Raw genomic sequence first — 57,671 nt, forward strand, 5'->3', positions numbered from 1 at the left:
TTGAGATGATCTGCGAGAATAAGTTTAGATTTACCATGGGAGGTGTAGTCTTTTGTTGTGCAACTCAAAGCTAACTTTGAGATACTTAATTCACACCTCCCTACTCTATTCGTTTAGGACGCTATTGGTTTTTGACTAATAACGCTTGCATTTTCCTTGTAAGCTTACCGTGTAAAAATGATGAGGGTTTTTGTAATATTTTTTGGTCTCTTGGGCTACTATGCTGATGCTCAGGATTCATGGGCATTTGAACCACACATCGAGTTCGAAACATATTCAGTTTCGGAGGGGATGATAGATGGAAAATACGCCATCAAAATGTACCTGGAAGAGTCATACCAGTCGTGTAAAGCGAATGAGTCGAGCAGGTGGACACCGCACATGGTTTATGGTTGGTACATGTACCAGAAAGTTGGGAAGAAGATACCCTTAATAGGGCATTCTTGTTATGCAGATGCCTGTGAAACAAGATTAAAGCTGTTTGTGCCTGAGGATTTCACCAACTACGCCCTTGACGAAAATTGCGATTTGCCCAATGCAAAAGAGGTATTTACGATTCAGCCAGGACAAAGCCAAATGTTTTGGCAGATGGGTAAGGGCGAACCATTGCCCGTCCAATTAGAAGATGTTCACCCTTTTAGCTTTACTTCCAAAGCTCGGATTTTGCTTTTAATGCAGGGAATAGAAATGGCGAGTTTCAACCTGAACGAACTGAGCCAAAAAGAATTGATTGAGGGCGTTAAAATTTTAGCTCAAAAAAGTATCAACGGAAGTTTTCATTTGATCATTGATTATTCGCATCAATCAAATCCGGGTTCGGGAGGTCACGGGTCGTGTGGTGCCGGAGTGGAGGTGTACGCAGCCTATATTAAAATAGCTCAGGACTTAACAGTTGAGACGTTTGACCAAATTCAGGTTGAGAGTTGCCTGAGCAATGAAAACAATGTAGATGTGGAGTACGATGTGAATCATCCTGAACTTGGAATCCGCAAAAAATAGGCTAATTTCCTTCGCCTTCTGGCCTGATTTTCGTATTATAAGAAACGAGGCCATCATCTCTTCCTTTCCCAGGCCATTCTGGTGCAGCGCAAGATGTTTCCTTTCGATGCCCATCAAACTACTCCTTCGATGCTCATCAAAACCATTCGATGCGCATCAAATAACAATTAGTACAGCAATCGCCACACAACTCTTGCCGTAGACCCTCACACATCTTGCGCTAGATCCGGAAACTTCTTGCTGTACCGATGGCTCCGTGTTGCTGGATCGGTCAGTGCTTCTTAGGCAACAGGTGATAACTTCTTGGGCAGGAGGTGGCTGCAACTTGCGGTAGCGATGGCTGCGTGTTGCGGTAGTGGTGGGTGTTTCTTGCACTGCAGGTAACAACTTTCAGCGCAGGAGGAAGCTCCTTCTTGCTGCAATGATGACTCCATGTTGCGACGCAGCACACTTCCTTTTCTGCAAGGCCAGCTATCCATCCGAGGCAGGTGTGCCTCTTGAAAAGGGCAGTGAGTAGGGTTGGGGATGGAGTGAACGCCCGGAGGCAGACTGGGGTTTGTTCAAGTGTTGTGGGTAAGATTCAGCATCTGATATCATCGGTAGTAAATTGTATATTTGAGTGCAATGAAAAAACTATATGTCATAGCAGGTTGTAACGGAGCGGGGAAGACCACCGCTTCATATACTATTTTACCAGAGATTCTTGACTGTAGGGAATTCGTAAATGCGGATGAAATTGCCAAAGGAATCTCTCCTTTTCAGCCGGAGAAAGCGGGAATTGTAGCAGGCAGATTGATGTTGGAAAGGATTAAAAAACTGTTAGGGTCAGGAGAAAGTTTTGCTTTTGAAACGACGCTTTCGACCAGAAGCTATGTTCAGTTTATTGATAGGGCAAAGCAATTGGACTACCAGGTGAGTTGCTTGTTTTTCTGGCTCAATTCGGAAGAATTGGCCATTTCAAGAGTGGAGACAAGAGTAAAAGAAGGTGGTCACCATATTCCGGAAGACGTCATCAGGAGGAGGTATAAAAGTGGTCTGAAAAATTTTTTCAACCTGTTTCTTCCCAAAGTTGACAACTGGCTATTTGTAAACAACTCTGGAGATAATTACGAGATTATAGCAGAAGGGGCTTTAAATGAAGAAACTATTAATAATGTTGAACAGTGGGGAGAATTGAAAAGGAAATACTATGGGAACTAAAGAACAGTTGAAAGAAGAACGGGACAGGATAGTCAAAGGACTTGAAGAGACTTACAGAAGGCTTGTCGAATACAAAAAGCAAAAGAAAAGCCTCATGATTGTGGTTAGGAACGGCAAAATTGAAGCGGTTGACCCGAATGAAATACCACCCACAACATTGTATAAGCGTAGTGCAGGCTGAAACTAAAATCAACAATTTTTGCTCTTGGCAAGGTTTGTACCTGGCGAGCAGTAAAGTGCTCCGAATCCACAGAAGGCGATGTACGGGTAGTCTTACGGCGCAGCGCACTGCTTTTTCTGCCAGGCCAGCTTCCTTCAAAAGGGAGTGAAAGCCTGGCGGCTATCAGACGGTTTTCTGCAGGCCTGGCCATCTCCCTGAAAATATCTCCGAAACTGCTGGTAAATTACACGGTGTTTGACTAGTATTATTTCCGTAATTTTTATCCTCCGGCTGCATAATGGTTTTTTTGCCGGATTTTTCAACAGCCAGCGGTTTTATTGTAGCCGACTTTCTATTTACCTGTGAGCCCTGTGTAGTGAGAGTAAGGAAGACGGCCCTGGGTAGTTGGTGCTGAAAACGCAGGGTGATCAACCGGCAAATATCCATCCATTTTGGCCATGCCCCACCTGTGAGTATATGGAATATAAACGCTCGTGCGGCGGGTGACTGGGGTTTATACAATCGTTACCGGTCATTCTAAAAGACGACACAACCATAAACAAGGACAGAGAAAATGAACAGACAAGCCAACGCTTCAGCAAAATCAAAAGAGGTGCAACGCTAGCCACAAGCCGACACGCAGTTGCACCACATTTGCTTTTGCCTAACGCACAAGCCAATTGAACAACTATGAAACTTGTAACGAGAAATCATTTAGAAGATTGGGCTGATAGAGTTGACTCTAAGGGAGATTTACCATATCTCATTTCAAGATTAGTGAGGGCAACTGCTCCTACAAGCACTCAAGCGGACTTCCCATCAGGAAGTGCCGCCTATGTTGGAGGATGGGACGGTGTGGTAACTTGTGAAGAAGAAACCGCTTATGTTCCAAAAGGAATTTCTTTATGGGAGTTTGGAACCGAGGCCGACAACAAAGGAAAAGCTGACGAAGATTATGATAAAAGAAAAGTTGACCCGTTAGGTTATACTCAAAAGGATTGTGTTTACATTTTTGTCACCCTGCGATTTTGGAAACAGAAAGACAAGTGGATAAAAGCAAAAAAGGCAGAAGGTATCTGGAAAGATGTAAGGGTTTATGATTCTTCAAACTTGGAGCAATGGCTTGACATTGCTCTATCAGTTTCAAGGTGGCTTTCAAGTCGTGTAGGAAGTTATCCCTTTGATGGTATAATGACTGCTGATGAATTTTGGGAGGAATGGTCAATGGGCCCAAACGGTTTGGTTTTACAACCAGAAGTTGTTACGGCAGGGAGAGAGATTGAGCAAAAACAATTATTAAAAATCTTACAAGAACAAGCAAGTATAAAAGCAATAAAGGCATCAACAAAAAATGAAGCGATTGCTTTTATAATTGCTGCTGCTAAACAATTTCCTAAAAGTGAATCGGAAAGATTTTTTTCAAAGTCATTAATAATTGACACCGAAGGTAATTTTCGTGGTATAAGAATAAACACAATAACACCACTAAATCTAATTCCAAGATTCGATGATGCACAACCACTTTATTCTGCTGTTGGAAAAGGACATCATGTTTTAGTTCCATTAGGTGCTGACGACACATTCAATCAAGAAACAATTATTCTTCCAACGATTGACCGAGATGGACAGGTGAACTCTTTAATCAAGAGTGGAATTTCAGAAGACGATGCCAAAAAGTTTTCTAGAGAATCAGGAAGAAATATTACAATCCTAAAGAAACTAATTGGTTTTCCTCATACCAAAACAAAATGGATAGATACCGAGAATATCCGAGAAATTATTCCAGCACTTTTATTAGGAAGGTGGAATGAAAATTTTGTGGGAGACATTGAACTCATTGAGAAATTATCAGGAGTTATGTATTCAGACTATTTGGTTACGCTTACAAAGTGGAGAAACCTTGAAGAATCGCCAATCATGCAAATTGGCGAAACGTGGCGATTGACTTCACCATTAGATTTATGGACAAATCTTTCACCACATCTTACTCAAAAAGATTTTCAAAATATTCAAGAATGTTTCTCTTTCGCTTTTAAAAATGGTAATCCTATAATAGAACCCAAAGACAAAGATGACTTTGCGGCATTCTATAATAAGCAACGGAAATTTTCTAACTGGTCAAGAGAAGGAATAGCTCAATCCCTAATTTTAATTGGACGATTTGGTGAAGGATTAAATATTCCCAACCTAACCAATCCACAACTTTGGGTTGACAGTTTAGTTCATGACTTACTTATTAATGCAAGCGGTGAAATATGGATTTCAGTAGACCATGAATTACCCCTCATTTCAGAAGCATCTCCATTAAGTTTTCTTAAAGCAGTGAGCAATTCACTTTTAAAGGAACAACCTGAAATAATGGATATGTTCAAAGAGGTAGAAGGTTTTTTACATTCTACAAGTAGCCATACAGGATTATTGTGGGCTCTTGAAGGGTTAGCGTGGTTGCCTGAATATTTGAGAGAAGTCGGTTTGATTCTACTCAAACTTTCACGACTTGACCCAGGTGGAAATTTAGCAAACAGACCAATCAACAGCATATCTGAAATTTTCAAATCATGGCACTATCAAACTCTTTCACCTTTCAAAGAGAGGATGGAAATATTGAAATACATTACAGAAAAGGAAAAGGAAACAGGTTGGACTTTGCTAATCAGAATGCTTCCAGACCATCACGGAGTTGCACACCCAACGCATAAAATGCGTTGGAGGATTTTTGATAAGAACCTTAATTTGCGTTATACATACGAAGAAATTTATGACACTCATTCCTATGTTGTTTCACTGCTGCTTGACCAATTTGATAATAGCGAAAAAAAGTTTTCTCAACTCATTGAAGAAAGTGTAAATCTGTTTCCATATGACAGAAAAAAGGTTTTGGATTGGGCTGATAATATTTACCCAAAGGTTGAACAAACAGAATTCACCACTTGGGAAACAATCAGAAAAATCCTAAATCATCATAGGTCTCACCCCGATGCTGATTGGACTTTGCCTGAAAGCGAATTGAAAAGGTTTGAAGAACTTTACGAAAAGTTAAAACCACTTGATGTAATAAGCCAGCACATTTGGCTTTTCAACGAACATTGGCCTGCTTTTCCTGAAGGTGCTAAGTATGAGAAAAGTGAATTTGAAAAAAGACACGACCAACAGCAGAAGAAAATTGATGATGCAAGAAATAATGCTGCAAAAATCTTACTTAAAGAATTAGGTCTAAAAAAAACTTTAGACCTTAGAAAGTTCGTAAAAGAATCATGGACTTTAGGTGATGCTTTAGCAAAGGTAATTACCAATCAAGAGGAAATAATTTCTGTTTGCGAATGCCTTAATGATGAAGGAGAAAATCTAAGATTCATTCGCAGCTTCATTTTTCGTAAATCAATCATTGAAGGCTTTGAATGGATTACCACTTTATTTCAGAGTTTGCAGAAAAAGGGATTTAATAACAAGTCACTTGTAAACAGTCTATTACCGATAGATCAATCCAAGCAACTTTGGGATTTTGTTTCAACCTTAGATAAGGAAATACAGAATGAGTATTGGAAAGATATGTATCCGACATTTTACAACATTCCTGTTGAAGAAAAAATTATTGGTGTTCAAATGCTTATGGAACACAAGAGGTTTTTTTCTGCTATTGATATAAGTTCACATTTTGCAGAGGAATTACCAACTCAAATTCTTGCAGAACTTCTTAAAGAATCTGCAACGGAAGAAGCAAGTGAACAAGCCCGTTTTAAGGGATACGAGATTGAAAGAATATTTGAAACACTTGACAAGCGTTCCGATTTAGACCATTCAGCACTTATTAATTTGGAGTGGTTATACATACCACTATTGGATTCTTATGGGACAAGAAGAAATCCAAAAGTTTTGCAAGATGAGCTTTCAAAGAATCCGAAATTTTTCGTTGATATGCTTAAATGGTTATACATACCTAAGGACAAAACTAAAATGGAGGAAGAGAGAAAGGGAATTTCTGCCGAAGTGGTTCAGAACCGAGCAAAGCAGGTTTATCATTTGTTTCACTCATGGAAAAAAATTCCAGGGCTGAAACCGGACAACTCAATTGATGAAGAAGAGTTAACTAAATGGGTAACTGAAACAAGAAAGATAGCAGAGGCAGAAGAAAGATTAGATGTTGCTGACATGCACATAGGACAAGTATTAGCACAATATCCAGAGAATATTCCCGAGTGGCCACAGGAAATTATTTTTAAACTCATTGAAGAAATAAACTCTGATAGCTTAAACAGAAGTTATTCCTCTGCTATGTTCAATAAGCGAGGTTCATCAACAAGAGGGCCATTTGACGGTGGAAATATTGAGAGAGACAAAGCGGCTTACTTTGGCAAATTAGCAAATGACTTTAAAAATAAATATCCAAATGTTGCCGAGATATTTAAGCGTCTGGAACAAGGATATTTGGCAGATGCAAAGCGAATGGATGAAAGTGCAGAACGAGACAGGTTGGAGTACTGAACGCCATCGCAATTTGGTGGCACATTTGCAAAACCGCACTAGTCCAAGCCAAAACCAAGTTTTGCAAAAGAGCCACCAAACCAACGCACATAGACACTGCAACATGGCCAGACAACAAATCGACAGAAAAGAAGCACGAACCTTCCCTAAAAATTTCTTCGTAAAGTGTGCGGTGCTCAAACAACTCGTAGTCGTAATGAAAAGGGAGGTGGGAAGCGGTTAGTTGTAAGGTTAACGCCGTGGTCGCTTGCATATTGCGCCACTGAAAATTTAGCCGAAAATGGTGTTTTGGAAGAGCTGAGATGAATATTTTTGAATGTTCACAGTATCAAGTGTTGCCAATAAGCAAAGCAGCACGCTCATCAAAAACACATCAGCAATGAAAACGGAAAGCATTGAAAACGAGACAGCGAAGCCGATATACTATCATGGAACGAAGGCAAATTTGAAACCGGGAGACCTGATAGCACCAGGGTTTAAGTCCAACTATGGAACGGGGAAAAAGGCAACTTATGTCTACTTCAGCGCCACGCTGGATGCCGCCATTTGGGGGGCGGAGCTTGCAGTTGGTGACAAGCCAGGCAGAATTTACATAGTGGAACCAACAGGCCCTTTTGAAGATGACCCCAACCTTACAAACAAACGGTTTCCGGGCAATCCAACGAAATCTTACCGAACAGCGCACCCCATTAAGGTATCCGGTGAAGTCACCGAATGGCAGGGGCACTCGCCGGAGCAGCTCAAAGCGATGAGGGATCATCTTGAAAAACTGAAGGAGCAGGGGGTTGAAGCGATTGAGGATTGAGTATGGTACAGAACCTTTCACGAAAAATGGAAAAAGTGTTGAGGTAACGAGGGCCTCAGCTGCCCTTGTTGTATCTCGACTTATAGTCGTTGGGAGAAACACCAGTGATTCTGGAAAATACAGTACGAAAAGCTTTGGTGTCGCTGTAACCTACGTCGTACATGATTTCACCGACTGTTTTTCTCGTGTTTTCCAGAAATTTCTTGGCTGCTTCTACTTTTACCCTTTGCAAATATTCCAGTGGTGTGAGCCCGGTGGCGCTGATAAATCGGCGATCGAAATTTCTACGGCCCACATGGAGTTTGTCTGATAAGTCTCCGATCGATATTTTGTCCTGATAGTTCAACTCAAGGTAAACCTGCGCTTCATATACCTCCTTGTCGTTATGCTTCTTGTGCCCGTTAAAAATGCTGAATGCCGACTGGAAGCTTCTGTCCATGTCGATTTGAAAGACCTTAGCACAATATATGGCAAGCTGCCTGTCGTAATATTTCTCAATAAGGTAGATGATCAGGTTGAGGAATGAAAAAGCGCCTCCGTTGGTGTAGATGCCATCTTCGTCGGTGATCAGTTTGTCAGTTTTTAAATTTATTTCCGGGAATCGTTGTCTGAATTCAGCGTCAGCAGACCAGTGGGTAGAGCAAGTTTTGCCATCAAGCAAGCCAGTGGCCGCCAGCAGAAAGGCACCAGTGCAAATACTGGCAATGGAAGCTCCCTCTTTGTAGTGTTTCACCAGCCAGTTCAGTAGCTGCTTGTTTTCGCTCAGGGCCTGTTTGTAGTTGTGGTTGAGCGAAGGAATGATGATGAGGTCAGTCTTTTGCACCCTGGATATGGTGGTGTGGGTGTTGACGGAGAACAACCCACCATGAAAATCAACCTGCCCGGCGACGCCAACCAGCTCAATTTTAAAAAGATCACCGTTGCCTTTTTCCTTCCAAAGGGCATTGGCCCGGGAAAAAATCTTGTATGAACCCACAATACTGCTAAGGTTATTTTCTCCATTGGGAACAATAATCGACAGGTGCTTCACTGGATTCGTTTTGAGCAAATGTAGATCGAACATATGTCTAAATCAACCCTTCATATTGTCTGATTGGGCTACCTTTTTGGGAGTTTTTGGACTGTACTTTTGTGTAAGCGATTTAAAAACAAACCGAAAAATGGAAATGAAGGAGTCGAGCCAGGTGAAGGATAGTAGCAAAGTGAGAAGCTTTAGCCGCAGTTTTACAACAGCGATGCCGCCCGGGGAAGTATTTGAATTGTTGCTTGATGTGAAGAAGTGGTGGTCGGGCTTTTATGAAGAAACTATTGCCGGAAGGAGCAGTAAAAAGGGCGATGAGTTTTCATTCAAGGCAGGGGGAGGAGCTCATTATTCAAAGCAAAAACTCATTGAACTGGTTCCGCAAAAGAAGATTGCGTGGTTGGTTACCGAGAGTAACCTGACCTTTTTGGATAGGTCAGATGAATGGGTTGATACGAAAATTTGCTTTGCCATAAGTCAGCAGGCTGGAAACACCGTGGTGACATTTACACATGAAGGCTTAACCCCGGGACTCGAATGTTACAATGAATGCTCACTAGCCTGGGGAAGCTATATGGGACAGATGGAGCAGATGCTGAATAAGGATGTGTAAAAAATGAAGGAAACAGTAATTCTCTCTCTGGCAGCATGGCTGATGTTGTGCGCCTGTAATCGAGGTGAACAAGCACCCAAAAACGAAATAATAGAAAGTACTTTACAACAAACTGATATGAACAATCAAGATTTTACTGCAACTATTCTTGTGGATGCGACACCTGAAGATGCATTCAATGCTATTAAGAACTTTCGGGCCTGGTGGTCGGAGGAGATTGAGGGCCCTACCGATCAGCCTGGTGAGACATTTTTCTATCATTATAAAGACATCCACTTGTGCAAAATGAAACTGGAGGTGATGGAGAAGAACAAAAAGCTGGAGTATTTGGTGTTGGAAAATGAATTCAACTTCATTGAAGACAAAACAGAATGGGTGAACACCCGGCTGATTTTCGAAATCACTGGGCAGGGTAGCAAAACGAAAGTGGTATTCACACATCAGGGGTTAGTGCCCGAATATGAGTGCTACAATGTTTGCAACGATGCGTGGACCGGTTACATCACCAACAGCCTCTATAAATTGATTACGGAGGGCAAACGTGAACCTAATCCCATCGACAAGGACGGTTTTAATGCAGAGCTGGCCAAAAAGTGGCAGTTGAACTAACTAATAGCCGATGCCGGGGTGACAAGAACAGGCGAATCTGTTCAGTTTACTTTGCTCTTGTCTACCCTCGTTGGTGTGTCTTCGCCTGAGATCATGCCAGTAGCAGCGGCAGCAATGGCCTTGATGGTATTAGTCATATGTGCCAAGTCTAACGTGCTCACTTCATCTGATGCTTTGTGGTAGTCTTTGTCGACATCGATGGGTGTGGTGCTGATGGAGTGAGCAGGCACGCCTAGTCTGGCCAGTGTGGCATTATCGGACCGGTAGAACAGGTTTTGGTCGGGGTAAGGGTCGGCGTAGAACTCATATTCGGTGCCTTTCACAGCCTTTTGCAAAAGCTCGCCAAAGCTGGATTTGTCAAAGCCGGTTACCCAGGCGGTGTTTGGCCCGCTCACGGCAGGCTTGCCAATCATTTCGATATTGAACATTGCCACAATCTCGTCGGGGTTCAATTGTCGGGAGAAGTACTTCGAACCGTAGCCTCCACCTTCCTCGGCCGTAAAGGCAGCAAACAGAATGGTGCGCTCAGGCTGTATGCCCATGTCTTTGAAATATTTGGCCAAAGTGATGACGGCTGTGGTGCCCGAAGCGTCGTCGTTGGCGCCGTTGAAGATGGTGTCTCCTTTCGTGCCTCTGATGCCCAGGTGATCGTAGTGGGCGCTGAAAAGAACAATTTCATTGGCACGGTTGCCACTTATTTTGCCTACTACGTTCGACAAACTTTCTGTTTTGACGTCGTTTTCAACGCTTACGTTTAGCGAGCTTATCTCGGTAATACTCGTCAGGATCAGCACAAAAGCCTTTTTATCCAATGCCATCACATGGTTACCTCCCGATAATGAGCCACGATACCTTTCGAAAATGACCTGATGAGAAGGATCAGCTAATATCAGCGCTTTCCCTTTCATGCCTCTGGCCTGAGAAATGGCACCCCGCAGGTTGCCGTCGGCGGTTACCACGATCACTTCTACCTCGTCAATGCTTGTGATTTCCAGTTTTTCGTTGTCCACCGAAACAGCAGCGTACTCTTCAGCCACAGGTTGCCCGTTGAGCGTCACCGCCACACTTTTGGGAGTGATGGTGTACATGTCGAACTTTTGCTCATAGCTGGTCAATCCATCCACATACTCCAATCCTGCTGCCTTAAATTCTCCCTGAATGAATTTCGAAGCCTTTTCAATACCCGGGCTGAACATCCTTCGGCCTTCCATATCGTCAGCGGCCAGGGTAGTGATGATACGGGTCACGTCGGCTTCCTTTATTTCGGCAGCAGGCTGGCAGCTGATGACCAGTGAGGTGAACAATAACAACAAAGAGGGGAGGATTGCGGTGTTTTTCATATCAGGCTAAGTCAAAGATTTTAATGGAGTCAGAAAGTTACAATTTATTTTCTCAGTTGATCAAATGCCGTTGGGGTGAATACCGGCAGCCTAACGTCTTTCTTCCTGAAGGGCTTGCTATTCTTTTGTTCGGCTCACATTTTATTTCCACGATGTCGATAAGTTGATGTCGCAGTGTATTTTTGCCAATGTGCACTTTGGCAACGCTGTGCCCATCTGCTGCCTAACCCGTAATTGTCCCGTTTTATGCGCCAATCTTTTGTAAGGGAGCTTGTCCTGATGTCACTGCTCCTTTTTGCTGCGAATGTATACGCTAAGCAGTCCGGTACCAGCGAGCTTGAGAAGCTGTTTGCTGAAGCAAGTACTGTCTTGTGCCAAGATGTAGAAAAGGCCGACTCACTGGCTGCCCGATTGCTCGACCTGGCTGAACAAGCGAAAGAGATCAGCTATCAAGCCAGGGCCTATAAGCTGATGGGAGACAATGCTTCCTGTCAGCAGCAGTTCCAGAAGGCCATTGAGAGGCACGTGAGAGCGGTAGCTTTGTTTGAGCAGGCGGGCGAAGACGAATTCACCATTCGCAGCCTGGTCAACCTGGCCAACAGCTATATTAAACTTAGCAAGACCGATTCGGTAGAACTCTCTCTGAATAGAGCTGAGGTTATCAATGATCGGCTGAAGTCTGATTTTATGGCGGCGCAGATTTACCTTGTAAAATCCAGCTATTACAGCGACTTCTCTAAAAATGATTCTGTAGTGTTTTATTCACTGAAAGCTTTGTCATTAGGTGAAAAAATCGCCGACGAGTCGGTTGTTAACCGGGCTGTTATTACCCTCGGCGCTGCCTATTTTCAGAATGAGGACTTTCGGTTGGCCATCAGGTACTTTCGAAAGTCACGTGAGCAGTTGCTTAGTCAAACCAACCAGGCCAACCTGTCGATAGTGAACTACAACATGGCCAATAGCTACACTGCCCTCAACATGTATGACTCTGCCACCTACTTTTATCAGGAGGCCCTCGAAAGCCCCGGGGTAGAGGGCAATAAGTTTTTGCAGGGGTACTTTTATGAAGGGCTGGCTGAAATGCAGGGCAGCATGGGGCTGTACAACGAGTCGATTGCCAACCACTTGAAGGCGATTGAGTTGTGCAAAGAGGTGGGGGAGAAACGAAATCTGTCGGCGGCCTATGTGAACCTGTCGGAAATATTTCTCAAGACAGGGAAGACGGCGGAAGCGATCAGGTATGCCGAGCTTGGAGCCGGGCTTTCTCATGACATTGAATTCATTGAAAAGGAATCGGACGCTTATTGGATGCTGAGTAATGCTTACCGGGCGTCGGGCCGTTACAAGGAAGGCCTCGAGGCGCTGCACAAGTTTTATAAGCTCGACAGCACCATGCTGAACCAAACCAAGGCGTTGCAGATATCGGACCTGAACATCAAATACGAAACGGAGAAAAAGGAGAATGAGATCGACCGCCTTGCACAAATGGCAGAGATACAGGCGCTGCAGCTCAGCCAGCAGCGATACCTGATCATTGGCGGAGCGATTGTGCTGCTGCTGGTGATCGCTATTTTGGTGCTTTACTACAGGCAAAGGGCCGACAGGCAAACCCAGGCGTTGACCCAGCTGGAGCAGAAAGCCCTGCGAAGCCAGCTCAATCCTCACTTTATTTTCAATGCGCTCGGTGCCATTCAAAACTATATGTTGCAAAACAAACCGCAGGATGCTGCTTCCTTTATGAGTCGCTTTGCCCGGCTCATGCGCCAGATTTTGGAAAACTCCAGGGAGGACTTCATTACATTGGATGAAGAAGTGGCCACGCTGGAAAACTACCTGGAGCTACAGCTGCTGCGGTTCAACAACTCCTTTGAGTATGAGCTAACAGTGGACGAGGCCATCGACCCGGAGGAGGTATCGATTCCGCCGATGTTTGCCCAGCCCTTGATTGAAAACGCACTGGAGCACGGGCTGAAAGGAAAAATAGACGGAGCCAAAGTGAAAATAACCTTCCGGCAGGAGGGTGAGTATGTGCTGCTGACGGTGGAAGACAACGGTAAAGGGATTGCCAGTGAGGTGAAGGCGAAGGAGGGCCACAAGTCACTTGCTGGCGTGATCACTAATGAGCGCATTGAGTTGTTCAACGCAGGTCTTAAAAGCAAAATCAGGCTGATTGTAGAAGACTTGACGGGCGTAGGCAGCTCGGGCACCAGGGTGCAGCTGATGTTGCCTTACAGGGAGGGGTGAAGGGTGTTTCTCAGAGTCCCTTGCAGGAGACTCTGAGTGAAAATCGGGCTTTGTTAAACGATTTGAAGTTTGAATTTCTGTAGTAACTCTTCCTGTATGAGGCTTTTTAACGACGTATCCGCCAGGGGGATTTCTGCCCATAACACTCCGTCTCCCATGTTCTCAAAATTACTCAATTGTTTGGGGCTCGCTGTAGCCAATCCTCTAAACTGGCTAATCTGACGCTGTAGTACAGTGCCATTGTTGAGGATAAAAAGAATTGAGTTATTTTCCTTCTGTATGATCACATTGCTGATTTTTAAGCCATTAAAGACGATGGCTGTTTCTATTGGTGACATTTCAGACGAATAGATATCCACTTGATCATTGTCCTTAAAGCTTGCGAGTATCTCTTCGATAGACTTTATATCAGTTTTGTCAGTTATTACAGTAGGCATCCCAGTATTCCGTTAGTTGTGCTATATTCTCTTCTGCTAATTTAAGCAATTGCCGCTTCTCTTTTTGCTTGAATCCTTTTAGATAAAAAACTGCTATATCTGGTTTGATCCATAGTTTTCCACTAGCATCTCCTTTTTTGACGTGCATATGCGCACGTTCGGCGCAGTCTGCTGCAAAAAAATAAAAGATATAGCCCTGGATTGTTAAGACTCTTGGCATGGCTCAAAAATAATCTAAAAGGTTAGATTCTTCTCAAGCCCTTTGCAGCGGACTCTGCGTGAACAGCAGGCTTTGCTGTACAAGATTTTGATGCAAAAATGCTAGAACTCATCTGCACAAGCTCTTGGGGCAATCTGGTCACTAAATTTGTTGATAGCGTGATCTGAATCCATAGATGTAAAGAAGGTGCTTATGTCTGTTGCAAAAAAGAAAGCTTTTCCATCTGAAAGCTCTAGCTTAAATACAAATGGCGATAGCGACGTTTTTTTGACAGCAATAAAGTTTTCTCGTTTAAAACTATCGCTAGATAGTAGGTTTCTGAAATTAATGCTCTGTCCAACCACCTCAATTTCCCGAAGGTTGAGATAAAGAGCATTGAACCCTGTAACAATCCCAATTCCAACTACAAGACCAAAAAGACCTGACATGGTCGGCTTGATGAAAAGGATTATTGCAAATATCAGCAGCCATAATCCACTAAAAAACATCACCACTCCTTGCACAAATATGACAGCTATACTTCCGATTTTCATAGTCTTTGTATGTCCTCAGTCTCAGAGTCCCTTGCAGGAGGCTCTGATAGAATGCGATCATCTAAACCCCTCAGAGTCCCTTGCAGGAGACTCTGAGGGGAAAGCTCGAATGCTTTTCTCAATCCAAATGCTCATTCACCACATCCAGCAAGTACTCCTTCGGGTCGCTGGCGTATTGCCAGAACATGATGCCGGCCAGGCCATTGTCGTTAACATATTCGCACTTAAGCTTCACAGAGCTTTCGTCGTCGTATACTACCAACTGGTTGTTCTCGGCATTGAACAAGTAAGGTGACTTAGCCGCATCATCCCAGTAGCGTACGAACCCAGCCTTGGCCATCAGGCTGTCTTTGATGAACGTAAAGCCGCCACCTCTCATTACCTCGTCCCTCGGGCGAAGGATGCCCAGATTATCGCTGCTTTTCATCGTCCAGCTACGGCCGTAGAAGGGAACTCCCAGCACCAGCTTCTCAGCCGGCACGCCCTGCTCGATATAGGTTTTCACGGCTTTGTCGGCAGAATTTTCTTTTTCATAGTTTTCGGAAGGATAGAGGTTGCTATGGTGCCCCACGGTATCCCCGGCCACATAGAAATCGTAAGCCATGATGTTCACGAAGTCGATATGTTTGGCTACGTCGCCCATATTGGTGACTTCAAAAAGCCTCGGGAAGCAGGGGAGTGCGGTGGATACAATGTATTTCTTGCCAGTGGTAGCTGCCAAAGCATCCAGCTCTTTCCTGATGGCTTCAAACATCAGGGTGAAGTTCTCTTTGTCCTCATCCCGGAACACATTGTCCTCACCTTTCAGGCCAGGGTATTCCCAGTCGATATCGATACCGTCGAGGTTGTAGTCGGCTACGATTTTGGCACCGCTCTTAGCAAACTTTTCCCGGGAGCTGGGTGTGAGCACAGCATCCGAAAAGTTCTCGCTCCACGACCAGCCACCTATCGAGATCACGATTTTCAGGTCAGGATTGTCTTTTTTCAGGTAGTTGAGCTTTCGAAAGTTGACGCTGTCAGTTTCGAGGTTGGTTAACCACGCCAGGCTGTCTTTTACGTCTACAAAGGCGTAGTTGATAATGGTCAGCTTGTTGGCGTCAATATCTTTTTCATCGAGCAAACCACGGAAGCCTGGTACGTAGCCGATGATTTCTTTTTTTGAAACGGAGGCTTCGATTGTTTCTTTTGATGTTTCCTGTTGGCAAAAGGAAAGGGCCAGGCACGATGTTGCAAGGACTATGGAATTGATCTTATTCATGAACGAGGGATTTTGACAAACACATAGAGCAGACTGTTTTGGTTAGGGTTAAATAAACGAATGTCCTCAGTCTAAAATGAGAATTTCTTTCACTACCAATGTTTTGCCGAGTATGTCAATGATATCGAATGGTTTGAAGATTTGTTTTTCATCATAGGCTTTGCTACCCGGCCGCTTGAAAACTTCAATGGCATTAGCGTCAATGTCTACTATCCAATACTCGGGAATGCCAAACGAAGCGTAAAAAGGCATTTTTACGTTTTTATCATACTTGACAGATGAGTCAGCTACCTCAATGACAAGAAGTATATCAGAAACATTGGGGTGCGAGCCGCTATAATCGTCAGATCTAAACTTAAGAATAGATATATCGGGCTCAGGCTCATTTTTATTGTCTAGCCTAACAGGAGATTGTACGCCGATTGTTGCCTCTTTTTCAAACAACATATTTAACTGTCTCGCCAAACGGTTGACGATCGCCGCATGTTTACTACCTATAGGACTCATCTCGTATATTTCACCATTGATAAGCTCAACTCTGTCATCCGTTTTCAGAATACCCACTTCTGCCATTTTGTAGTATTCTTCAACGTTGATGAGTCTTTTTTCTACTTCTACTGGCATACAGCGTTTCTTTGTTAATTAAAGATAGAAAATATTTACATGGTTGAAAACACACCAAAATGGCAGATAATTCTATAGTGATTAAAAATCTGTATCAGCCTTCTTCAAATCAAGTTCTTCAATCCAGATATTGCGATAAAACACATCGTGGCCTTCTGCTTGTAGCTTAAGTCCGCCAGGCACGTCGGTGATGCCCTTGCCACCATCATTGCCGCCGTCGATACCTGAGTTAGGCCCGCCCCACACCTGGCTGATGACCTGATTGGTATGGGCTTTTTTGCCGTTGAAGTAAAGCGTCACCATAGGCTGTTCGGTCAGCTTGCCGTCTTTGAACCGGGCAGCACGGAAGACAATGTCGTACGAATTCCATTTCCCCAAACCATTGTAGGCGAAGTAAGGCGATTCTGATTCGTTGATGACTGCGCCCAGGCCATGACTGGTGGAGTCACCGTCCAGCACCTGGATTTCGTACCTGTTTTGCAGGTACACCCCGCTATTACCGCCGGGATTAACAATCAGGAATTCCACATGTGCCCGGAAGTCACGGAATCTTTTGTTGGTTACTATATCAGCGGCGCCGTATTTTCCGCCCGCACCAGCTGGGTCGTTGCTGCTCATGACAGTTCCGCCGTCGACCGGGTCTTTCACAATCTGCCATTTAATCGGCAGCTGAGCTGCCAGCCTGGGGCCATCCCAGTAGGTCCAGTTTTTATCCAGCATATCACGGGAGCCATCGAAGTAGACTACGGCCTTTTTTGTCGGTTTAGCTCCGACATTTATGTTGGACTGAGCGAAAATACTGGTTGCAGAAGCAGCCAGAAAGAGAGCGGTCAGAAGGGTGTTTTTTAGCATTGTTTTATGTTTATCTATATCGATTATTTAGCACCAGCTACGTTCATTTTTACTCCATAAACAGCATCCATTGCTGTTATGAAAAGTGTTTTTCGGTCTTTGCCGCCAAAGCACACATTGGCAGTCCAACCTTCATCGATGGGGATTTTGCCGATCTCGGCACCAGTCTTATCAAATATCGTCACGCCTTTTCCCGTCAGGTAAATATTGCCCTGGCTGTCGATGGTCATTCCGTCGGAGCCCATAGCGGTGAACAAGGTTCGGTTGGTGAGGGTGCCATCTTTTTGTATGTCGTAGCGGTAGGTTTTGCGGTCGCCAATGTCGGCTACGTAAAGGTTCTTCCCATCGGGCGTACCTACGATGCCGTTAGGTTGCTTGAGAGTTTCGTCTACCCGCTTTAATGTCTTTTTGCCGGGGCTCAGGTAATACACGTGCTGTCCGTCCTGCTGCATGGCTTTGTCACGTGCCCAGTAGTCCCTCGGGTACAGTGGGTCGGTAAAGTAGATGCCTCCTTTGGCATCGATCCACAGGTCGTTGGGGCCGTTGAGCAACTTGTTGTCGTAGTTTTCGATCAGCACCTTTTGCTGACCATCCATGCTGAACGACCACATTTGGTTGTCCATGTCGGCACAGGCTACGAGGTTCCCTTTTTTGTCAAAATACAAGCCATTCGAGCGGCCGGAAAGTGCGGCGAAGGTGCTTATTTCGCCTGAAGCGGCATCCCAGCGCAGAATGGTGTTGTTGGGCTGATCAGTGAAGTAAACATTGCCGTTTTTGTCGGGCGTTGGGCCCTCAGTAAATTTGTAGCCATCGCCAAGTAGTTCGACGGTGGCACCCGGTGCCAGCAATGAACGGTCGTCTGTGATCTGGGCTTGCGCTACCCCGACGAGCAGAAACAGGCATATTGACAATAACGATGAAGTTTTTTGCATAAGGATTGTTTAAGTAGCAGTGTTGAATTTCAGCTTTTAAAATCAAAGGAAAAAGCATTAGCTAAAAAGATACATGGAAGGTCGTTTAGTGCTATTCACAAGCCTTCTTTTTGTTTAAGAAAAAGAGCTGTTGATTGCAAAAATACAGATGCAATCATCCCTGCAAATTTAAAATAGATGTTTAAATTTGCAGGGATGATTGAGCGACTTATAGAAAAAGATTACCTTACTTCTTTGGAAGAGTTCCCAGTCACGGCCCTTATAGGCCCCAGACAGGTGGGCAAAACTACACTCGTCAAAAGTGCCTTCGTTGAAGCTGAAATGATTTATCTGGATCTTGAGAAGGATTCGGATATCAACAAGCTTCAGGATCCGGAGCTATTCTTTTCTGCTCACATCAATAAGACGATCATCCTTGATGAGATTCGGCACAAGCCGGAGCTTTTTCCATTGATCAGGGCATTGGTAGACGAAAACCGAAGGCCCGGCAGATTTGTGGTGCTGGGTTCGGCTTCTCCGTCACTCCTGAAGCAAAGTTCTGAGAGTTTGGCAGGAAGGATCAATTACCTGGAAATGTCGCCGCTGAGCCTCATGGAGGTGAAGCATAAGGTGTCGCTTGATAACCTGTGGATGTATGGAGGCTTTCCAGAGCCTGCTCTGTCGGGCAAAAGGGGTTTCGTTGAGAGGTGGTACCGAAGCTTTATCAACACCTATATTCAGCGGGATCTGCCCCTTTATGGCTTGCCTGCTGCGCCCCGTGTTACCAGGCAATTGCTTCAGATGATTGCCTCTGTGCATGGTGGAATTTTGAACTATAGCGATCTGGCCAGGTCGATAGGGCTTACAGTGCCCACTGTCAAAACGTATATGATGTTTTTGGAAAATGCGTTTTTGATTACACTGTTGCAACCGTGGTATGCGAATGTGGGCAAAAGGATCGTAAAATCTCCCAAAGTATATATGCGTGACACGGGGGTTTTGCACTACCTGTCCAATATTTCAACTTATGATAATCTCATAGGGCATATAGTGGCAGGGCGCTCCTGGGAGGGTTTTGTTATCCATCAGGTGTCGACAGTGCTTCGTGCCGACGATGAAATGTACTTCTACCGTACACAGGACGGGGCTGAAATTGACCTGCTGGTACGCAGAAATGGCCGCTGGCTGCTGGCCGCTGAAATCAAGCTGACGAATTCTCCCGTGTTGACCAAGGGTAGCTACCTGGCAAAAGAGGACTTGCAAGTAGAAATACTTCACGTAATTACACCCGGTGCCGACAATTACAGGATTGCCGATGGTGTGGAAGTAACTAGTTTAAAAGCCATACTGACATTTTTGGCAAACAGTTAGGACTATTTTAAAGAAAGTCCAGGGATGAGTGGGATTCGTCCAGAGACGAAAGTAGCCTCACACATCAATTCCTATTGCATTTTCCATCTACTTGTGCTATCCTGAGCTAACAACACACTATCATGGTTCTACGAATATTTACCTGCCTCATAGCTGTTTTCTTAATTGGAGGCCGCTTCAGTCCACTTTTGGCCCAAAAAAAGAGTAAGTCAAAGAGGGAAAACAACTCGCCAGAGAAAATAATCCTTGCGGATAAAGGACAAACCCTCTACCGGATTGTCGTTCCGTCGGCAGCCACGATTGATGAACAAAAAGCTGCCAGCGTATTGCAAGACTACCTGCTTCAAATTTCGGGGGCTGTGCTGCCGATTATTGAAGCTGACAGGAGCCGTAGCCGGTACGAGATCGTGCTTGGTCAAAACGAACGACTAGGTGAGCTCGGCATCAACGTCAATCTGAACGAACTGGGAGAAGATGGCTTCCTTATCCGCACCGACAGTGCGAGGCTGTTTATAACCGGAGGGAATGAGAAAGGAACACTCTACGGCGTGTATACTTTTCTGGAGAACTACCTCGGATGCCGGATGTATTCACCAAAGGTAAAGGTCGTGCCGAAGCAGGCGACAATCGTGTTGGACAAAATTGATGATAAGCAAGTGCCAGTGATTGGCTTCCGGGATACCCACTATCGGGTTACCTGGGATGCTGAGTACATTGACTGGCACAAGCTGGATCACAATGCTAAGGGCGGCAGACCTGACTGGGGCATGTGGGTGCACACCTTCAACGAGCTGGTGCCGCCAGATGTATACTACGACGAACATCCTGAGTACTTCGCCATGGTGAATGGCAAGCGGCTGCCTACGCAGCTATGCCTCACGAACCACGAAGTACTGGACATTGCTATCCAGAACCTTCGTCGCAAAATCGCTGAAAACCCGGACGCCAAATACTGGTCGGTCAGTCAAAATGACAACCGAAATTTCTGTACCTGCGACAATTGCAGGGCTATTGATGACAGGGAGGGCTCACCTTCAGGTTCTATCATTCAATTTGTGAACCAGGTGGCAGATCAGTTTCCTGAAAAAATGATTTCTACCCTGGCCTACGAATATGGCCGGGCCGCTCCCAAAACTTTGATACCCAGGGACAACGTCAATATTATGCTGTGCAGCATTGAGGCATTCAGAGATAAGCCCATTGAAACGGATACGACCAGCGCCGATTTTGTGAAAGATGTGGAGGACTGGGGCAAGATCGCCAAAGACATTATCGTGTGGGATTATGTGATCCAGTTCAATCACCTGATCAGCCCGTTCCCTAATCTTCACACCCTCAAGCCGAATATTCAGTTTTTTGCCAGAAATGGAGTGAATGCGCTCTTTGAGCAAGGCAATCGGGAAGTGGGTGGCGAATTCGCTGCTTTGAGGGCTTACCTGATCTCAAAACTCATGTGGAATCCTGATGAAGATGTGGATGCCCTCATGAACGATTTTCTTCAGGGGGTTTATGGGCCTGCTTCGAAGCCTATCAGAAGCTATATAGACGAAATGAAAGAGGCCATGCTGGCTTCCGGCCAACCGCTGAGGATTTTCGGTTCGCCCAACGAAGCGTCAACAAGTTACCTGTCACCCGAACTGATGAAGCGGTACGAGCAATTGTTTAATGCAGCTGAGCTGGCTGTTGCCGATTCAGCCCAGCTGCTGGAGCGGGTGAGGATAGCCAGGCTTCCCCTTGAATATGCCTGGATGGAACAAGCAAAGAAGAAGTTTGCAGGAGAAGGAGGGGTGTTTCAAAAGTTTGGTGATCGCTGGGAGGCAAGTACGGTTTTCCGGTCAAAAGTCGACGACTTTACTGACCTCTGCATTAGGGAAGGAGTGACCCAGGTAAAAGAATGGAGTACCTCGCCCGACGAATACAGAACAGCCAACTATCGCCTGTTGGCTCAGGGTATGAATGAGCATTTGGCCTACGGTAAAAAGGTGACTTTTATTAGTCCGCCCAATGACCACATTGCCGGGGAACATGCCACTATGCTTACAGATGGCATTCGGGGCAGCCAGGACTACACCTACAACTGGTTTAGCTTTTCAGGACAAGATTTGGAAGTGGTGATTGACCTGGAAGAACTCCAACCCGTGCGCCGGATTGAGTCGGCTTATTTTCAATATGGCTTCTGGCTGAGGCTTTTCCCCAAAAAGGTGGAGTATTCACTGTCGGCCGATGGTGAAAACTACACGATTGTGAGCACTGTGAATAATACCCTGCCCATTGATCAATACGGAGGACAACAGCGGGACTTCATTGGTGAGTTTGCCCCACAAAACGCCAGGTATGTCAAAGTAAAGGCTTATTCAATAGGCAACACACCGGGCTGGCACCCAGGAGCAGGCAGGCCAGCCAATATGCTGATTGATGAGATTGTGGTGGAATAGGGGCATTTGGCACTCCCGGAAGTGCTGGTGATGGTTCCGTCGTTTTAGGGCAGCTGCCGGAAAAGCTATTTATTCCAATAAATCTTCAGATTGTTGCTGGCTCTTCCGGCTGCTACGATGTCCAGCTTGCCGTCGCCGTTCAAATCCATTACCTGCAAATCTTCGCAAGCCATGCCATTGTCGTCAACCCACTGCGACTCCCACTTGCCCCCGGTTACTTGCTGATAGAGCTTGATACCTACCTTTCCCTCGGCATTGGGCGTTCTCCATCCGGCAACGATTTGCTCATTGCCCATGCCAAGGAAATCTGCCACCGCCAGGGCATGGCCCTCTTTCAGTTGGTCATCCAGCACTACTCTTTTCTTTTCATTTCCCAGGTAAGCCACCACTGCATTCCCATGCATAGGCTCTATCGTAGCGAGGAGGCTATTACCGACCCGTACTTCTCCGGCTCCGTACTCTATTTCGCTTATTTTTTCAGCTGCCCCTGCCGAGCCTTTGCCAGCAAAGCCCCGAATGACCCTCACACCCTCCTTGCCACCAAAATACAGGCTGCCACTCTTTGGCCCTGAAGCTGCCACATCGAGGTTGTGGGTCATGTGCATGTTGTTGTCTAACACCACGCTATTCCAGGCATCTTCAATGTTCTTTGGGTATTCGTAGGCGATGATTTTTACCCCGTCTCCTTCACCTCCTTTGTTGTTTCTCCCGTGCAGGGGCACAACTATGAGGTGAAATTTACCGTTTGTTGCCTTCGCCCAGCGCATCCGGTGAATGGTAGGCTCGTGCGGAAGCTCGACGGCCTTCCAAAGCTGGGTTCGATCCTGGGGAGCTATCAGGTAGTGAATGGAGCCCGATTGTGCTGTGTTGCTGGTTTCGCCGGGGTTCCACTGGGCGCCAACGGCTACTTCTACTTTGCCATCTCCGGTGATATCCATGGCCGCAATGCACACATTGTCCCGCTCGGTCAGGTTGTCGATCATAACAAACTTTTTCCAGTCGCCATTTCGGTACCACACGAATTGCTTTTTGTCGGCCAGGAGAATATCGGGCTTGCCGTCGCCATCAACGTCGCCCAGGGCGATGCCGTAGCCAATCGCTACCTGGTCGTCAATTAACTGTGCTTCGAATGGGGCCTTGGGAGGTGCAATGAACACCAGAATGATGAGACTGAGGAAGTAAATCATAACGTATCTTCTTTACATGGAAAAAGCAACAACCCGGCTGCTGAGCTCCGGGTTGTGGGCTATTTGCAAATGAAAATACAAATTTCTTATCGAAATACAGAGCAAACAGGCAACTACCTATACACCAGTCTGATCCTCCCGTCGGAGGTGCTCAGGTTCACGTCTAAACCACCACCGTTGGTCTTGCCATCGATGACCTCTTTTGTTGACCGTCCTGAGAAGTTGACCAGCGGCACGTCGACGGATTCTCCTTTTACATAGAGGTTCATGCCCAGATTGTCGGGTACAGAAATTTCTATGTTTCCGTCGGAAGTTTTAGCCCTTAAAGAGCCCCTTAGCTCAATGATATTACCCTTGATGCTGCCGTCCGATGCTATGGCCTCCATTCCGCCGGTTAGGTCTTCGAAATAGATGTCGCCATCCGAAGTTTGGGCGGTGTGCGTTTTCCCTTTGGCGTTGTAAATCTCAATGTCGCCGTCGCTTGTGTGAGCCCTGGCGGTTCCATTGATATTTGTCAGCCTTATGTCGCCGTCACTTGTCGTAGACTCTACGTCTCCAATTACATTGTTGAAGTCGATGTTGCCATCGCTGGTGCGGCTGTATACACTTCCTTTGATTTTCTCACCTCTGATATTGCCATCCGACGTTACGCCGGATACGTCTCCGGTAATTTCTGCAAGGACGATGTTGCCATCGCTGGTCTTTAGCTTCTGGCTGGCGGTCATGCCTTTGATCGTCACATTACCATCCGACGACCTTAAATCTCCAGCAGTTTCTTTGGGGGCGTACACCTTAAAATCGACATTGATGCGGTCTCTCCAGTCAATATTCCACGAATTATTGGGGTATTTCACGGTAATGTCAACACTGCTGCCGGTTTTGATGATGGTGAGTGTCAACTCTTCTTCCAGCTGAGTTCTTGAGATATCAAGCATGCGGCCGTTTTGTTTGACCACAAAAAACACCTCTATCTCGCTGCCATTACCGGGCAGCACATCAATGTTGCCATCGGAAGACGATATGCTGAGTTGTGCAGGCGTTGAAACTTTGTAGGTTTCTTTGAAAGAGTAGTCAAAGTCCCGGGAGATAGCGGAAGAGACCGTTACCAGTGCGCAGAAAAGTAGTAGAGCAATTGATTTCATTTTATTTGAGTTTTGTTAGAAAAGCATGGTAATGAACCACACTGGGTAAGACGTTTGTCGTTGCCAGTGTGGTTACACTATTTAAAGATGCTTTTCGGGCTCAAAGGTTGCGTTATCTTCTTTTTTTATTTCTTACTCGTAGCGCAGGCAGTCGGCGGGGTTCACCCGGGCAGCTCTTAATGTTTGCATACCTACTGTGATCCATGCTATTAGAAGCGCAACTGCTCCTGCTCCTGCAAAATACCAAACTGTCAGATTGATAGAATAAGCGAAGTCCTGCAGCCATGTGCTTGTAAGATAATAGCTGATGGGTAAGGCAATAAGGATGGCGGCACCCACCATTTTTGTGAAGTCCGATGTAAGTAGCCATACAATGCTCCAAACTGAAGAGCCGAGGATTTTACGAACGCCGATCTCTTTAAGTCTCCGTTCTGCGGTGAACGATGCCAGGCCAAATAACCCCAGGCAGGAGATCAGTATAGCAAACCCGGCAAAGTATTTTGAAAGGCTGCTGACCCTCTGCTCGGCCACGTACTGTGCCTGGTAGTCCTGATCAAGGAAGCTGTATTCGAACGAATAGCCAGGGTTGAATTCGCCATAAAGGTCTTCCAGCCTTGCGAGCGTCTCCTTTTCTCTGCCGGCCTCAATTTTCACCATCACTTTCATCGTTTGCGATGGATCGAACCTGATGATGAGCGGGTTTACTTTTTGGTGTAGCGACTGGAAGTGAAAGTCTTTAGCGATACCTGCGATCTTCATGTCCTTCCCCCAAAACTTGACCGACTTCCCTATAGGATTATCAAGCCCCATTGCTCTGATGGCAGCTTCATTGAAAATAAGGTTTTCCTCATTGGCACCGAAATCTTTCGAGAAAGAGCGGCCTTCCAGGATATCAATGCCCAATGTTTCAATAAGGTCGTAGTTAACCGTTACTACCTCAAACCGCACATTTTCCTCGGGGTTTTTACCTTCCCACTCCACGCCCTGCGTTGAATTTTGGGAGCCCACTACAATGGCTTGAATGCTCGATGCGTTCACTACACCCGGGAGGTTTTTAGCCTCCGAAAGAAAGGCATCCTGATTCTCCATCACTCGCCCCTCCTTGTCGAAGTGGATCACATTGTCCTTGCTATACCCAAGGTTTTTAGACTGCACATAATTCACCTGCTGATACACTACCACCACCGAAACGATCAAAATAACCGACATGGCAAACTGGAAGACAACAAGCCCCTTTCTTGCCCAGAGTTGTCCTACCGAAGTGCTTATTCTACCGCCTTTTAGCACAAAAGCCGCATTGAATTTCGAAAGGTAAAGTGCGGGGTAGCTGCCTGATAAAAGTCCGGTAGCAATTGTGATACCAAGCACCATGAGAATAAGGTTGGCGTCAAGGCCAAGCGAGAGCTGTTTTCCTGTGATGGTGTTGAACTGTGGAAGGAAAAGTAAAACGAGTAAAATGGCGACAAAAAGGGAGAAAAAGGTAAGCAGGGTAGATTCGCTCAGGTACTGAAAAACCAGGGACTTCCGGTCGGCTCCAATGGCTTTTTTAACACCTACTTCTTTCACTCGCCTTGAAGCCTTGGCAGTGGACAGGTTCATGAAGTTGATGCAGGCTATCAGGAGGATGAAAACGGCGATAACCGAAAAAAGCCTGACATATTCTATTCTCCCACCGGCTTGCACGCCGTTTTCGTAGGAGCCATGCAAGTACCTGTCGGAGTACCTTGTGGCAAACAGTGATACGTTGGAGTTCTCAAGTTTTGATTTGATGTACCCCTCAATTTTCTGGTTAAATGCATCAATGTCAGTGCCTTGCCTGAGAACCAGATAGGTGTCGGGGCCATGATTTCCCCAGTGCACATTTCTTCCTATTGCATCGCTCATGTCCTGCCACATCTTCCAAGAAAGCACCATATCGAAGCTTTCAGTTGAGTTGGCCGGGAGGTTTTCAAAAACAGCCGAAACAGCTACCGGGTATTTGAAATTGAGGAGCTGAACCTCCATGGTTTTACCGATCACATTTTCAGTGGTTTTAAAGACTTTTTTGGCCAGGTCTTCGGAAATGGCGATCGATCCGATGTCGGAAATAGCGGTTGAGGCGTCGCCTTCAATCAATGGGAAGGAGAACATTTTGAAATAGTCTTTCTCAGCGTATTGGCCGGTGGCTTTGAAATAGTTGTCGCCTTCCACAAGCGTGAAATTGCCAAACCACTCGGAGGGAGTAACGCCAGCGCCCATTTCGATCTCAGGAAACTCCTTGATCATGTTCTCGGCCAGAAAGTCAGGTGTGCTGGTTTGCGTGATGACTCCGTTGGCTAGCTCAGTGTTTTCCATCACCTGATAGAGCCTGTCGTCGTTAGCATGAAATTTGTTGACGTGAAGCTCGTCGTTTACCCACATGTAAATGAGCAGAGCGCAGGCCAGACCGGTTGACAGACCAACGAGATTAATAAAGAAGGAGCTTTTGTACTTTTTAAAGTTCCTGAAGGAAAGTAGTAAGTTGTGCTTGAACATGGTTGTAATATTTGAGTTTGTTGACTGCGTCTTTCTTATCGCAAAAGGTCTTAGGTAGTGAAGTGTTTGGTACCAGTAATTGCGTCGGGCTTTTGATAGTGACTTCCTTTCGACCGTCACATAAAACTTCTCCTCCAGGTCACCGAGGACTTCTTCGGCAAGATCAGCTCGGAGTAGCATTAGAAGTAGCTTCCCGGCGAGACGTGGAGGAGTGTTCGTTTTGTTCATGCTATTTGGACGCTTTTATTATGTATGGTGTAACATTCATCTACTCGCTTTTCAGGCTTCTACCGGGGTTCACCATCGCCGCCCGGATGGTTTGGTAGCTGACAGTCGCCAGCGTGATGACGAGTGTACCAGCCAGAGTGACTACGAACACCCACCAGTTGAGCGTGGTATGGTACTCATAGTTATCAAGCCAGCCGGTCAGCAGGTAGTAGGCCATTGGAATAGACACGAGAGATGATATGACCACAAGAGCCGCAAAGTCCCTGGAAAGCAGTTTCCAAAGGTCGAACAATGAAGCACCCAACACTTTTCTCACACCGATTTCCTTGGTGCGTTGCTCTGCCACGAATGAGGCCAGCCCAAAAATGCCCAGGCAGCTAATAAAAATGGCCAAAGATGTGAAGGCGGTGGCCAGCTTGCCAATTCGTTGTTCGTTGCCAAATTTCCTTACATATGCCTCGTCAACAAACTGATATTCGAACGGTTGAGATGGGTTGAATGTAGTGAAGACGGCTTCAACAGTTGCCATGGCATCGCTGCCACTCACAGTGGGATTGAGCTTGGCGATCACATAGTTGCCGGGGTCATTGTTAACATAGTAGACAGTAGGCGCCACGGGCTCATAAGGAGAGCTGGCAATGACGTCTTTGACAACACCCACCACCTTTAGCGGATCGCCAAACCATTTCACAGTTTCTCCCACAGGACTTGGCAGACCCATAAATGCGACAGCCGCCTCATTTAAAATCACCGCCGAGCTGTCCGATCCAAAATCTTTTGAGAAGTCCCGTCCCTGTGTTACCTCCCAACCAATGGTTTGGCCAAAGTCGAAGGAAACACCTACCGTAGGGAAATCGACCGAAAGAGCGGGATCTTTACCAGGCCAGTCGAAGCCGCTGGTGGTTGACCAGGTGCTGGTCATCGGGCTCTCCGATTCAGCCATTTCTACAATGACACCCTTGTTTGTCAGCTCTGTTTTGACTGCATCAAAATGCTTATGAATATCGCTGGTCAGGAGGGGTATGGCCACGAGACCGTTTGAGTCATAACCCAGGGGTCTGTTTCTGGCAAATTCGATCTGCTTAAATACGACCAGTGTGCCCACAATCAAAATAAAGGAGATAGAGAATTGAACGACTACCAACACTTTGCGTGGAATAGTCGCCATACGGCCTGCTTTGTAGGTGCCTTTGAGCGCCCTCACTGATTGTATGGATGAGAGGTAGAGGGCAGGATAGCTGCCTGCAATCAGGCCTGTGAATAAGGTGAAGCCAATGCCAATCATCCAAAAAACGGGGTTGTTCCAAAGGATTGCTATCTGCTTGTCTGCCACTTCGTTGAAAAATGGCAACGACAATTGAACGATGATGACAGAAAGAAGAAAAGACAGACAGGTGACCAAAACTGACTCGGTGAAAAACTGTGCTATCAGGTGGCTTCGGTGGGAGCCAATCGCTTTGCGAATGCCAATCTCTCTTGCCCTTTTTTCGGACCTGGCGGTGCTCAGGTTCATGAAGTTGATGCAGGCCATCAGCAGAACGAAGCCCCCAATGATGCCAAACAGCCATACGTACTTGATCCTGCCGCCCACGTTCACTCCGTTTTCAAAGTCAGAGTACAAGTGCCAGTTGCTCATGGGGTCAAGAAAGAGTGCCGGTTGCTTTTTGGCCAATTCGGGATTTACCTTTTTGAGCTTCGCATCTTTTATCTTGGCCGAAATGGCATTTAGGTCTGCATTTTCAGGCAACTCCACGAACACCTGAAAGGCGTTGGGTCGCCACGGATCATTCATCGTTCTGATCCACTCGGTGGCATCGTAGTACAGCTGCCATGGCGCAAAGAAGGAAACGTTTTTGAAGGTAGAGTTGCCCGGCAGGTCTTCGTACACGCCTGTGACGAACACATTCATCCGGTTGTCGAGCTGAAGCTGCTGTCCAACCGGGTCATTATCGCCAAAATAAGCTTTTGCCAGTGATTGCGAAAGCAGGATGGAAGCGGGCTCCTGCAAGCTGTTTCGGTTGCCGGCCATCATTTTTAGAGTCAGCACCTCGGGCAGGTTCGGTTCAACGAACAGCCCAGTCTTGGTGATCTTTTTGTCGCCTGCTGCGATGATCATTTCCCATTGGCCAGAAGCGAGAATCACCTCTTTAAAATCACTTCCGTAGCTACTTCTGAGCTCCTCAGCCAGTGGATAGGGAGCCGTTCTCCAAGTCTGAATTTCTCCGTTGTTGGATACGTTTTGTATTACCTGGGCCACATGGTCGTAGTTTTCGTGGTACTTGTTGTACGATAACTCGTCCCAGATCCACAGGCCAATGAGGATGGCCACTGCCATGCCCCCCGAAAGCCCGGCCGTATTGATAAACGAATGCAGTTTGTTTTTCCGCAGGTGGCGTCCAGCGGTTTTGATGTAATTAATGTACATGTCGATGTTATTTGAGTTTTTTGACCGTTTCGATTTTCTTAAAGCAAATGGCCTCAGGTAATTCACTACCTGGTACCAGTAATTCAGCTTTGCTTTCCATGCCGATTTCCGTTCCGCTGTAGCATAGAATTTCTCCTCCAGGTCGCCCAGCACTTCCTCGCCGAGGTCGTCTCTGACCACTCGGAGGAGAAGCTTTTCAGCCAGGCGGGGTGGAGTCGATTTTATTGACCGTGGCATTATTCTGACCGTAATTTTTCAACAGGATTTGTTAGAGCTGCTTTCAATGTTTCAATGCTAATGGTCGCCAGAGCAATGACAATTGCTGCCAGACCTGCAATGGCAAACAGCCCCCATGATAGCTCCACCCGGTTGTTGATGTCGCCAAGGAAAGCATCCATTAAAAGCCACCCGATTGGAATGGCAAGAAAAACGGCTACCAATACCAACTTCATAAAGTCGAAGGCCAGCAAGGCAGCAATACCTGACACGCTTGCTCCCAGGATCTTGCGAATGCCCACTTCTTTGCCTCGCCGCTCCACCATGTAGGCTGAAAGCGCAAACAGACCGAGACATGCGATAACAATTGACAGTACTGCAAAAGTCATGAAAAGTGTCCGGGCCCTGGTGAGGGCACCATACATCTGTTCAAAGCGCTGATTCAAAAATGCGTACTTGAAAGACTGATTGGGAACGAAGCCTTCCCATACAGCACCCAGGGCAGTCAATGTGTTTTTGATATCGGCTGACTTCACACTTACAGACAGCACTTCGTTTCCTGTGCCGTAAACCATGGCAAGTGGCTCAACAGTCCCCAGTACAGATTCGAAATAGAAGTCTTTCACCACTCCGATCACTTTGTATTTTTCGTCGAACATATCGATGACCTCGGCTCCCACAGGTTCCTGAAGTGCCAGTTGCTTTGCCATTGATTCATTGATGATAATATTGAATCGGTCGGAGGTTATTCCGGAAAAGTTTTGCCCCTCCACGAGCGTCATCCCAAAAGCGTCAAGATAATCTTTGTCGACCGTCCACCTGGTCGCTTCGAATCCGTTATTCAGCAGCCTTTCTTCAGCCAGCCAGTAATTTCTATTGTGCGTTGCGCCCCCCTCCACTGGGAGGAAGTCGCTTACTGTCGCAAAGCTCACGTCAGGAACGCTCAGTATTTCATTCTTAAGCGCTACTTTCTTTGCTGAATCCAAAGTATTCAGCCCCAAAATATTGATGACCTGTTCTTTGTCGTAGCCCAGCGATTTGTTCATGATCAATCGAAACTGCTCCTGGCATACGATCGCACTAATGATAAGGATAACAGTTACCGCAAATTGAAACACAACCATGCCGCTTCGCATAAAAGAGGTGTTTTTTCCTGCGCCTTTAACACCTCTAAAAACTTCTGATGGGTTGAATTTTGACAGGTAAATAGCTGGGTAAAGCCCTGACAGGATACCAATGGTCAAAGCAAGAGCCAGTAGGGAGGGAGCAAACCACCACTCGAACCAGGGCATGTCAAGGGATTTTCCCGCCAGAGAGTTAAAAAATGGAAGGGCGATTGTCGCCATGATAAGTGCCAGAAAAATCGCTATTGTGCAAAAGACGACAGACTCGGACAGATATTGAACGATCAGGTCGGACCTCACCGAACCAACTACTTTCCTTAGTCCTACTTCTTTGGCCCTCTGGATAGACCTGGCGGTGGACAAGTTGACAAAATTTACACAAGCCAGTAGGAGAATAATGCCGGCAATTGCTCCAAAAATCCAGACCAAATCGAGAGAGCCGTGCTGACTGTTATCGTTTACCTCGGCGCTGTTCAGATAGACATCGGCAATGGGCTGCAGATAGTAGCTGTGGTGCTCTTGCATTTCATTCAGTCCTGCTTTTCCAGCTGTGCGGAGTTGATCCATTACGTAGGTGTCTCTCACTTGCAAAAGCTTTTGTTCAGTAGCGCCAGGATCAGCTCCAGGTTTCAATTTGGTGTAGAAGACATAATTGGTACAACACCAGCCGCTTGTTCCAGGACCAGATTTTCTGCCAAAGAGTGTAAGAATAAAGTCTCCCTGAAGATGCGAATTGAGAGGAAAATCTTCCATGACTCCGCCAACAGTGTAAGTATCTTCCGGATTGTCATTGAGGACCATTTGTCGGCCAACAGGGTTTTCATCCGAAAAATATTTGTCTGCAATGGTCTGGGAAATCACCATTCTGTTTGGCTCGGCAAGTGCATCCTCTCTGGTGCCATGAACCATTTTGATTTCCAGAATGCTGAGAAGCTCCGGATCGGCATAAAAGAAGCCATCTTCATCAATATTGAAATTCGACTTGGTTTTCCTAACGAGGTTCGAACCGGCGTTTCCCCAACTCCACAGCACTGTTCTTGCTACGAGATCTACTTCCGGCACATTTTCTTCAATGACGGTTTTTAGCGGACCTTGCAAATTGGTCCATCTCCCAACTTCGCCACCTTCCTTCCATTGGTTGGTCATGCGATAAATGGCGCCCTGATCCTGATAAAATGTATCGTAGCTCAACTCATGCCTTACAAACAAGGCGATAAGCAGGCAGGCAGCAATGCCCATAGCAAAACCGCCGATTTTGATTGATGAAAATGCCTTCTGGCGTGAAACAGATCGCCAGGAAATTTTGATATAATGTTGTAGCATGGCCTGTGTATTTGAGTTTTTGAGTCTTGACTTTTGTATAGCAAATGGCCGCAGGTAATTCATCGCCTGGTACCAGTAATTAAGCTTCGCCCTCCTGGCCGACTTTTTTTCCACTGTAGCATAGAACTTCTCCTCCAGGTCGCCCAGCACTTCCTCGGCCAGGTCGTCACGGAGCACTCGTTGGAGCAGCCGTTCTGCTAAAGGTGGCGGTATGTGGGGCCGCTTTTTCAACCAAAGTTTAGTTTGCCAGTGGCAAAGGCCGGAAATTGACTCCACAGCGAAACCCGAAAGTCTCTTGAAGTCTCCAGTGCTCGTTGGCCACTGGCGGTGATGGTATAGATGCGCTTCCTGCGCCCGCCCCGCTCGGCTGTGGCCTGGCCCATTTCCGATTCGAGAAAGCCCTTTTCCTCCAGCCGGTTAAGAGTGGAGTGCACAGCTCCGATGGAGACTTCTCGTTTCGTCTGACTTTCGAACTCTTCTGCTACTTTGAAAGAGTAGGCTTCTTCTCCCAGAATGCCCACAAGCAGTAAAAGAACTTCTTCAAATTCGCCCAATTTTGTTTCCTTCATGATATATGATACTAGATTGTAGAGCTAATATACGAAGAGAGTTTTTATTTGTTCTACTTTTTAGTAGGAAATACTTCTTTAAGCACGAATGGCAAAAACGAAAATACCTTTATCGAGATAAATCGGCGTCGAACGGATATTTGGGGGAGCTGATCGAATATCTTGATGATACGGCATATATTTGACTACCTTATGGTGGCAACCTTTAAGTGAGCATGGAAAAGTTATTTTGGTCAGTGATTTTTATTCTTTGTGTCTCGTTTTCTGTCAAGACAGAGGCACAAATAGCCAGCATCGATAGCCTGGAAGTTGAGTTGAAGTTGGTAAAATCGGATACAGCCCGGCTGAGAGTTTACATCGACCTGATTGAGCTTTACGATAAACTTGCTCCCTCCGAGAAGGCCATGCAAAGAGTGCTTGAAGGCCTGGATCTTGCCAAGAGAACTGGCAACGAATTTGCTCAGGCAAAACTCCTGCAATTCCGTGGACAAATTTATAATGAGCTTTACCGGTCAGACTATGATGGTGCGTTGTCATTTTTAGCCCAATCTATTCAGCTGCATAGAAAACTCTTAAAAGCCAATCCAGGCAATTTTGCTCAGCAACGGGAAATTGTAAGTGTACTTAACAGCACGGGTTACATTTATTGGCAGTGGGGCAAGCTCGTTACAAGCCTTTTTTACTATGACTCCACCATTCAATTAGGAAATAAATTAAGGTTGGTCGACTCAACTGACTTCCGGACCAACAGGCTTCTCGGTATTGCACTGAATAGCAAGGGGGCAGTGTTGTGGGGGTTGGGTAATTATAGTGAAGCCATTGAAAGCTATATAGATGCGACTGCCTATTTCGAACAGTTGGGCATGACCAAGTTTCTAAGCCTGGCGATGTCCAACATAGGGCTCATCTACGAGTCGTGGGGACAAAAAGAGGACGCTCTTTTTTATTTTAAAAGGGCGGTGACCCTCGCCAGGGAAGCAGAGGATCAGTCGGCTACCGGGTATGCACTCAACAATATGGGCAGCTTCATGCGTTCGGCGGCACAGTACGATTCTGCACTATATTATTTTCAATTGTCGCTGGAAGAATATGCTGAGGATAACATAGGTGGGATTTGGCTGAACTTAAATGGCTTTGGAAAGACATACGCCAAAATGCAAGCTTACGACAAAAGCCTCGACTACTTTTTCAAAGCTTTGCAATTGGCCGAGGAAACAAACTCCGACTACAGGCGAGCACTTGCCAAGCAAAGTATATCGTCGACCATGGCAGATAAGGGAGACTACAAGAATGCACTTCAGTTTGCCAACGAGAGCAATGCCGTCGCCGAAAAGTATGGATACAAGGAAATAGTTAAGGACAACTACCTCAATATATCCAGGGTGTATTCACTCCAAAATAACTATCAAAAGGCATATGAAACCTACCAGCGATATTCCGAGGTCAAAGATTCATTGTTTTCTGATGAAAAGTTTCGGCAGATCACACTCATGAAGGAACAGTTTGAAGCGGAAAAGAAAGAAAACGAAAACGAGTTGCTCAGGAGAGATAGCCTGCTTCGGGATCAGGATTTGCAGCGAGCCCGCCTTGAGCAATATGGGCTGATCATATTGCTAATCGCAATGTTGACTTTCGGAGGGTATTTTGTGGTGACCAACAAGAAAATCAAGGGTATCAATAAAGTGCTCACCGGAAAAAATCTGGAGATAACCCGGCAAAAGGAGGAGCTGGCGTTGCAGGCAGAGGCGCTCAGGAAGTCGAATGAGATAAAGAACCTTATGTTTTCCATCGTTTCTCACGATTTACGAGGGCCTATTGTGAACCTGGGTGGGTTAGTCGGACTAATTAGCAATGAGTCAATTTCGAAAGAGGAGTTCCAAAAATTGCTCCCAACTGTCTTGACTAATATTGGCAGCCTCACCGCTCTGACCGACAACTTGCTCTACTGGGCAAGGAGCCAGATGGAAGGGATAAAGGCCGTGCCTCAAAGGTTTGATATCAAGGAACATTTGGGGCCGAAAATGCAGCTGTACGAAAGAGCAGCGCTTGAGAAGGGAATTATATGCATTGATAACCTGGAGCCCGCCACTATGGTATATGCTGACCCATATATGGTTGAGTTGGTGGTTCGTAACCTGGTAAGCAATGCTATTAAATTTTGCAACGCTGGCGACACCATCACCACTTCCTCAAAAGAAGCAAATGATTTTGTGGAAATAACAGTACAGGATACGGGGCAGGGCATACCACCTGAATATATGGAGCGCATATTTAATGACATTCAGTTCACAACACTCGGCACCAAAAACGAGAAAGGAGTTGGCCTTGGATTGATGATGTGCAAGCATTTTGTGGAGGTGATTGGTGGCAGGATTTGGGTGGAAAGCATCTTCAAAAAAGGAAGCAGCTTTCATTTTACAATTCCCGTTTCCTGAGATAATGCCTTCCGGGAGGAAAGTCAAAACGATAAAATCCCAGCATTGAGTTAGGTCAAATCAGCTGATCAACCCTGGAGGTATTGAAGGGGACATTATGTGCCATCTACCGGCTGTGCTATTTTTTTGCTGGTCCAAAGCATATTGTCTCACCACTTTAAAAGCATTTTCCAATTCTATTCCTTAATTTTGCACCCTCTTTTGAATTAGTAATTGCGCTTTTTCAGAATTATTATCGCAAGACAACACTTAAAGACAGAATAAAAAATGGGAAGCACGCTGTTTGATAAAATTTGGGATGCCCATGTGGTAAAGGAGATCAAGGACGGCCCGAGCGTTTTGTATATTGACAAACACCTCATTCACGAGGTTACGAGCCCTCAGGCCTTTGGAGGCATCGAAAAGAGGGGAGTGCCAGTGTTTAGGCCGGAAAGAACAGTAGCTACGCCAGATCACAATATTCCAACGATCGATCAGCACCTGACCATCAAAGACCAGCTTTCAAAGTTTCAGGTAGACAAACTGACTGAGAACTGCGAAAGGCACGGCATCACACTATACGGCATCAATCATCCTTATCAGGGTATTGTGCACGTGGTGGGGCCTCAAATGGGTATCACCCAGCCTGGCATGACCATCGTTTGTGGCGATAGTCACACCTCAACTCATGGTGCATTTGGTAGCATTGCTTTTGGTATAGGCACCAGCGAAGTCGAGATGGTGTTGGCTACCCAGTGCATCATGCAGCCCAAGCCAAAGAAGATGAAAATCACAGTCAATGGCGACCTGCACAAGTCGGTAACTGCCAAAGACCTTATTCTTTATATTATTTCCAAAATCTCTGCATCTGGTGGCACAGGCTACTTTGTAGAGTATGCAGGCTCAGCATTTACCAGTCTTTCTATGGAAGGGCGTATGACCGTTTGCAACATGAGCATCGAAATGGGTGCCCGTGGTGGTTTGATCGCTCCTGATGAAAAGACATTTGAATACATCAAAGGCAGAGAGTTTGCGCCAAAAGGTGCTGACTGGGACAAGGCTGTGGCCAAATGGAAACAGCTTTACTCTGACACCGATGCGAAATTTGATAAGGAGCTGACGTACGATGCTTCTGACATCGAGCCAATGATCACCTACGGCACCAACCCTGGCATGGGTGCTAAAATCAAGTCGCACATTCCGAAGCTGGATGAGATGCCAGCCAGCGAGAGATTGTCGTTCGAAAAATCGATGAAATACATGGGCTTCAATGCTGGCGACGAATTGCAAGGCAAGCCTATCGACTATGTGTTCGTAGGTAGCTGTACCAACGGCCGTATCGAAGACCTTCGTGCTGTAGCTGAATTTGTGAAAGGAAAGAAGAAAGCAGACAATATCACCGCATGGATTGTGCCCGGCTCAAAAATGGTGGAAAAAATGGCCATTGAAGAAGGCATAGTGGCAACACTGGAGGCTGCCGGCTTCAAAATGCGTCAACCTGGCTGTTCGGCATGTTTGGCAATGAATGATGATAAAATTCCATCTGGCAAATACGCCGTATCTACTTCAAACAGAAACTTCGAAGGAAGGCAGGGCCCGGGCTCAAGAACATTGTTGGCCAGCCCGCTAACGGCAGCTGCTGTGGCAGTTACCGGTCACTTAGTCGACCCCAGAGAAGTAATGTAATTCACCCTAATCAGAACACTATCATGGCAAAAGATAAATTCCATACCCTAGTAAGTCGTGCGGTACCTGTCGACGTTGAAAACGTTGACACAGATCAGATTATTCCTGCCAGGTTTTTGAAGGCAACCACCCGGGAGGGATTTGGTGACAACCTGTTCCGTGACTGGCGATACGATAAAGACAATCAGCCAATTCCTGAATTTCCGTTAAACAACCCTAAGTACAGTGGAAAAATCCTGGTGGGTGGCAAGAACTTCGGCTCAGGTTCCAGCCGTGAGCACGCTGCCTGGGCAATTTACGATGCTGGCTTTAGGGTAGTTGTATCAAGCTTTTTTGCTGACATTTTTAAAGGCAATGCCCTGAACACTGGCCTTCTTCCTGTAACAGTTTCTGAAAGGTTCCTGCGCAAGATTTTTGATGCGATTGAAAAAGATCCAAAAGCTGAATTCGAAACCAATCTGGTGGATCAGACTTTCACCATCCTGGCTACAGGCGAGAAGGAAAGTTTCGAGATCAACACCTACAAAAAAGAGTGCATGATCAACGGTTTCGATGACATAGACTACCTGTTGAACATTAAAAAAGACATTGAAGCATTCGAAGTTTCAAGGGCTTAAGCCAATTCCATGAAGGTTGAAATAATGGATACGACCCTCAGAGATGGGGAGCAGACTTCTGGTGTCTCTTTTACCGACAGTGAAAAGCTGACGATAGCGCAGCTATTGCTGGAGGAGCTGAACATCGACCGGATTGAGGTGGCGTCGGCTCGTGTATCCGAAGGAGAACTGAAGGGAGCAACGAAAATACTGAATTGGGCCGGGCAAAACGGATTTCTTGACCGGGTGGAAGTACTTGGCTTTGTCGACAAAAACATTTCTGTCGATTGGATCAAAAACTCCGGTGGCAAAGTGCTCAATCTGCTTTGCAAAGGCTCCCGCAAGCATTGTGAAGGCCAGCTCAAAAAAACGGTGGAACAGCACTTGGCCGATATTGCCGAAACAGTTGGCTATGCACACAGTCAGGGGCTCATTATCAATGTGTACCTCGAAGATTGGTCGAACGGTATGCGCACCTCGCCCGACTATGTAGATACCATGATTGAGGGGCTACTGAAGATGCCGATCAAAAGAATCATGCTGCCGGACACACTTGGGATCTTGAACCACAAAGAGTCATACGACTTCTGCAAGGCCGTGACCACTAAATTCCCTCAGGCTCACTTCGACTTTCATGCCCACAACGACTACGACCTGAGTACGGCCAATGTATATGCGGCACTGGAAGCTGGTATTTACGGCGTGCATACCACACTAAATGGCCTCGGTGAAAGAGCAGGTAATGTGGCGTTGTCCAGCGTAATAGGCATAGTGAAAGATCACCTTCACCTCGATATGCAGGTGGATGAGACCAAGCTTTACAAGGTTTGCAAAATTGTGGAGTCATTCTCTGGTGTTCGGATTCCCGGCAACAAGCCATTGATCGGTGAGTTTGTGTTCACTCAAACCAGCGGCATTCATGCCGATGGCGACAGCAAAGACAATTTGTACCACAACAGCCTGAGCCCCGATCGCTTCGGAAGGAGTTATTCTTATGCGCTTGGCAAAATGTCAGGCAAGGCCAACATCAAGAAGAACCTTGAAGAGCTGGGCATTGAGCTGAGCAAAGAGGATACCAAGAAGATTACTGAAAGAATTATTGAATTAGGGGATAAAAAGGAGACGATTACAAAAGAGGATCTTCCCTTTATTATCAACGACGTGCTTCGTAGCGAAAAGATCGAGCAGCATGTCATCATCAAGAATTACTCACTGTCGGTCGCTCAGGGGCTGAAGTCCATGGCCACGCTTTCCATCCAGATTGGTGGTAAGACATACGAGAAAACCGCCGCAGGCGACGGTCAGTACGATGCGTTCATGAACTCGCTGACGGCCATTTACGACGACTTTGGGCGCAAGCTGCCCAAACTGATAGACTACGAGGTGCAGATTCCTCCGGGAGGTGAAACCGATGCTTTGGTAATCACTTCCATTACGTGGGAGAACGGCAAGAAATTCAAAACCAGGGGATTAGACCCTGACCAGACCGTGGCGGCCATTAAGGCGACCATTAAGATGTTGAACATTATTGAAAATCATAAATAAGGAGCATGCAGTATAAAATAGCCACCCTTCCCGGAGACGGAATAGGCCCTGAAATCGTAGACCAGGCCATCAAAGTATTGAAAGCCATAGGTGAAAAATACGGACATAGTTTTGACTTCCAGTTTGCCTTAACGGGTGCAGCTGCCATCGACAAAGTAGGCGAGCCTTACCCTGATGCCACACATGAAATCTGCATGGCTGCTGATGCGGTGCTTTTCGGTGCTATTGGCGACCCTAAGTATGACAACGATCCTAAAGCCAAAGTAAGACCTGAGCAGGGATTGTTGGGCATGAGAAAGAAGCTTGGCTTGTATGCCAACATTCGCCCGGTGGCTACCTTTCCTTCGCTGATCGACAAGAGCCCATTGAAGAACGACCGGGTAGAAGGCGCTGACTTTGTGGTGGTGCGTGAGCTAACAGGTGGCATCTACTTCGGTCAGCCAAGAGGCAGAACTGAGGATCAGAAGACGGCTTTTGATACATGCGTGTACTCAGTGGATGAGATTGAAAGAATCTTGAAGCTGGCGTTTGAGTACGCTGGTAAAAGAAACAAAAGACTGACTGTTGTTGACAAAGCCAACGTGCTGGCCAGCTCCCGTCTGTGGAGGGAAGTGTCACAGCGGATGGAGAAAGACTACCCTGAAATTACTGTCGACTACATGTTTGTGGACAATGCTGCCATGCAGCTGATCCAGTGGCCCAAGAAGTTTGATGTGATGGTGACAGAGAATATGTTCGGTGACATCCTTTCTGATGAAGCCAGTGTGATTACTGGGTCACTTGGCTTGTTACCGTCAGCGTCTGTTGGTTTGCATACTTCAGTGTTTGAACCTATCCACGGTTCATACCCTCAGGCGGCTGGCAAAAACATCGCCAACCCGGTGGCAACCATTCTTTCAGCCGCTATGCTGCTGGAATCTTTCAACCTATTGGATGAAGCAAAGAAGATAAAAGATGCCGTGAACGCCTCGCTTGATGCGAATTTCGTTACTGAAGACATCAGCAAGGAAGCTTCTAAATCAACCTCTGAGGTAGGCGACTGGGTAGCTGATTGGGTGAAGAAGAATTGATATTTCTTCGCAAATTCTTGTAAACGGAATCATCAAGGCGCAAAGGGATAAATGTTCTCTTTGCGCCTTTTTAGTTTTAGTGAAATCTTTGAGGAATGTCCTAATACCCATGTCAGAAAAAGATGGAAAGCTCGATAGACGAAATACAATCAAAGTTTACCCAACAACGCAATAAATTCTTCTGGGGTAATGTCAATTTGCCTCAATATTGCTCTAGTTAAAGACCGGCTGATGTCTGTACCCTTGTGGTGTGGGAGTGTTGTATATCTTCCATCCGGGTGCCGGTAAAAAACATGGCTTCCTTTTTGTCTTTTTATCTCAAAGCCAAGCGACAAAAGTAGTAGTTCAAATGTCTTTGAATTGATAATAGGGAGCTTGTTCACACCGAAACCGATATTTGCTGGAAGCCAATAAATTCTGACAAATTGCCGAGTTCCTCCGGGCTTAACTCTTCCAGGCAAAGCTCCACTACCTCTTTCAAGTTGGTCTGCAGCTCGTCGAGTGTGCTCGCCTGTGTATGTGCACCGGGTAGGTTAGGGATCATGCCTATGTAAAGCCCGGTTTCTTTGTCTTTCTCTATTTGCGCAGTGAACAGATAGCTTGTTTTCATGAATATACATCTTATGACTATAAAGATAATGATAACAATTTTAGTTTCAGCATAGGAAACGAGCTCTCAATACATCATTTGAAATGGCACCTTAACGTGACTCTTTCGTTATCCTTCTCCACATCCATTCTGAAAGGAAAACAAGGCTCCAAACCCCCAGCACGTCGCTGAGCATGTCTGCCAGCTCAAAGGTTCTCGTGGCAAAGGCTAATTGGGTAAACTCTTCAGCTACGGCAAAGGTCAGCACAATCACTCCAGCCATGTTGATATCCAGCGTTCGGATTTTTAATCGTCTGAATTTCAGTGCTACGTTGATCAGGCCTGCAAGAAACCCAAAGAGCATGAAATGCCCCACCTTGTCGCCAAGGGGAACACCTTCAATAATCTTCATTAAGCCGAGCTTGTGGTTGGTGTCGGCCATCACAATAATGAAGCAGATGAAAGCAAAAAAGAGGAGGGAAGGAATGTATCTCATTTTGTTTTAAGTTTAGTTTGGTAAGGAAAGATGTTTTAAAGGCTAAATCATTGTCAGGTTGAGCTTGTCGAAACCCATTCATACATCATTTGCTAAAGCACTTCGACACCGACCTGGAAGGGGCTCAGTGTGACATTGCGTTTTGAAAGCCTATAAAACACCTTTCAATTAGAAGTTTACTCAGTAGCAATATTCAATTTGTACCAGTTGATATTTCTGGTGAAGTACATGGTGATGGCCAGGATGATTGTAAGGCCAATGCTGCCCATCAGTAGCGCATAGTCAGCCAGCTGAAGCGTAACGAACAAGAAGCCGTAGATGCCAATCAACGTAGCCACCAGCAGCATGGAAAGCTTCGGCATTTTGAAGACACTCATGGAATACAACGAAATCATGCCGACTATCGCACAGGTGGAGATGGCGTAAGCCAGGTTAAAGTTGGCGTGCTCAGAGATGGAGATCAGCAGGATGTAGAAAAGTGACAAGGCCAATCCCACAAGTGTATATTGGAAAGGGTGGATTTTTCGGCCGTTGAGTATCTCTACCAGAAAGAAGATAAGGAATGTAAGCACAATTGTCATGATGGCATATTTAGCTGACCGCATCGATTTCTGATAGTCATCCAGAGGCAAGATAAGATCCACACCAAAGGCCGAATTTTGCAGCTTCTCGGCTTCCCCCGAGCCGATCCACGACTGAGGGAAGTTCCGGTTGAGCTGAAGCACTTTCCAGTTGGCAGAAAAGCCAGCATCGCTCACTTCCCGATCGTCAGGAATGAAGTTGCCATTGAAACTGGGACTGGGCCATGCCGAAGTCAGCTTGATATTGGTGTTGCTGCCAAGCGGGGTGAACGACAGATTCCGGCTTCCCTGAAGCTTGAGGTCAAAGCCAAAAGCGAGGTCTTTCCCAAAAGCGTCGGTCAGGTCGGGTACTGCGACGGTAAAGCCAGCATAGGCGATGTCCGAAATGCGTGACCCAGGCTCTACTTTCAGATCACGGTTATTCCATTTGACTACCACATCGTCTTCAATACCTCTCAGGTCTGAAATACCGATGGTAAGAAACGCCTGTCCCCACCTGATGGTCTTCAGGTTATTTTCATCGGGCATTTTGTCGATGACGAAGCTGCCATTCACAGCCAATGCCGATCTGTAAACGACAATTTCGTAAATACCTCGCCTGAGCTTTTCCGGGTCAACTGTCCCGTTGATATCGAGAGACTTAGGCAGTATATGCCAATATTTCACCGTTTCCACGGTTTTGTCCTCTTTCAGGTATTCGTACACGAGAGGCACTGTGAGTATGGGGCCATTCACCAGTTGGCTATTGGCCCATTTGCCGCTGACTTCCGACACAGCTGCATTGTTGAGGTGTTCACGTTCGCTGATGATCGAGGTGATCATGGAAGTGGGTATCAGTAACAACAACACCAAAATGGTAATGGTGGTGAGCTTTAACATCACTGAATTCTTAATCCAGTTGTTTACTTTTTCTAGCGGAGTGGTTTCATTTTCCATGTTTACTGAATTTAAAAGTACTTTGTTTTTCAAAGTGAATAGATAAAATTTTTTACTTCAAAAGCTGTTCAATGGCCTTGATATGTTTAACAAAAGCTTCTTTTCCTTCCGAAGTGGCCATGTATTTGGTGTTGGGTTTTCGCTCAATAAACTCCTTTTGAACGGAAATGTAAGTGCTCGTTTCCAGCGACTTCAGGTGGGTGGCCAGGTTGCCGTCTGTGACGTCGAGGAGGCTTTTGAATGAGTTGAAATCCATGGCATCGTTCACCATCAGGGCAGACATAATGCCCAGGCGAATCTTGTTTTCGAACGCCTTGTTCAGGTCTTTCAGCAGCTCTTTCACGACCCGTACTTTATATACATGGCAATGCCATAGACAATGTGGAGCAGTCCGAAGCCAATCGCCCAAAACAACAAGCCGTAGCCGATAAACTGACAAGCAAGCAAGCCGAGAATTATCTGGATCAAGCCCAGACTTCTTACTTCGGAGAGGGTGTATTTACTGGCATTCACGAGCGCAAGGCCGTAGAACAGCAAGGTGAGGGGTGCCAGTAATCCAATCAGACCTTTGAAGAGCAAAATAACGCACAGAACGCCGCCTGCCGCCAGGGGAATAAATAGATTGATCAACAAGCGCTTAGCCTGACTGTCCCATAGTTTTTGATTGTTTTTGGAAGCCTTGCGTTGTGTGAAGAACAAACCGGCGCCTACGGCGGAGAGCAGGAGGGCCACAGCGATAATCAACAACTGAGAGATGTTTTCGTTGCTCAGCAGTGCCTGCCGGTAGCCCAGGTAGTTCTGACCGCTATACACCATTTCGTAGGCAACATAAGCGCCGATGAGTCCCAGGCAGCCTGCCACTATACCCGACATGCCGCTTAGTGAGATAAACCTGGAAGAGCGATCCATGATCGACTTTATTTCATGCAGGTCGTCTAAGTATTTTTGTTTCTCCATTTAAAAGTACTTTGTGTTTCAAAGTAAATGATAGTACAGATATTTTGCAAATGTGTTTTTCAGTTCTGGTAAATTATTTTTCCAGCCAGGCTTTTAGTTGTTCGGCAACTTCAAGCCAGTTTTCAACTTTCTCTGGTTTTCGTGGCATGCCGACATAGTATTCAAGGCTGTCGATAAACTTCCCGCTTTCAAGTGATGTCACTTTCTTTCGATGGAAGCTGAAAACCCCACCTTTGTGTTTCAGGTGCACCCATCCCGTCTTTTTGGTAAGCAGGATCTCGTTGTCAAGCCCCGCTTCTTTAAGCAGGTTCATGATGTCTTTATGCTCTGTTGGGAGGAGGCGCATAGGTGAAAGTTAGATATATTTTTGTGACGCAAAGCGAGTGAGACCGCAAAACGTCTCTCTTCTCTTTGCGACTTGGCGTGCTTTCAACTTCACTCTTAACATATCCTTAACCCAACTTCTACTTAACAATTGAATAACAAATCGCTATTTTCGGACGATGGGAGACAGCAAACCGGAAAGCGCCGCAGTAGAGAACAAACTTGAACCTAAGCTGGGGCCACTGATGCTCTGGGGGTTGGGAGTAGGCTATGTCATCTCGGGCATGTACTTTGGCTGGAACCTCGGTCTCGCAGAAGGCGGCACACTCGGTCTGGCAATTGCTACATTCTTTATCATCATCATGTATGTGACCTTCACCTTTAGCTATACTGAGCTGGCTTGTGCTATTCCAAAGGCAGGAGGGGCGTTCGACTACGCAAACCGGGCACTGGGTAAGAACCTTGGCTTTTTAACTGGCATGGCTCAGAATATAGAGTTCATTTTCGCACCTCCGGCAATTGCAGCGGCCATTGGTGCCTACTTTCATATTTTCTTTCCTGCTGTTGACACCCTTCTGATTGCTTTAGCAGCCTACATTATTTTCACGTCTCTTAATATCGTCGGCGTGAGGGCGGCGGCGACTTTTGAACTCGTCATTACCATCCTGGCAGTGGTGGAACTATTGATTTTTGCCGGGGTGACGCTGCCTGCTTTTGAATTCAAAAACCTCCAGGCAAATTCACTGCCCAATGGTTTTCAGGGCGTTTTTGCAGCCCTACCTTTTGCTATATGGTTTTTCCTGGCCATCGAAGGGGTAGCCAACGTGGCGGAGGAGGCCAGAAATCCACAACGCAGCATACTCATTGGTTTTGGCTCGGCTATTTTCACCCTGGTGGTGCTCTGTATCCTTACGTTTGCCTCATCGGTGGGCGTAGCGGGATGGGAGGCCATCGTATTTCCCGAAGGAAGCACCACAGCATCAGATTCGCCGCTGCCACTTGCTCTTGGAAAAATAGTTGGCAACGAGCACATCCTATATCACCTGCTGATTACGGTTGGCCTGTTTGGCCTGGTGGCATCGTTTCATGGCATTATTCTGGCAGCAGGTCGCTCTACTTTTGAGTTTGGGCGGGTAGGTTATGTGCCCAAAGCTCTGGGCAGGGTGCACCCCAAAACCGGTACGCCTGCCAATGCGCTGGTGGTAAACATGGGCATTGGGATACTGGCCTTGCTTACTGGCAAAACAGGCGAAATTATCACTATTGCCTGTTTTGGAGCATTGACACTTTACATTTTGTCGATGATTACCTTCTTTGCACTCAGAAAAAATGAGCCCGGCCTCGAGCGCCCGTTCAGAGTGCCGTTGTATCCTTTGTTTCCTGCGACTGCGTTAGTAATAGCAACGATAGCCTTTGTGGCCATCACGTGGTACAATCCAATGTTGGCGCTGGTCTATTTCGGACTGCTAATTATCGCTTATATTTGGTTTAAGCTTACCTATAAAGAATAGTGACCATGCAAGTGAAAGGAATGCTTACACTGGATGAACTGAAAAAGAAAGTCGCCTCGGAAGAGATCGAGACGGTGATTACCGCCTTTACCGATCACTATGGTCGCATGATGGGCAAGCGCTATGATGCGGAGTTCTTTTTAGAAAGCGTAGTGAAAGGTGGCACGCATGCCTGCAACTACCTGCTCACCACCGACATGGAAATGGAGCCGGTTCCTGGCTACGACTTCGCCAACTGGGAGTTGGGTTACGGAGATTTTCATTTGGTGCCCGACATGAAAACACTGCGGGTAGCCAGCTGGTTGGAATCCACGGCTCTGGTTGTTTGCGACGTGTATTCCGATAAAACGCATGAACTGGTGCCGGAAGCGCCCCGTTCCCTGCTTTCAGGTCAAATCAAGCAGCTAAAAGCTCAGGGCTTCGATTCCGCTGCGGCTACTGAGCTCGAATACTATTTGTTTGAAAACGATTATCGCTCAGCGCATGAAACTGGCTATAGCCAAATGACTCCTGCCGGTTGGTATCTGGAGGATTATCATATCATGCAAGGCACAAGAACGGAGGAGTTTACTGCCGCTGCCCGTAAGCACTTGAAGCACTCGGGTGTACCAGTGGAGAACTCCAAAGGAGAATGGGGACTTGGTCAGCATGAGCTCAACGTACAATATGCAGATAGTCTGGAAATGGCCGATCGCCATACTGTATATAAGCAGTGCCTGAAAGAATTGGCGGATTCCATGGGCATCTCTGTCACCTTCATGGCCAAGTTCCACGAGGACAGGGCTGGCAGCAGCTCTCATGTTCATATCAGTTTGTGGAAAGATGGCAAGAACCTGTTTGTAGGCCATGAAGACTTTGGCCAGGTAAAAGCATCGAAAGAGTTTGGCCATTTTCTGGCTGGCTGGATCAAATACGTGCCGGATGTGATGGTGTTTTATGCCCCAACGATCAACTCCTATAAACGATTTGTCGATGGCAGCTGGGCACCAACTCGCATGGCCTGGAGCAAAGACAATCGCACGGCTGGTTTCCGTATCGTAGGGGAGGGGAATAGCCTTCGCATAGAGTGCAGAATTCCGGGAGCTGATTGCAACCCTTACCTGACACTGGCGGCGTCTTTGGCCAGTGGATTGAAAGGCATGAAGGAAAAGCTGGCACCCGAAAAATGCTTCGAAGGAGATATTTATGCAGCTGCTCATTTGCCAAGGGTACCCAGGACTTTGAAAGAGGCAGTGAGCTTGTTTAAGCAAAGCACTTTTGCCAAAGAGGCATTTGGAGAAGAAGTAGTGAAGCACTATACCCATTTCTATGAAACGGAAGTAGCCGACCATGAAAAGGCCGTGTCGGACTGGGAACGGAAGAGGTATTTTGAGAGGATATAGAGTGGTGTTGCTCTGGTGCACACACCGTTAGGTGGTGGTAACAGAGTTTACATTTATTTAGATACTAAGTTGTTGACTCGGGAATGTTATTTTCATCATCATGACAATTGAAAAGAAAGACAACGAAATTATTGTTAGGCTTCCAGGAGATACCGACATCGAAGAGCTAAAGGATCTATTGGATTGGCTGAAGTTTAGGGAAATAACCAAAAAGTCAAAAGCTCTGCAAGAGGATGTTGATAAATTAGCAAAGGAGGCCAAAAAGGGAAGGTGGAAAAAGACGGTACTAATGCTTCGTAAATGAGGATTTTATTTACACTAGTAATTCTTTCTGTTTCCGGTGTTTGCTTGGCACAAGATGATGCGTTTGCGGGAGACGGGTCTATTCTGATTACTGATCCTGTGCCAACCTTTCCTGGTGGGATGGATAGCTTGAAGAACTACTTGAAAAGAAACTATAGTTGGACGCAGAGTCAATTAACAGTTCAGGGAACTTCGTTCGTGGAGTTTCTAGTACAAGACGACGGGGCCTTGACCGGCATAAAGATTATAAAGGGGCTTTGCGAGTCTTGCGACAAGGAAGCCAAAAGGCTCATTAGTGAGATGCCAAATTGGATTCCGGCGATACAAAATGGCATCCCTGTTACGACTAGAATGGTATTGCCGATTAAATTTATTTTATCAGGAGGGAATCCATACGAGTCCGATGGAAACTAGATTTTAATAATGTCAATTTTGCGTCGAACATGACTAAAGCAATTTTGATTGTCACTGTTACTTGGAAAAACGAGAACAAATTTATCATAACCAATACATGAGACTAAAAGACAAAGTAGCCCTGATTACAGGGGGTAGCAGTGGCATAGGAAAGGCCAGTGCCATGTTGTTTGCCAGGGAAGGTGCCAGGGTAGTAGTGGCCGATGTGAATGAGGCAGGTGCTACAGCGACAGTGAAAGAGATTAAAGCGGCTGGTTTTGAAGCTGCTTTCGTGAAAGCCGATGTGTCTAAAGCTGCCGACTGCGAAAATATGGTGAAGTTTGCTGAAAGCACCTATGGCAAGCTGAACATCCTGTTCAACAATGCCGGCATCATGGATTCCAACGACGACAATGCCGAGTCTACCTCAGAAGAAACCTGGGACCTGACTATGAACATCAATGCCAAGGGCGTATTCCTTGGCTGTAAGTATGGCATTCCCGCATTGAAAAGAGCTGGTGGCGGAAGCATTATCAACACTGCTTCCTTCGTGGCGATACTTGGTGCCGCCACACCGCAAGTGGCCTACACGGCTAGCAAAGGAGCAGTACTTTCCTTGACGAGAGAGTTGGCAGTTATTCACGCCAGAGAAAACATAAGGGTGAATGCTTTGTGTCCTGGCCCGCTAAGGACTGACCTACTGATGAAGTTCCTAAACACCGAAGAAAAGAAGCAGCGTCGCCTGGTGCATGTGCCGATGGGTCGGTTTGGTGAATCTGAGGAGATGGCTAAATCAGCTTTGTTCCTGGCCTGCGACGATTCGTCTTACGTGACAGGTACAGAGTTTCTGGTAGACGGTGGTATCACAGCAGCCTATGTAACCCCTCAATAAGTTTATGCAAAAAGGTTTTCAAATCATCAGCCCGGTCGATGGGTCAGTTTATGCCGAAAGGAGTTACGCTACGGATTCTGAAGTGGATGCTGTTGTGGCCAAGTCCTGTTATTCTTTTCCTTCCTGGAGAAAAACATCGCTAGAGAAGAGAGCGGAAATTTGCCGCAAAGCTGTGCAGTATTTTGTCGACCATGCCGACGACTGGGGCATGGAAATTACCATGCAAATGGGCCGGCCGGTTCGCTACACGCCCAACGAAATCAAAGGTGGTTTCAAAGACCGGGCAGAATACATGATCACTTCTGCTTTCGACGCCCTGAAGGACAAAGAAGTATCGCAAAAAGAGGGCTTTAAACGCTTCATTCGAAAGGAGCCACTGGGAACTGTGCTCGTGCTGGCACCTTGGAACTATCCCTATCTTACCTCCGTGAATGTGGTGATTCCGGCCATTATGGCGGGTAACACAGTGATACTGAAACACGCCGAACAAACAGCGTTGTGCGCTGAGCGATATGCGGAGGCATTCAAGGCCGCCGGATTGCCGGATGGTGTTTTCCAGTTTTTGCATATCAATCATGCCCAGGTAGCCGACCTGATCCATGACCCAAGAATTGCTTATGTGGCCTTCACTGGCTCGGTGGAAGGTGGTCATGCCATTCAGGAAGCGGTCGGAGACAGGTTTATCACTGCTGGTCTGGAGCTGGGTGGAAAAGACCCTGCTTACGTAAGAGAAGATGCTGACCTGGCTTTTGCAGTGGAAAACCTGGTGGACGGGGCTTTCTTCAATTCTGGACAAAGCTGTTGTGGCATTGAGCGCATTTATGTGCACCAGTCGAAATATGATGAGTTTGTTAAAGCCTTTGTGGAGCTGACAAAAACCTACAAAGTAGCTGACCCTCGCAAGTCAGATACCACACTGGGGCCAATGGTACGACCTTCCAATATGGCCAAAGCCCAGCAACAAGTGAAAGAAGCAGTAGCCAAAGGAGCCAAACTGCTAGTCAGTGCCATTGACTTTCCGGAGATGTCGGCGCCCTATTTGGCTCCACATGTTTTGGTAGACGTTAATCACACCATGGAGATCATGTCTGAGGAAAGCTTTGCGCCGATCATTGGTATCATGCCGGTGAAAGACGATGACCAAGCCATCAGGCTGATGAACGACAGTCAGTACGGACTCACAGCTTCTATCTGGACTAAAGATGTAGACAAAGCCCTTGCCATTGGCAACGAAGTGGAAACTGGCACCTGGTTCATGAACCGCTGCGATTACCTCGACCCTGAGTTAGCCTGGACAGGTGTGAAGAATTCTGGCAAAGGTTATACGCTTTCTTCCTTAGGATATGATGCACTTACCCGTCCCAAGTCGTTTCACCTGAGAGTATCTTAACATGAAAGTGGCTCTGCTGGTTTGTGATCATGTGGCGGTGCAGTTTGCTGAGAAGCATGGCGACTACCCCTTCATGTTTGATCAATTGCTGCCTGAGCTCAAACTGGAACCATGGTTCGTCTGCGATGAAAGTTTTCCAGCCATTGCAGACTATGATGCTTTTGTTTGCACAGGCTCGAAGGCTTCAGTATACGACGACATTGCCTGGATACACCAGTTAAAAGCGTTTACGAAGGAGATTTACGACAGCGGTAAGAAGTTCGTCGGGGTGTGCTTTGGGCACCAGATGATGGGAGAGGCGCTTGGGGGAAAGGTGGAGCGAGCTGATGTCGGATATTTGATCGGTGTTCATCAGTTCGTTATCAAAGAGAAACCCGCCTGGATGGGAGAAGTGCCTGACAGCTACAATATCCTCATGCTTTGCCAGGATCAGGTAATGAAACTGCCTCCGAACTCAAGAGTGCTGGCGTCGTCTCCCGATTGTCCGGTAGGCATGTTCACGGTGGGTGATACTTTCCTGGGCATCCAGGGGCATCCGGAATTTAGCTGGGAGTATGACCGGGAGGTCTTTGAATCGAGAGTGGAAAGGATTGGGAGGGAGAAGGTAGAGAGGGCTGTTGAGAGTTTGAACGTAGAGCCAGATAGGGAGTTGTTGCGAGGATGGATTTTAGGATTCTTAGAGGAAGGATATGATGTACGAAAGCAATAAAATAAAGACTGGCTTCCTGCAATTTTTCCCGATGTTGATAGGTCTTTCTATCCTCATTCAGACGTTAAGGTCAGTAATTCCTGACTTTTCTTTGTCCGTTACGCAACTCTGTCTGGGTTTGCTTTTTTCTGCCCTCTTTATAACGGTTACCCTCGTTATCTGGCGGAAATTTATAATTGTGTGTATCGGAAAAAGTAAGATACTCGTTGCGGATCACGGAAAGGAATACGAATATACCTGGCTCGACGTGGAAGAGATATCGCTGGATAGGTTTTTGGGTATCTATATGCTCAAATTAAAGGAGAAGCCCCATATTTATTTTGCCTCATTTGGTGCTGTTAACTGGTTATTTGGAGATGTTAGTGATATGGGAGTGATTATTGAAAAAATGAAAAAAGAGCTAGACCTCTAAAGCCTTGCTATTGTATTAAGCATTCTGATAGAGTTTTGATAAAGCTTCATGTGAATAGTCAAAAGCTTCAATCATAATGAAACCTGCATTTCACAATCCAGATTTGACCTTCCACTACCCTATAGATGAGTCGATGCTCCTCATTAATCCTTCTCGACCAAAAGCCACGGTATTTGTGTTTGAGCGGTTCGGGTTTTCCTAGCCCTTCAAAGGGTGTTCTTGAAATTTCCTTGATCAGCATATTGATCCGGCCAAGCATCTTTTCGTCAGTCTTCTGCCAGTAGAGGTAGTCCTCCCACGACTCATCTACAAAGCAAAGCTTCATTCCTCAATAAGGTCTTTGTTGAAGGATTGTCCCTGCCTGAACTTGGCGATGGCACTATCTAAGCGCTTCTCATTGACCTGGGAGGATAACTCGTGCTGCGTCGCCTGCAAGGCATTGTATTCTTCCAGCGAAATCACCACAACGCCGGAGTCTTCACCCCGATTGATAATCAGCGTTTCGAAGTTCTGTGTTACCCTGTTCAGGTACGTTTTCATGTCTTTTCGAAAAGCTGAGATAGTAGCAGTGATCATGAGATTTCTTTTTATGTACAAATTTATGTACAATTTTTTGTAATAAAAAATGGGCCAAGTCAGAAGGGGAGACAGCAGCCTACTACTTACCTTTCACCCCTTACGTCTTTGCCACCGCCTTTATATCCCTCACCTCCAGCACTTTTTTATCATAACCCTTCAATGTTACCCCCAGCATTGCTTGTCCTAAGTCTGCCAGCGTACTTACGCTGCCAGGAAAAACTGTTTTCAGAAAAGGATACATCCAGGTGATGTATTTGTAGTATTTCAGCGTATTGCTGAGGCCGGGCGTTGGCTGCATGTAACCTGGACGGAACATGTACGCTGCCTTGAAGGGCAGCTTCAACAGGTCGTTTTCCGTCTTGCCCTTTACCCTGGCCCACATGCTTTTGCCTTTTTCACTGCTGTCGGTGGCTGCACCCGAAACATAACAGAAGGTCATGTCGGGATTCAGCCGGGCCAGCAGTTCGGCCGCATGCAGGGTAAGGTCGTAAGTAAGTTTCTTGTACTCAGGCTCTTTCATGCCCACCGATGAAACACCCAGGCAGAAGTAACAAGCATTGTAGCCCTTGAGTTGGTCTGCAATAGGAGTGAGGTCAAAAAAGTCCTTATGAATGATCTCAGTAAGCTTCGGGTGAGTGGTGCCGCACGGCTTTCTTCCTATCACCAGCACCTTTTCCACGTCAGGGTGATTCAGGCATTCGTGCATAACCCCTTCGCCCACCATGCCACTGGCACCGGTAACGATAGCGTTGATTTTTGTTTCCATAAATATGATGACGTTTGACCTGCCGATTTACTTTACCAATTATCGAAAGGTAAGCAGTTAAACTGAGACCACCTCGCCATCGGTAGGTACCAGCAGCCGTTTTGCGTGGTTGTTTTCGGAGGCGTATTTAGTCACATCAGCTTTGTGCAGGAGGCAGTGGTTAACCGTGTCCATATGAACAGCAATGACCTTTCCTTTGCCAGACGCCTGCAGCACTTGCTCAATGTCGGCCAGGGTCATGGTGATTGGATCCCCTTTGAGAAACTGTGCTGCACCTGCATTCACTACAATGGCAGCAGGTTTGTGTGTGGCTATGGCAGTTTCTACTTCACCGCACCAGATGGTGTCCCCTGCGATGTATAGTTTGTCTTTGCCTGCACCTACAACAAAACCGGAAACTGTCCCCATTAGTTGGCCAATCTCGCCCGTGCCGTGCTGCCCTCCGGTTCTGGTAATGGAAAGGCCTTTGAAAGTATAGTCGGAAGCAATTGCCACGGCATTTCCAAAGCCCAGTTCCCGTATTTTTTCAAGATCAGAAGGTTGACAGAATATCGGCTTGTTTTTAGGTATGATAGCGTGGGCTTCGCTGTCCCAATGGTCCCGGTGGGTATGCGTTACTAACACTGCATCACATTCGCTGATCAATGATTTTATTTCGTCTGATGACAGTGGAAGGTTCACCATGGGAATGCGGTAGTCGTTACCGGCGTTTTGCACTGGGGCCATGGCGTCTTTTGGCGACAGCATAGGATCAACCAGTAGTTTCACTCCACCTATCTCAACCCAGAGAGTGGCATGCCTGATGAGGCGAACGCTCATCTTTCTTTTGCGGGCAAAAGAGTGAGGGCTGCTGGTGGCCAGCAACCCTCCGATAATCAGTGAGCGCTTTAAAAAATCTTTGCGGTTCATGGGATTGTATTTTCTAACCCAATAACGAAAATAAAACCGCTGCGCTGGCCTTTATTTCTCCACCCAGAAATCAACTACTGTCACACCATCCAGATGCGGCCCCACAATGCCACCAAATACTTTGTGGTCGGGGTGAACAAGGTAATCATCCCTGTCTTTTTCGCTGTTGAAGGTAAGAATGAAAGCATGGGTAAGTCCCTGGTTCAGTCCTTCAGGGCTATTGTTGGTGCCCCATTCGAAAGCTTTAATTTGTTTGATCTTTTTAGGGAGCTCCTCAAAGGCTTCTACCACTTTCTTCACATCTTCTGCGGAGGAAGTGTCTTTGAACTTGAATAGTACGACGTGACGAAGTGAATTTCCTTTTCCCTGAGCCATAGTGTTAGATGAAGTGAAAGCGATTGCGACAAAAGCAACGGCAAAGCAAATAAGCAGGTTTTTCATTTTGTTGGAGTTTTATTAACCAATAATAACTCAACTTCCTGAAAGATGAACGCTTTCAGGAAGTTTTATAGCCATCTTATTGAGGAGAGACGGTGGAAGTCATCCCCGACCTCCCCCTGATATCAAAACACTTTAGCTTTACCGTGCTGCTCACGGCCACAGGCTCGGTGTAGTCCGGGGAGCTGGCAGTGGGCTCTGATCCGTCGGTCGTGTAGCGAATAATCAATCCGGGATACTCGCTATTGGCTAGCAGCAGTCCACCTTCTATTTTCGCCCCCGGCCGTGGGATTCTGTAGCCTACGCCCCCTTCAAGGTAGCTAAGCCTCGGCATTTCCCGCTGTCCCATGGTGTTGGCAAAACCATTCCAGGCAGCCTCTCTTGCTTTTATTCTTTGCTCCAGATTATCAATGGTCGCCCACTTCGGGTTGCCGGCCCAGGCCCGTTCCGCCAGTCCGACCAGTTTAGGAAATACAACGTACTCCAGTAGCTCCGGAGTTTTTGCCACTTCAGCCCAAAGCTGCCCCTGTATGCCGAGGATGTTTCGTTCTCCTTCTGGCGTTAGTTTCACCATCTTCTTCATTTCGGCCTCCACGTCTATTGAGTTACCCCGACTATCCTTTTCCGAAGAGTAGAAAATATTCTGTGGCACTATTTCCCAGGCCGACTGGGTATTAACAAGGCCTGCCCATGTTTGTCCTGGCTCTTCCGGGTCATTATTATAAGCCAGATCAAAATACAACTTGGTGGCATTAGCGATGATAGGCGTGTATCCTGCGTTGGCCAAAAGCCCTGGTAAGTTGGGGTCGGGAATCCATACGTATGGGCGCATACCTGAATTGGCGAACGCCGGGTTCACCTCTTCTTTTCCATCGGCTCCTTCACGCATAGCCACCTCCTGCCAGCCGGATGTTGGCATGCCTTTTTTCTCCAGTATTTTGATCAGCTCTCCGATGAAATAGGGCATCAAATCATGGGTTTTCTTAATTCCGGGGTGAGTCTTACGGAATTCATTGCAAATCGGAGACTTTTCCCAAACGCCTTTAGGCACTTCGTCGCCACCTATGTGAATAGACTCCAGGGGCACTCCGGCTTCCTTGTGCATGGCAATGATTTCGTCAAACACTTTCTCCATGAAAGTAAGAGCAGAAGGACGGCAAACGCAGATCACGTTGTCGGGGAAGTTCTGCACCGACATGTATTCTGACGCATCTTCGGGGTCGTGAAGGGCATACTGATTGGCTTCTTCAGTTTTGCCTTCTTTCATGAGGCGATTGTACCGATTCCTCATTGAAACGATCGCAGCTCTCGAATGCCCGGGAATGTCAATTTCAGGGATGACCCTGATATGTCTTTTATGAGCGTGTTGAAGTATTTCTATGTAATCTGCTTTGCTGTAATAGCCGTTGCCAGGAGAGTTAGGGTCGTTGGGATCGGGGCCTGATCCGTATTCCGGGTGAAGAAACTCTTCTTCGGTGGTGGTGTGCCCTCTGCGGCTGCCTATCTCCGTCAGTTCGGGAAGGCCGGGTATCTCAAGTCTCCAGGCTTCATCTTCGCTCAGGTGCATGTGGAAATAGTTAAGCTTGTAGTAGGCCATCAGGTTGAGCAGCTTAAACACTGTTTCCTTCGATTCGAAGTTCCGAGCCATATCCAGGTGCATGCCCCGGTAGGCGTAACGTGGAGCGTCGACAATAGTCAGTTGATCAAGTGAAATGCCCGATGCTGGCGTTTCATAGGTAGCCACAGGCAGCAGCGCTCTTAAACTCTGGATACCATAGAATACTCCGGCAGCATCAGCTCCGGTAATTTGAATGCCTGTAGTGTTAATAGACAGCGTGTAGGACTCAGGCCCTCCGGCTTTACCTATCTTGAGCTGCATCGATTGGCTTTTACCTTCTTGAATGCTCACGTCGCCATCAAGCACCTCGCTCAGAGCCGACTTAAGTAATTCTGCCTCACTGGCCAAACCAGCTTCATGATAGATGACAAGCGGTGTTTGTAATATAAACGAGCCCTTTCCTGCCATTATGCTCATCGGCGTAGGCACCACGTTGCTCAGCTGAGAGGCGGGTAGCATTTTGAGCGATTGGTTTTTCTCAAAGAGGTTCTTAGCCGTAGGAATCAGTGTCTTTACAACCTTCAGCACTTCCGGGTTATCCATTGTGAGGGTGGTAGGTTGGTAGTTGCTTATAGTTTTGGCGTTGTCATTTCCCTGCGCAAGGTAGGGGCCTAGTGGCTGCTGTGAGTTTTTAACGACAGCACCTCCGGCCGTATACTCGAAGGTGAGCGTTTCACCCTGGCCCAGTTCGAATCCTTCCTTTGGCACCAGCTTAAAAAGTGTTCCGAGTTCAAACTCGATGGCCAGCTTTGCCCCTTCCGGGAAAACAAATTCATGACTGGCGATTTGGTTGTAGTAAATGGCCCAGTCGGTACCTGAGAGTGCGGGGCCATTGTTAGTGATAGTAAACTTTGCCTTGTGCTGGTTTTCTCCGCTCGCCTGATTTTCCACCAGCTCCCAGCTGAGTTGAATATCATCTGCGTCGATCAGCTTGTTTTCCTTAGTGCCGCAGGAAAACACGATAAGTGACAATGATACAAGAGTGAATCGAAAGAAGGATCTCATAGCGAACGGGTTTGTTTGGGGCTTCAATATCGGAAAATGTGCTTTAAATTAAAATGTGTGCGGAAACATTTACTATCGAACCCTATCTTTTTACATAGATAGTCAAAAAAACACGGAAAAACTTTCAAGTAATAAAATGAAACTATATTTTTGACTGACCGTTTAGTCAATGTAAAAGTAACTTATAAATGAGTCCAAGAACCAAGGCGCAGATAGACGAGATAAGAGAGCAGAGCAGGGAGAAGATTATTGCTGCAGCATTGGATTTGTTTGCCCACAATGGGTTTCATAGCACATCTATCGCTCAGGTTGCCGCCAAGGCTGGCATTTCGAAGGGGCTTATTTATAACTATTTCGAAAGCAAGGAAGATTTGCTTCAGGCCATTTTTACCGAGGCAATGAAGAACTCCGAGGATATTCTGACCCTGGATCCTTACGCAACCGCCAAGCAGAGGCTGATAGGTATGGCAGAAGCATCGGCTGATTTCATGTACAATAATCAGGAGTACATGCGCCTTTTTCTGACACTGATGATGCAGCCTGACGTGGTGAAAAGTATGAAGCCGTGGTTCGATACTGTGGGCAAGGCTAAGAAGGACATGCTAATGCCTATGTTCGAGGAGATATTTCCCGGGCGAGCTGAGGTCGAGTATTTTTTCTTCGGTGCCATTATGGACGGCATTGGCTTTGGGTACCTCGTACTCGGGCGTGAGTACCCATTTGAAGATGTGAAACGAAAATTCATTGACTACATACAAAATCAATAACTGATTGCTATGAAATATTTTTTGACCACAGGATTTATTTTTTGTCTGTTCGCTTATCAGGCACACGCCCAAACGGCTCTTGAAATCATTAAGAAGGCTGACGAGAAAATGCAAGGGGAGAATGGCTATGCCGAAATGGTGATGAAGATTGTGCGGCCCGACTGGACTCGGGAAATCACTATGAAAAGCTGGAACAAGAACCAGGATTATTCGCTGATATTGATCACAGGGCCTGCAAGAGACAAGGGCACGGCCTTTTTGAAAAGAGGCAAGGAGATGTGGAACTGGCAGCCTTCCATTGACAGGGTGATTAAAATGCCACCGTCGATGATGATGCAGTCGTGGATGGGGTCGGATTTTACCAACGATGATCTTGTGCGCCAGTCGTCTATTGTTACCGACTACACGCACAAGCTATTGGGCGACACAACGATGTTAAATAGGAAATGTTGGAAAATGGAACTGACTCCGAAGGAGGATGCACCGGTAGTGTGGGGCAAAATAGAAGCTTACATCGATCAGAAAGACTATTTGCAGCTACTCATTAAATATTATGATGAA

53 protein-coding genes (1 of these 53 running past the window's edge) are annotated in these 57,671 nt (G+C 46.4%); 25 read left to right on the forward strand and 28 right to left on the reverse strand.

Annotated elements, in window-relative coordinates; genetic code table 11:
• Positions 1-177 precede the first annotated feature (177 nt).
• The 5 genes from GC130_RS11335 (at position 178) to arr (ending at position 7,646) form a co-directional block, all read left to right on the forward strand.
• A complete protein-coding gene (locus GC130_RS11335) occupies positions 178-999 on the forward strand; it encodes a hypothetical protein (protein ID WP_151998426.1) in 822 nt (273 codons plus the stop codon).
• A gap of 624 nt (positions 1,000-1,623) precedes the next feature.
• Positions 1,624-2,199: a zeta toxin family protein gene (locus GC130_RS11340; RefSeq protein WP_151998427.1), complete on the forward strand. Its 576-nt coding sequence runs from the start codon at positions 1,624-1,626 to the stop codon at positions 2,197-2,199.
• Complete coding sequence (locus GC130_RS11345; protein WP_151998428.1) at positions 2,189-2,380, forward strand: hypothetical protein; 192 nt, start codon at positions 2,189-2,191, stop codon at positions 2,378-2,380. Before GC130_RS11340 ends, GC130_RS11345 begins: the two co-directional genes overlap by 11 nt.
• Positions 2,381-3,049: 669 nt before the next feature.
• Positions 3,050-6,841 (forward strand): hypothetical protein, encoded by a 3,792-nt coding sequence (locus GC130_RS11350; protein ID WP_151998429.1) that lies wholly within the window; start codon positions 3,050-3,052, stop codon positions 6,839-6,841.
• 379 nt (positions 6,842-7,220) lie between these two features.
• Positions 7,221-7,646: an NAD(+)--rifampin ADP-ribosyltransferase gene (gene arr, locus GC130_RS11355; protein ID WP_151998581.1), complete on the forward strand. Its 426-nt coding sequence runs from the start codon at positions 7,221-7,223 to the stop codon at positions 7,644-7,646.
• A 55-nt stretch (positions 7,647-7,701) separates the two neighbouring features.
• Here the strand turns inward: arr and GC130_RS11360 are convergent, their stop codons facing one another.
• A complete protein-coding gene (locus tag GC130_RS11360; RefSeq protein WP_226940445.1) occupies positions 7,702-8,709 on the reverse strand; it encodes a GlxA family transcriptional regulator in 1,008 nt (335 codons plus the stop codon).
• Between the two features lie 103 nt (positions 8,710-8,812).
• On the opposite strand from GC130_RS11360, the gene GC130_RS11365 reads away from it, so the two are divergent.
• Together GC130_RS11365 and GC130_RS11370 are read left to right on the forward strand one after the other, a co-directional pair.
• Positions 8,813-9,280, forward strand: a complete 468-nt coding sequence (locus GC130_RS11365) for an SRPBCC domain-containing protein (protein ID WP_193217838.1) — start codon at positions 8,813-8,815, stop codon at positions 9,278-9,280.
• Between the two features lie 117 nt (positions 9,281-9,397).
• Complete coding sequence (locus GC130_RS11370; protein WP_151998431.1) at positions 9,398-9,889, forward strand: SRPBCC domain-containing protein; 492 nt, start codon at positions 9,398-9,400, stop codon at positions 9,887-9,889.
• A gap of 41 nt (positions 9,890-9,930) precedes the next feature.
• Here the strand turns inward: GC130_RS11370 and GC130_RS11375 are convergent, their stop codons facing one another.
• Positions 9,931-11,229 carry a M28 family metallopeptidase gene (locus GC130_RS11375; RefSeq protein WP_151998432.1) on the reverse strand — a complete coding sequence of 433 codons (1,299 nt, stop codon included), beginning with the start codon at positions 11,227-11,229 and terminating at the stop codon, positions 9,931-9,933.
• A 246-nt stretch (positions 11,230-11,475) separates the two neighbouring features.
• Between GC130_RS11375 and GC130_RS11380 the strand changes: the two genes are divergently transcribed.
• Positions 11,476-13,473, forward strand: coding sequence for a histidine kinase (locus GC130_RS11380; protein ID WP_151998433.1), 1,998 nt, complete (start codon positions 11,476-11,478; stop codon positions 13,471-13,473).
• A gap of 53 nt (positions 13,474-13,526) precedes the next feature.
• Here the strand turns inward: GC130_RS11380 and GC130_RS11385 are convergent, their stop codons facing one another.
• The 7 genes from GC130_RS11385 to GC130_RS11415 form a co-directional block, all read right to left on the reverse strand.
• Positions 13,527-13,910: a hypothetical protein gene (locus GC130_RS11385; protein ID WP_151998434.1), complete on the reverse strand. Its 384-nt coding sequence runs from the start codon at positions 13,908-13,910 to the stop codon at positions 13,527-13,529.
• Positions 13,891-14,130: a DUF4160 domain-containing protein gene (locus tag GC130_RS11390; protein ID WP_151998435.1), complete on the reverse strand. Its 240-nt coding sequence runs from the start codon at positions 14,128-14,130 to the stop codon at positions 13,891-13,893. Before GC130_RS11390 ends, GC130_RS11385 begins: the two co-directional genes overlap by 20 nt.
• A 101-nt stretch (positions 14,131-14,231) precedes the next feature.
• The gene (locus tag GC130_RS11395) at positions 14,232-14,663 is read right to left on the reverse strand and encodes a hypothetical protein (RefSeq protein WP_151998436.1); all 432 of its coding nucleotides are present in this window, start codon (positions 14,661-14,663) and stop codon (positions 14,232-14,234) included.
• A gap of 118 nt (positions 14,664-14,781) precedes the next feature.
• Entirely contained in the window at positions 14,782-15,921 is a 1,140-nt protein-coding gene (locus GC130_RS11400) for a glycoside hydrolase family 18 protein (RefSeq protein ID WP_151998437.1), read from the reverse strand.
• A 66-nt stretch (positions 15,922-15,987) separates the two neighbouring features.
• Positions 15,988-16,545 carry a Uma2 family endonuclease gene (locus GC130_RS11405; RefSeq protein ID WP_151998438.1) on the reverse strand — a complete coding sequence of 186 codons (558 nt, stop codon included), beginning with the start codon at positions 16,543-16,545 and terminating at the stop codon, positions 15,988-15,990.
• An 81-nt stretch (positions 16,546-16,626) separates the two neighbouring features.
• On the reverse strand, positions 16,627-17,397 hold the full coding sequence (locus GC130_RS11410; RefSeq protein ID WP_151998439.1) for a DUF1080 domain-containing protein: 771 nt from the start codon (positions 17,395-17,397) through the stop codon (positions 16,627-16,629).
• A 23-nt stretch (positions 17,398-17,420) separates the two neighbouring features.
• Positions 17,421-18,329, reverse strand: coding sequence for an SMP-30/gluconolactonase/LRE family protein (locus GC130_RS11415; RefSeq protein WP_151998440.1), 909 nt, complete (start codon positions 18,327-18,329; stop codon positions 17,421-17,423).
• A 177-nt stretch (positions 18,330-18,506) separates the two neighbouring features.
• Here GC130_RS11415 and GC130_RS11420 point away from each other — a divergent pair, with 177 nt between their 5' ends.
• Together GC130_RS11420 and GC130_RS11425 are read left to right on the forward strand one after the other, a co-directional pair.
• Positions 18,507-19,679, forward strand: coding sequence for an ATP-binding protein (locus GC130_RS11420; RefSeq protein ID WP_226940447.1), 1,173 nt, complete (start codon positions 18,507-18,509; stop codon positions 19,677-19,679).
• 122 nt (positions 19,680-19,801) lie between these two features.
• Positions 19,802-22,114: a DUF4838 domain-containing protein gene (locus tag GC130_RS11425; protein WP_151998441.1), complete on the forward strand. Its 2,313-nt coding sequence runs from the start codon at positions 19,802-19,804 to the stop codon at positions 22,112-22,114.
• Between the two features lie 65 nt (positions 22,115-22,179).
• Here the strand turns inward: GC130_RS11425 and GC130_RS11430 are convergent, their stop codons facing one another.
• The 6 genes from GC130_RS11430 to GC130_RS11455 form a co-directional block, all read right to left on the reverse strand.
• Positions 22,180-23,301 carry a VCBS repeat-containing protein gene (locus tag GC130_RS11430; protein ID WP_151998442.1) on the reverse strand — a complete coding sequence of 374 codons (1,122 nt, stop codon included), beginning with the start codon at positions 23,299-23,301 and terminating at the stop codon, positions 22,180-22,182.
• Positions 23,302-23,414: 113 nt separating this feature from the next.
• A complete protein-coding gene (locus GC130_RS11435; protein WP_151998443.1) occupies positions 23,415-24,443 on the reverse strand; it encodes a DUF4097 family beta strand repeat-containing protein in 1,029 nt (342 codons plus the stop codon).
• A gap of 132 nt (positions 24,444-24,575) precedes the next feature.
• Positions 24,576-27,185, reverse strand: a complete 2,610-nt coding sequence (locus GC130_RS11440; protein WP_226940448.1) for an ABC transporter permease — start codon at positions 27,183-27,185, stop codon at positions 24,576-24,578.
• A 40-nt stretch (positions 27,186-27,225) separates the two neighbouring features.
• Entirely contained in the window at positions 27,226-29,847 is a 2,622-nt protein-coding gene (locus tag GC130_RS11445; RefSeq protein ID WP_201568382.1) for an ABC transporter permease, read from the reverse strand.
• Positions 29,847-32,504 (reverse strand): ABC transporter permease, encoded by a 2,658-nt coding sequence (locus GC130_RS11450; RefSeq protein ID WP_151998444.1) that lies wholly within the window; start codon positions 32,502-32,504, stop codon positions 29,847-29,849. Before GC130_RS11450 ends, GC130_RS11445 begins: the two co-directional genes overlap by 1 nt.
• Positions 32,501-32,842, reverse strand: a complete 342-nt coding sequence (locus GC130_RS11455) for a PadR family transcriptional regulator (RefSeq protein WP_151998445.1) — start codon at positions 32,840-32,842, stop codon at positions 32,501-32,503. The genes GC130_RS11450 and GC130_RS11455 overlap by 4 nt, the downstream gene beginning before the upstream one ends.
• Before the next feature lie 215 nt (positions 32,843-33,057).
• Here GC130_RS11455 and GC130_RS11460 point away from each other — a divergent pair, with 215 nt between their 5' ends.
• The 5 genes from GC130_RS11460 (at position 33,058) to leuB (ending at position 40,153) form a co-directional block, all read left to right on the forward strand.
• The gene (locus GC130_RS11460; RefSeq protein ID WP_151998446.1) at positions 33,058-35,277 is read left to right on the forward strand and encodes an ATP-binding protein; all 2,220 of its coding nucleotides are present in this window, start codon (positions 33,058-33,060) and stop codon (positions 35,275-35,277) included.
• Positions 35,278-35,544: 267 nt separating this feature from the next.
• Positions 35,545-36,942 carry a 3-isopropylmalate dehydratase large subunit gene (gene leuC, locus GC130_RS11465; protein ID WP_151998447.1) on the forward strand — a complete coding sequence of 466 codons (1,398 nt, stop codon included), beginning with the start codon at positions 35,545-35,547 and terminating at the stop codon, positions 36,940-36,942.
• Between the two features lie 23 nt (positions 36,943-36,965).
• Entirely contained in the window at positions 36,966-37,559 is a 594-nt protein-coding gene (gene leuD / locus GC130_RS11470) for a 3-isopropylmalate dehydratase small subunit (RefSeq protein WP_151998448.1), read from the forward strand.
• 9 nt (positions 37,560-37,568) lie between these two features.
• Positions 37,569-39,083, forward strand: a complete 1,515-nt coding sequence (locus GC130_RS11475) for an alpha-isopropylmalate synthase regulatory domain-containing protein (RefSeq protein ID WP_151998449.1) — start codon at positions 37,569-37,571, stop codon at positions 39,081-39,083.
• 5 nt (positions 39,084-39,088) lie between these two features.
• Positions 39,089-40,153: a 3-isopropylmalate dehydrogenase gene (gene leuB, locus GC130_RS11480; protein WP_151998450.1), complete on the forward strand. Its 1,065-nt coding sequence runs from the start codon at positions 39,089-39,091 to the stop codon at positions 40,151-40,153.
• 149 nt (positions 40,154-40,302) lie between these two features.
• Here the strand turns inward: leuB and GC130_RS29240 are convergent, their stop codons facing one another.
• From GC130_RS29240 to GC130_RS11515, 7 genes are all read right to left on the reverse strand, one after another.
• Positions 40,303-40,536, reverse strand: coding sequence for a type II toxin-antitoxin system HicA family toxin (locus GC130_RS29240; RefSeq protein WP_151998451.1), 234 nt, complete (start codon positions 40,534-40,536; stop codon positions 40,303-40,305).
• Positions 40,533-40,763: a type II toxin-antitoxin system HicB family antitoxin gene (locus GC130_RS11490; protein WP_151998452.1), complete on the reverse strand. Its 231-nt coding sequence runs from the start codon at positions 40,761-40,763 to the stop codon at positions 40,533-40,535. Before GC130_RS11490 ends, GC130_RS29240 begins: the two co-directional genes overlap by 4 nt.
• Before the next feature lie 91 nt (positions 40,764-40,854).
• Positions 40,855-41,238, reverse strand: coding sequence for a VanZ family protein (locus GC130_RS11495; protein ID WP_151998453.1), 384 nt, complete (start codon positions 41,236-41,238; stop codon positions 40,855-40,857).
• 176 nt (positions 41,239-41,414) lie between these two features.
• Positions 41,415-42,755 (reverse strand): cell envelope integrity protein CreD, encoded by a 1,341-nt coding sequence (gene creD / locus GC130_RS11500; protein WP_151998454.1) that lies wholly within the window; start codon positions 42,753-42,755, stop codon positions 41,415-41,417.
• Positions 42,756-42,807: 52 nt separating this feature from the next.
• On the reverse strand, positions 42,808-43,098 hold the full coding sequence (locus GC130_RS11505) for a transcriptional regulator (RefSeq protein WP_151998455.1): 291 nt from the start codon (positions 43,096-43,098) through the stop codon (positions 42,808-42,810).
• Positions 43,095-43,712, reverse strand: a complete 618-nt coding sequence (locus tag GC130_RS11510; RefSeq protein ID WP_151998456.1) for a hypothetical protein — start codon at positions 43,710-43,712, stop codon at positions 43,095-43,097. Before GC130_RS11510 ends, GC130_RS11505 begins: the two co-directional genes overlap by 4 nt.
• A gap of 73 nt (positions 43,713-43,785) precedes the next feature.
• The gene (locus GC130_RS11515; protein WP_151998457.1) at positions 43,786-44,058 is read right to left on the reverse strand and encodes a hypothetical protein; all 273 of its coding nucleotides are present in this window, start codon (positions 44,056-44,058) and stop codon (positions 43,786-43,788) included.
• 157 nt (positions 44,059-44,215) lie between these two features.
• Here GC130_RS11515 and eat point away from each other — a divergent pair, with 157 nt between their 5' ends.
• From eat to GC130_RS11555, 8 genes are all read left to right on the forward strand, one after another.
• Entirely contained in the window at positions 44,216-45,547 is a 1,332-nt protein-coding gene (gene eat / locus GC130_RS11520; protein WP_151998458.1) for an ethanolamine permease, read from the forward strand.
• Positions 45,548-45,552: 5 nt separating this feature from the next.
• The gene (locus GC130_RS11525; protein WP_151998459.1) at positions 45,553-46,929 is read left to right on the forward strand and encodes a glutamine synthetase family protein; all 1,377 of its coding nucleotides are present in this window, start codon (positions 45,553-45,555) and stop codon (positions 46,927-46,929) included.
• Positions 46,930-47,029: 100 nt separating this feature from the next.
• Complete coding sequence (locus GC130_RS11530) at positions 47,030-47,233, forward strand: hypothetical protein (protein ID WP_151998460.1); 204 nt, start codon at positions 47,030-47,032, stop codon at positions 47,231-47,233.
• A complete protein-coding gene (locus GC130_RS11535) occupies positions 47,230-47,646 on the forward strand; it encodes an energy transducer TonB (protein ID WP_151998461.1) in 417 nt (138 codons plus the stop codon). Before GC130_RS11530 ends, GC130_RS11535 begins: the two co-directional genes overlap by 4 nt.
• 97 nt (positions 47,647-47,743) lie before the next feature.
• Positions 47,744-48,517 carry a glucose 1-dehydrogenase gene (locus GC130_RS11540; RefSeq protein ID WP_151998462.1) on the forward strand — a complete coding sequence of 258 codons (774 nt, stop codon included), beginning with the start codon at positions 47,744-47,746 and terminating at the stop codon, positions 48,515-48,517.
• A 4-nt stretch (positions 48,518-48,521) separates the two neighbouring features.
• The gene (locus GC130_RS11545) at positions 48,522-49,907 is read left to right on the forward strand and encodes an aldehyde dehydrogenase family protein (RefSeq protein ID WP_151998463.1); all 1,386 of its coding nucleotides are present in this window, start codon (positions 48,522-48,524) and stop codon (positions 49,905-49,907) included.
• A gap of 1 nt (position 49,908) precedes the next feature.
• Positions 49,909-50,616 carry an amidotransferase gene (locus tag GC130_RS11550; RefSeq protein WP_151998464.1) on the forward strand — a complete coding sequence of 236 codons (708 nt, stop codon included), beginning with the start codon at positions 49,909-49,911 and terminating at the stop codon, positions 50,614-50,616.
• Positions 50,597-51,028 carry a hypothetical protein gene (locus GC130_RS11555; RefSeq protein ID WP_151998465.1) on the forward strand — a complete coding sequence of 144 codons (432 nt, stop codon included), beginning with the start codon at positions 50,597-50,599 and terminating at the stop codon, positions 51,026-51,028. Before GC130_RS11550 ends, GC130_RS11555 begins: the two co-directional genes overlap by 20 nt.
• A 67-nt stretch (positions 51,029-51,095) precedes the next feature.
• Here GC130_RS11555 and GC130_RS11560 read toward each other — a convergent pair whose 3' ends face one another.
• The 6 genes from GC130_RS11560 to GC130_RS11585 all read right to left on the reverse strand — a co-directional run bounded on the left by GC130_RS11560 (position 51,096) and on the right by GC130_RS11585 (position 56,343).
• Entirely contained in the window at positions 51,096-51,353 is a 258-nt protein-coding gene (locus GC130_RS11560; protein ID WP_151998466.1) for a Txe/YoeB family addiction module toxin, read from the reverse strand.
• Positions 51,350-51,604 (reverse strand): type II toxin-antitoxin system Phd/YefM family antitoxin, encoded by a 255-nt coding sequence (locus GC130_RS11565; RefSeq protein WP_151998467.1) that lies wholly within the window; start codon positions 51,602-51,604, stop codon positions 51,350-51,352. The genes GC130_RS11560 and GC130_RS11565 overlap by 4 nt, the downstream gene beginning before the upstream one ends.
• A 100-nt stretch (positions 51,605-51,704) precedes the next feature.
• Positions 51,705-52,373: an NAD-dependent epimerase/dehydratase family protein gene (locus tag GC130_RS11570; RefSeq protein WP_151998468.1), complete on the reverse strand. Its 669-nt coding sequence runs from the start codon at positions 52,371-52,373 to the stop codon at positions 51,705-51,707.
• 57 nt (positions 52,374-52,430) lie between these two features.
• Entirely contained in the window at positions 52,431-53,282 is an 852-nt protein-coding gene (locus GC130_RS11575) for an MBL fold metallo-hydrolase (protein ID WP_201568384.1), read from the reverse strand.
• A gap of 51 nt (positions 53,283-53,333) precedes the next feature.
• Positions 53,334-53,723, reverse strand: coding sequence for a Dabb family protein (locus tag GC130_RS11580; protein ID WP_151998469.1), 390 nt, complete (start codon positions 53,721-53,723; stop codon positions 53,334-53,336).
• A 76-nt stretch (positions 53,724-53,799) separates the two neighbouring features.
• The gene (locus GC130_RS11585) at positions 53,800-56,343 is read right to left on the reverse strand and encodes a family 20 glycosylhydrolase (protein ID WP_151998470.1); all 2,544 of its coding nucleotides are present in this window, start codon (positions 56,341-56,343) and stop codon (positions 53,800-53,802) included.
• A 188-nt stretch (positions 56,344-56,531) separates the two neighbouring features.
• Here GC130_RS11585 and GC130_RS11590 point away from each other — a divergent pair, with 188 nt between their 5' ends.
• Both GC130_RS11590 and GC130_RS11595 read left to right on the forward strand, forming a co-directional pair.
• The gene (locus GC130_RS11590) at positions 56,532-57,110 is read left to right on the forward strand and encodes a TetR/AcrR family transcriptional regulator (protein ID WP_151998471.1); all 579 of its coding nucleotides are present in this window, start codon (positions 56,532-56,534) and stop codon (positions 57,108-57,110) included.
• A gap of 9 nt (positions 57,111-57,119) precedes the next feature.
• Positions 57,120-57,671 carry the 5' portion of an outer membrane lipoprotein-sorting protein gene (locus tag GC130_RS11595; protein ID WP_151998472.1) on the forward strand. The gene runs 195 nt beyond the window's last position, so 552 of the gene's 747 nt are visible here — the first part of the coding sequence; its start codon is at positions 57,120-57,122; the stop codon falls past the right edge of the window.

It is taken from the genome of Imperialibacter sp. EC-SDR9 (genome assembly GCF_902498805.1).
Classification (GTDB): Bacteria; Bacteroidota; Bacteroidia; order Cytophagales; family Cyclobacteriaceae; genus Imperialibacter.

What these genes read in the sequence shown, in the direction of transcription:
- GC130_RS11385 (WP_151998434.1), bottom strand. Translation starts at nt 13,910, where the DNA reads ATGCCTACTGTAATAACTGACAAAACTGATATAAAGTCTATCGAAGAG.
- GC130_RS11370 (WP_151998431.1), top strand. Translation starts at nt 9,398, where the DNA reads ATGAACAATCAAGATTTTACTGCAACTATTCTTGTGGATGCGACACCT.
- GC130_RS11435 (WP_151998443.1), bottom strand. Translation starts at nt 24,443, where the DNA reads ATGAAATCAATTGCTCTACTACTTTTCTGCGCACTGGTAACGGTCTCT.
- GC130_RS11405 (WP_151998438.1), bottom strand. Translation starts at nt 16,545, where the DNA reads ATGCCAGTAGAAGTAGAAAAAAGACTCATCAACGTTGAAGAATACTAC.
- GC130_RS11515 (WP_151998457.1), bottom strand. Translation starts at nt 44,058, where the DNA reads ATGCGCCTCCTCCCAACAGAGCATAAAGACATCATGAACCTGCTTAAA.
- GC130_RS11525 (WP_151998459.1), top strand. Translation starts at nt 45,553, where the DNA reads ATGCAAGTGAAAGGAATGCTTACACTGGATGAACTGAAAAAGAAAGTC.
- GC130_RS11510 (WP_151998456.1), bottom strand. Translation starts at nt 43,712, where the DNA reads ATGGAGAAACAAAAATACTTAGACGACCTGCATGAAATAAAGTCGATC.
- GC130_RS11550 (WP_151998464.1), top strand. Translation starts at nt 49,909, where the DNA reads ATGAAAGTGGCTCTGCTGGTTTGTGATCATGTGGCGGTGCAGTTTGCT.
- GC130_RS11475 (WP_151998449.1), top strand. Translation starts at nt 37,569, where the DNA reads ATGAAGGTTGAAATAATGGATACGACCCTCAGAGATGGGGAGCAGACT.
- GC130_RS11490 (WP_151998452.1), bottom strand. Translation starts at nt 40,763, where the DNA reads ATGAAAACAAGCTATCTGTTCACTGCGCAAATAGAGAAAGACAAAGAA.
- leuB (WP_151998450.1), top strand. Translation starts at nt 39,089, where the DNA reads ATGCAGTATAAAATAGCCACCCTTCCCGGAGACGGAATAGGCCCTGAA.
- GC130_RS11555 (WP_151998465.1), top strand. Translation starts at nt 50,597, where the DNA reads ATGATGTACGAAAGCAATAAAATAAAGACTGGCTTCCTGCAATTTTTC.
- GC130_RS11530 (WP_151998460.1), top strand. Translation starts at nt 47,030, where the DNA reads ATGACAATTGAAAAGAAAGACAACGAAATTATTGTTAGGCTTCCAGGA.
- GC130_RS11425 (WP_151998441.1), top strand. Translation starts at nt 19,802, where the DNA reads ATGGTTCTACGAATATTTACCTGCCTCATAGCTGTTTTCTTAATTGGA.
- creD (WP_151998454.1), bottom strand. Translation starts at nt 42,755, where the DNA reads ATGGAAAATGAAACCACTCCGCTAGAAAAAGTAAACAACTGGATTAAG.
- GC130_RS11395 (WP_151998436.1), bottom strand. Translation starts at nt 14,663, where the DNA reads ATGAAAATCGGAAGTATAGCTGTCATATTTGTGCAAGGAGTGGTGATG.
- GC130_RS11415 (WP_151998440.1), bottom strand. Translation starts at nt 18,329, where the DNA reads ATGCAAAAAACTTCATCGTTATTGTCAATATGCCTGTTTCTGCTCGTC.
- GC130_RS11360 (WP_226940445.1), bottom strand. Translation starts at nt 8,709, where the DNA reads ATGTTCGATCTACATTTGCTCAAAACGAATCCAGTGAAGCACCTGTCG.
- GC130_RS11535 (WP_151998461.1), top strand. Translation starts at nt 47,230, where the DNA reads ATGAGGATTTTATTTACACTAGTAATTCTTTCTGTTTCCGGTGTTTGC.
- GC130_RS11400 (WP_151998437.1), bottom strand. Translation starts at nt 15,921, where the DNA reads ATGAATAAGATCAATTCCATAGTCCTTGCAACATCGTGCCTGGCCCTT.
- GC130_RS11410 (WP_151998439.1), bottom strand. Translation starts at nt 17,397, where the DNA reads ATGCTAAAAAACACCCTTCTGACCGCTCTCTTTCTGGCTGCTTCTGCA.
- GC130_RS11565 (WP_151998467.1), bottom strand. Translation starts at nt 51,604, where the DNA reads ATGATCACTGCTACTATCTCAGCTTTTCGAAAAGACATGAAAACGTAC.
- GC130_RS11440 (WP_226940448.1), bottom strand. Translation starts at nt 27,185, where the DNA reads ATGAACAAAACGAACACTCCTCCACGTCTCGCCGGGAAGCTACTTCTA.
- GC130_RS11460 (WP_151998446.1), top strand. Translation starts at nt 33,058, where the DNA reads ATGGAAAAGTTATTTTGGTCAGTGATTTTTATTCTTTGTGTCTCGTTT.
- GC130_RS11350 (WP_151998429.1), top strand. Translation starts at nt 3,050, where the DNA reads ATGAAACTTGTAACGAGAAATCATTTAGAAGATTGGGCTGATAGAGTT.
- GC130_RS11540 (WP_151998462.1), top strand. Translation starts at nt 47,744, where the DNA reads ATGAGACTAAAAGACAAAGTAGCCCTGATTACAGGGGGTAGCAGTGGC.
- GC130_RS11375 (WP_151998432.1), bottom strand. Translation starts at nt 11,229, where the DNA reads ATGAAAAACACCGCAATCCTCCCCTCTTTGTTGTTATTGTTCACCTCA.
- GC130_RS11570 (WP_151998468.1), bottom strand. Translation starts at nt 52,373, where the DNA reads ATGGAAACAAAAATCAACGCTATCGTTACCGGTGCCAGTGGCATGGTG.
- eat (WP_151998458.1), top strand. Translation starts at nt 44,216, where the DNA reads ATGGGAGACAGCAAACCGGAAAGCGCCGCAGTAGAGAACAAACTTGAA.
- GC130_RS11580 (WP_151998469.1), bottom strand. Translation starts at nt 53,723, where the DNA reads ATGAAAAACCTGCTTATTTGCTTTGCCGTTGCTTTTGTCGCAATCGCT.
- GC130_RS11430 (WP_151998442.1), bottom strand. Translation starts at nt 23,301, where the DNA reads ATGATTTACTTCCTCAGTCTCATCATTCTGGTGTTCATTGCACCTCCC.
- GC130_RS11380 (WP_151998433.1), top strand. Translation starts at nt 11,476, where the DNA reads ATGCGCCAATCTTTTGTAAGGGAGCTTGTCCTGATGTCACTGCTCCTT.
- GC130_RS11575 (WP_201568384.1), bottom strand. Translation starts at nt 53,282, where the DNA reads ATGAACCGCAAAGATTTTTTAAAGCGCTCACTGATTATCGGAGGGTTG.
- GC130_RS11335 (WP_151998426.1), top strand. Translation starts at nt 178, where the DNA reads ATGATGAGGGTTTTTGTAATATTTTTTGGTCTCTTGGGCTACTATGCT.
- leuD (WP_151998448.1), top strand. Translation starts at nt 36,966, where the DNA reads ATGGCAAAAGATAAATTCCATACCCTAGTAAGTCGTGCGGTACCTGTC.
- GC130_RS11345 (WP_151998428.1), top strand. Translation starts at nt 2,189, where the DNA reads ATGGGAACTAAAGAACAGTTGAAAGAAGAACGGGACAGGATAGTCAAA.
- GC130_RS11560 (WP_151998466.1), bottom strand. Translation starts at nt 51,353, where the DNA reads ATGAAGCTTTGCTTTGTAGATGAGTCGTGGGAGGACTACCTCTACTGG.
- GC130_RS11420 (WP_226940447.1), top strand. Translation starts at nt 18,507, where the DNA reads ATGTTTAAATTTGCAGGGATGATTGAGCGACTTATAGAAAAAGATTAC.
- GC130_RS11545 (WP_151998463.1), top strand. Translation starts at nt 48,522, where the DNA reads ATGCAAAAAGGTTTTCAAATCATCAGCCCGGTCGATGGGTCAGTTTAT.
- GC130_RS11585 (WP_151998470.1), bottom strand. Translation starts at nt 56,343, where the DNA reads ATGAGATCCTTCTTTCGATTCACTCTTGTATCATTGTCACTTATCGTG.
- leuC (WP_151998447.1), top strand. Translation starts at nt 35,545, where the DNA reads ATGGGAAGCACGCTGTTTGATAAAATTTGGGATGCCCATGTGGTAAAG.
- GC130_RS11445 (WP_201568382.1), bottom strand. Translation starts at nt 29,847, where the DNA reads ATGCCACGGTCAATAAAATCGACTCCACCCCGCCTGGCTGAAAAGCTT.
- GC130_RS11365 (WP_193217838.1), top strand. Translation starts at nt 8,813, where the DNA reads ATGAAGGAGTCGAGCCAGGTGAAGGATAGTAGCAAAGTGAGAAGCTTT.
- GC130_RS11390 (WP_151998435.1), bottom strand. Translation starts at nt 14,130, where the DNA reads ATGCCAAGAGTCTTAACAATCCAGGGCTATATCTTTTATTTTTTTGCA.
- GC130_RS11495 (WP_151998453.1), bottom strand. Translation starts at nt 41,238, where the DNA reads ATGAGATACATTCCTTCCCTCCTCTTTTTTGCTTTCATCTGCTTCATT.
- arr (WP_151998581.1), top strand. Translation starts at nt 7,221, where the DNA reads ATGAAAACGGAAAGCATTGAAAACGAGACAGCGAAGCCGATATACTAT.
- GC130_RS11340 (WP_151998427.1), top strand. Translation starts at nt 1,624, where the DNA reads ATGAAAAAACTATATGTCATAGCAGGTTGTAACGGAGCGGGGAAGACC.
- GC130_RS11590 (WP_151998471.1), top strand. Translation starts at nt 56,532, where the DNA reads ATGAGTCCAAGAACCAAGGCGCAGATAGACGAGATAAGAGAGCAGAGC.
- GC130_RS11455 (WP_151998445.1), bottom strand. Translation starts at nt 32,842, where the DNA reads ATGAAGGAAACAAAATTGGGCGAATTTGAAGAAGTTCTTTTACTGCTT.